This window comes from Thermoplasma sp. Kam2015, from assembly GCF_003205235.1.
GTDB lineage: Archaea > Thermoplasmatota > Thermoplasmata > Thermoplasmatales > Thermoplasmataceae > Thermoplasma.
The window spans coordinates 1-41,264 of sequence record NZ_QJSM01000012.1 but is presented as its reverse complement, the minus strand read 5'-3'; the positions used below and the strand labels follow the sequence as shown (position 1 = coordinate 41,264).

Here is a 41,264-nt window from a genome sequence, read left to right as displayed (position 1 = left end):
TCAGGAATCCTGCAAAAAGGGATAGAAAATTAAAGGAGGCAAAGCACAGGCAGAGAAATGTCATAAGGGATAGACTGCAGAAACTAACAACTGAACTAGTAAAGGACAATGATGATAAGACCTTTGTATTTGAGGATTTAACAAATATAAAGGAGAATGGAAAGAAAAAGAACAATAAAGATAAAAACAACGATAAATCTAAAAACAATCCAAATAGATCAAAAAAATTCAGAACAGATATTAACAGATGGCCGTACAGATTATTCCAGGGATTTATAGATTATAAATCAAATAATAAAACATTGTATATACATCCAGAGGGGACTTCTTCTGAATGTCCTGTATGTGGTGGAAAATTAGAGCACCCAATCTGGAAAGCATCCAAATGCAATAGCTGTGGTTTAACCTACGATAGGAATAGATTATCATCGTTATCCATTTCTATCCGTGGATTAGACCTCTGCGGTACCCCGTTTACCGTGAGTGGCAGTTCCTCTTGGCATTCTATGAAGAATGATTACTTGTACCATCCAGATCAAGTAATTGTTGAGGATGCCAATGACTGCAAGAAAGAAATGCATAATAATGCATAGTATTTCAGGAACGGTTTCCCTGGGCGATGGATGCAACCGCAGAGTAATATATTACGATTCCACCGATCAATATCGAAATTACAGGCAGGAGAATGTGGGTAATGGGATTCATCTTCTTGCCATTCTTACGCACGTATATGGGCAGAGAGGCGTTCACAAGTATGTGCGTGAAGAGCAGTGCAAATATGTTTATAGAAAACAGTATAAGTGCACCTTCAAATGGGCCGTACGCAAGCGAAGGTATGATGGCCACAATTATTCCCCCGACTTCAAGCATCAATACCGCGATGTAGGGAGAGCTGTACCTAGGATGTATCTTTGTAACGGACTTCGGAAGAACACCATCTCTACCAAGAGAATATATGACACGTGAAACAGATGACATCAGCGACACATTTGAACTCAGATAGCTGTTCACCGTGAGTATTATCAGGATGATCCCGGCTGCAATTCCTCCGTATTTCTCAAATATTATGATTCCCGGATCGCTCAGCCCAGAAAATGAGGCCATATTCGAAACCCCGTATCCAACGGTTAGGGCGTATGCTGGTACGAGCAGAGCAATGAGAAGCACGATCATGGAGATCCAAATTGATCTCTTTATGGTCTTCAGGGAACCCCTTGTTTCTTCGGCCAGTGTTATCACGGTTCCAGATCCTGCGAAAAGCGGAATCGAAAATATCATTGCGAAAAAAAGGAGGGAGAAGTTGCCGTCTAAGGGTTTCAGCGTGAACACCTCGATCGTGTTGGCAGACCCGGCCTTCACAGCGATTATTATACCCATGAGAACCAGAAACCCAATTTCAATGGAAGCGCTAAACATTGAATAATTCAGTGAAGGCCTAAGCCCCCTGTAACCTAGATAGAAGGTGAAAAATGCAACTATGGCGACAAACAGTATCCAGATGTACGCAATGTGTGTCAGATCCGGCGAAACATAATAAAGAAAGGTGGCGAAGCCCAGAAGACCGAATGCAGCAAGGGAGAAAAATTGGAACATGACGTACCACATGGCCGTTATGAAGCCTGCCCTAGGCCCTATGGATTTTGCCACGTATCCATAGTATCCAGATGCGCCGCCGGTAAATCTTGAGAACTGATAATTTGCATTCAGAAAGAGAAAATAAACTGCCCATGCAAACAGAGCGGCTAAGGGCGTGCTTCCAAGTGCAAAACCAGCTGTGATTATCAGCAGTATAGCCACATCAGCGGCTGGAGCAACGTACGATACGCCCTGGAATATCGCCTGAGCCAGACCTATCTGATTTGGTTTCAGTCTCTCGGATGGCATAACAATTGATCCAATTAAATATATTTAATTTTACCTATTGTCATTAAAATTATTATATTTGATTATTTTTCTAAATACCCCGAAAAAGAATAAATAAAAACATACGATCAATATGTATGGAAACGAAAGCGAGAGAGATACACGCACCAACTGGTAAAAAATTGAATACAAAGGGATGGGGGCAGGAGGCCGCTCTCCGCCTGCTCATGAACAATCTGGATCCCATGGTTGCCAAGGATCCGGCCAATCTGATCGTTTATGGTGGAAAGGGGAAGGCCGCCAGAAACTGGGAGGCCTTTGACAAGATCGTCAATGAACTGAAACGGCTAGAAAACGACGAGACCCTCCTAATCCAGTCAGGAAAGCCCGTCGGCGTATTCAAGACAACTAAGGATGCACCCAGAGTGCTGATAGTGAACGCGCAGATAGTTCCAAGATGGGCCACCGATGACGTGTTCTGGGATCTGGAGGCACGCGGTCTCACAATGTTCGGCCAGATGACTGCAGGATCATGGATATACATAGGCACGCAGGGCGTACTTCAGGGAACATACGAGACTTTATCTGCCCTTGCAAGAAAGGAATTTCACAGAGATGACCTGTCCGGTAAGTGGGTGCTGACCTCAGGGCTTGGCGAGATGGGCGGCGCTCAGCCGCTGGCCATAACCATGAACAACGCTTCTGGAATAATCGTAGAGGTTGATGAGGAAAAGATCAGGAGGAGGCTAAGGGATAAGTATCTAGATACGTGGACTGACAAGCTGGATGAGGCCCTGAAGATCAAGGACGAGAGCCTTGCCCAGGGAAAACCGACATCTATCGGACTGCTCGGAAATGCAGCAACCGTATACGACGAACTCATGAAACGCGGCATCGTCCCAGACGTTGTTTCCGATCAGACCGCAGCTCATGACCTCAACCTTGGCTACATTCCTGAAGGATACACCGTTGAAACTGCGGCAAAATTCAGGGAGGAGGACAAGGAATCCTATATAAAGAAGGTGTACGCCTCAATAGTAAAGGAGGCAAAGGCTATACTCTGGTTCCAGAGAAACGGATCGAAGACCTTTGATTATGGAAATAATTTCAGAACCAGAGCCCAGGAGGGTGGAATGAAGGAGGCCTTCGAAATACCTGGATATGTGCCGGCCTACATAAGGGATCTTTTCGCTATAGGATCCGGCCCGTTCAGATGGGTTGCTCTTTCAGGCGATCCGCAGGACATATACAGGATCGATGACGCCATAATAAAGAATTTCCAGAAGGATCAGCATCTGGTCAGGTGGATAAAGCTGGCCAAAGAACGCGTGCATTTTCAGGGACTGCCAGCAAGGATATGCTACGCAAGCTACGGTGAGAGGGAGGAGATCGGCCTCATGATCAACGAAATGGTGAGATCCGGAGAGCTGCAGGCTCCCGTCGCAATTGGCAGGGATCACCATGATACTGGATCGGTTGCATCGCCCTACAGGGAGACAGAGAAGATGAAGGACGGAAGCGACGCCATAGCTGACTGGCCCATCCTAAATGCGCTACTAAATGCAATTTCTGGTGCCACGTGGGTCAGCGTGCATCATGGTGGCGGTACTGGCATCGGAAATGCCATCCATGCAGGCTTTGTGATAGTGGCTGACGGGACGAAGGATGCCGAAGAAAGGATGAAGCGCGTCCTGAACGCTGATCCAGGCATAGGCGTTATAAGGCATGCGGACGCAGGATACGAATCGTCCATAGACATAATAAAGAAGGGCCCCAAGTTCAGGTATCCGTATATAGATTGAACATGAGAGCGCTGACAAACCTCTCCCAGATAGCGACGGGAGAGGGTACAACATTTCTATCAGGTGAGGAACAGGGCAGAATCCGTATTTACGAGGATCATTCCATATTGATAAGAAACGGAAGGATAGAGGCTATAACGAAAAACGTACCTCCAGGCATGGAGATCATCGACTGTGGTGGTGGCATAGCAGTACCGGGATTCGTCGATCCACATACGCATATTGTCTTTGCCGGCAACAGAACTGACGAATTCTACATGCGCATCGGAGGCAGGAGCTATCTCGATATACTCAGATCCGGCAACGGTATTTACCGCACGATAAGGGATACTTCCTCAGCTAATGCTGAGAGGATAGCCACGGAAACGATTGCACGGATCAGATCGGCCTTGAGGAGAGGGACAACAACCATGGAGGTAAAGACCGGATACGGGCTTGATCCGAAGAATGAGGAAAAGATGATCTCATCCATCGAACTGTTGCAGAAAAGGGTGAAAGTAAATCTTATACCGACCTATCTGGCACATGTGATACCTGAAGGCAAGGATGAGATGAGGTATGTGGATCAGATCCTGGATACTGTGAAGAAAAATAGAAATAGAATCTCATTCGTTGACGTCTTCTGCGATGCCGGAGCCTTCAGCGCCAGATCCTCCAGATATTTTCTGGAGTCATGCATTCACGAAGGCATACCTGCAAGGATGCACGCAAACGAAATAGAAAATATTGGATGTGTTAAGAATACCGAAGGCCTGAACATAGTCTCCTACGATCATATGATACATTACGACGATGAGGATCTCGATATTGTGAGGCGGAACGGATCTTCCATCACGCTTCTTCCCATAACCGTGTTTTCCATGAATGAACGATACCCGGACGCAAGGAAAATAATCGATCGCGGGATACCCGTTTCTCTTGCGACCGACATATCTCCGCTGAACATGAACGACGACATGATCTTCGCCATGCATCTTTCCGTAAGATTCAATCATCTGACTCCGGAGGAGGCACTGAACGCAGCCACAATAAATCCTGCAGTATCGCTCGGACTTGGCGGGCGCAAGGGCACCATTGAACCCGGCAAGGATGCGGATATTGCCGTGATCAATGCCGGCAGCTACAGGGAGATACCGTATCTCTACGGCCTTGACCTAGTATCAGGTACGATTGCGGGAGGGAACATCGTCTATGGTATGACCGAGACAAGCGAGGCATAGCCTACGACCTCAGAATGATCGCCTGTCACGTCTCCTGAGTTTGAATGGTTCATGAACACCATATGCCCGCCCCTACTCTTCGTATAGGACATGAGTATGGCTATAGCACCGTAGCCGCAAGCGGTTACATCTTCCGATCGAAGCACAGAATAGAATTTGTCCAGATCAAGCGCAAGTATGGCCGAGATCAGATCCATATCCTTCTTCTCAACCCTTCTGGCCTCTTCGTAATGCGTGAAATCTGAGCTGGCTATGAGTATGAAAGGATCTTCAAGCTTCAGCAGTGCCTCGCTTATATCTTTGACGACCTCGATCTCCTGATCACCGAGTATGATGGGTACGAACGTGAAACTATCCCCGAACAAAAACTGCAGAAATGGTATCTGCACCTCCACCGAATGCTCCATGGCATGCGATTCCTCGTCCTTGACTATATAGTTTGAGTTTCTGTAAATCGCCTCTGCCATCTTTTCGTTTATCACAGCATCCCCCAGTGGCGTGGTCCATCTTCCCGATGGATAGATGGACGCATAGGGCGTTACCGGCCTGTGGTTGGGGCCTATTATCACGAAGTTCCTGACATCAGATCTCTGGATAGACCTGTAGGAAAACATAGCGGTGCGTCCTGAGTATATTATTCCCGCATGAGGTACAACCGTACCTATAACATTGCCGGCAATATGCTGCTCAGGTACGGAAAATGAAGAGAGCAGGGAATAGAGTTCATCCCTCCTTTCAGGATAGAAGTAACCGGCAACAGCCGGCTGTCTCCTCATCGTCTTTCTATCACCCCCTCAGGCTCCTTTTCACCGAACACCGTGGCCTGGAACTTGCTGATCTTCACCTTCCTGTATTTCCAGCACCCTTCCCAGAGCCCTGCCTTCTCGCATAGAGCCTCCAGAAATTGCTCTGGGTTCATTCTGTATTCCGTAGCCACCTGAGGCAGTAGCAAACCGCTGGCGCCATTGTAGACTGCTATCAGGCCATCCCTGCCTATATGTACAGCCTTAGGCCGATCCTCAGGGTTGACTGTTATCTCAATCGGCTGCGTGAGTATGGACACCTCAAAGGTTACATGCTTTAACTCCTCTGGTTTCATCGGTTCAAAGCGTGGATCTTCAGTTGCCGCATATATGCTGCTTCTGATTATACCCTCGCCGAGGTTATAGTAGGGTTCTGGGAAACCTATACAGCCTCTGAGCATGTTGTCAGGGTAAGTGTTGATCGTGGTGAACACGCCGTGCTTCTCCTGAAATATTGGGTCACCAGGAGGATCTGGGAGCTTCTCATCCCTAAGATAAGATGAAGCGGCGGATCTTGCAAGCTTCACCGCCTTGGTCCCTATATCAAGGTCTATATCAACTTCAGCCATGGACATAGTAAGATCATGCTAAATCATTCTATAAATGTGATCCAGACTTTCTACGACATTTTGAGATACAGCGTCTGCGTAACAGATTGATCGTGCTTATTGAGGCTTCAAACCATAGGCCCGGGAGCGAAGAAGACTAGATGGAAAAGTTTTAAGATACGTGCATTTATACTTCAGGTAGATGAGAGAGGAGATAAAGAGCGAGGTAATCGAGGTTTCCAGAAAGATCTATAATTATGCCGAGCTTGGAAGCCAGGAATACAGAAGTTCAAAGCTTCTTGCAGAACATCTTTCCAAGCATGGTTTCACAGTCGAGATGCCCTATGGGGGGATGGAGACCGCCTTCAGGGCTACCTGCGATAGGGGCGGCCATGCCGTTGGATTGCTTGCGGAATACGACGCCCTTCCAAACGGACACTCATGCGGGCATAACCTGATAGCCGCTTGGGCCTTTGGAACAGCCGTCACGCTTTGTGAAGACTTCGGAATGTCGGTAACGGTTTTCGGAACACCGTCTGAGGAAGGTATAGGCCCATACGCCGGAAGCAAGGCGATTCTTGCTGAAAAGGGCTTGATCAGAGGCATAGACTTTGTCATAGGAATGCATCCTGACGACAGATGGGCCGTGGGTTCCGTGTCTCTGGCCGATCTCACAATAGAGGCTGAGTTCATAGGGAAAGCCTCCCACCTTCTCGGACCGGATTTCGGAATAAACGCACTGGCACCGGCCGTTGAAACCTATATCGCCCTCAACAACCTCAGATCCTCAATATCGGATCTGAAGAGACCAGTTATAGGTATGATAATAAAGGAAGGGGGAAAGGCTTCGAACGTTATACCTGACAGATCTCTGATGGAGATCGATCTGCGGTCTTCTAAGCGCAGCTATCTGGAAGATCTGGCTACGAGAGCAAAGGAAACCATAGAGAGCATAGCCAGGATGCACGGCTGTGATCTCAGGATTAAAGATCTTACTCCGGTTTACGATGAATATATCAGCAATGAAGCGATAGATAATACGCTGGAGGAGGGACTCAGATCCATCGGAATAAATCCAGTGAATATCCACAGGATAAGCGAGCCTGCCATGGGGAGCACAGATGAGGCAAACATAAGCCATGTGATTCCCACAGGCCACATCGACGTGAAGATAGTTCAGCCATCCATACCGGCACATACGGAGGAGTTCAGGCTGGCAGCTGACCCAGAGAGGGCCGCTGACGCTCTGTTCAGGGCAATAGATGCCACTGTGGCGGCCACACGCAAGATCCTGATGGATCGCGATCTGTTGAAGAGAGTCAAGAACGAATTCAAGGAGGCGTTGAGATGAGGATAAAACCACCAAGACTGAAGGAAGGGGACGAGATAAGGATAATAGCACCGGCAAGTGCACCTGATATGAAGAACCTTTCCAGATCAATATCTAGGCTCAAGAAATCTGGGTATAAGGTGACCCTAGGCAGAAACATAAAAAAATTGATGCAGATGAACCAGCTTGCAGCACCAGATACAAGCAGGAGAGACGAGCTCATGGAGGCATTTCTGGATGATCATGTCAAGGCCATATTCTGTGCCAGAGGCGGCTATGGATCCATACATATACTCCCGCTTATAGACTATGACGCTATAAGAGAACACCCGAAGATATTCGTGGGATATAGCGATATAACCGCGCTTCATCTGGCCCTAAACACAAGATCTTCACTCATAACGTTTCACGGCCCGATGCCTGCAGCCGATCCAGATGAGTTTTCTAAATCCAATTTCAAAGACTTTATCGACATACTGAAGGGGGAGACCACGCATCTCAACTCCAATGTGGAGAGGATAGTCAGGTATATAATACAGGGCAGGGTGGAAGGACTAAGCGTTGGTACAAATCTCTCGGTCTTCGCCTCTCTGATCGGTACAGGTTACCTTCCAGATTCACAGGGAAAGATCCTTTTCGCAGAAGACACCGGAGTTACTTCTGGTGATATAGACAGATACCTCTTTACCATGAAACTGGCTGGCATACTTGATAAGTTCGATGGATTCGCATTCGGTGAGTTCAAAAGCTATGTGGATCCAGAGGATCCGATGCCATTTGTCGAGGATATCATAGAGATGTACATGAACTCGCTGAAAAAGGTATCCATATACGGCCTTCCATTCGGGCATGGCGAGGATCAGATGCTGATACCGCTCAACGCAAAGGTAAGGATATCCTATGAAGAACCATATGTTGAACTTTTGGAAAATGTGGTTGACTGAGAAATTGCATTATTGATCTTTCTTTCTGCCGTTCAGCCTTGGTTTTGGTATTATTACAACAAGTGCTATTATACCTATAACGAGCAAGGCAAGTCCCCATTCGAACTCTCCTCTGTTTATGCTTGAGATCACAGACTTTATTACAAGCCCGAAGAGGTATCCACCAACTATTATGAATACAACAGCCACAATACCAGTTATGAATTTAGCTGTAAATCTGAATGCCATTCTATCCCTCCATCTTATATCTATTAGTGCGTGGCATCATATCCTTGAGAATCATACTGCAAATTGCCCATTCAAATGTGGCAAAATATATCATCCTCATAAGATGCACGCATAAATATATACTCATACGCTATTTAAATCTTCTTTGACTTAGCACACAAATTCCTTAGGGGCCTGATGCGTCATTGCTGCTTTAACAGATGATAACATTATGCAAATTATTTTAAACTATGCCATATTCTGCATAAGATGAGATGCATCGAATTCCAGGATGTACGTAAGAACTTCGGATCCAAGAAAGCGCTAGACGGCCTGAGTTTCCAGATAGAATGCCAGGAACGGGTTGCGCTAATAGGCCCAAATGGGGCTGGAAAGAGCACCACACTTAAGATACTCGCGGGGCTTATAAAACCGGATTCAGGCTATGTGAAGGTGGGTAATTATGATCCAGATTCCATTGAAGCCAAGAGGATAATAGGATATCTGCCGGAGGACGCTTCACCGTATCTGACCCTAAGCGTGAGGGAAAACTTGGAGTACATAGGAGCATTGAGAAATACGCAGGATCTTGAGGATAAGGTTGAGTTTTTGCTAAATATGATGGATCTCAATCAATACAGGAACAGCAGAGTCGGTACACTCTCAAGAGGCAACAGGCAGAAGCTATCAATAGCACTTGCAATAATTCATGACCCACAGATTATGCTGCTGGATGAACCGCTGAACTATCTGGACATTCCGACGCAGGAAAGAATCATCAAATATTTCAACGGAATGAACGCAACTTTCCTCGTTTCTACCCACATAATGTCTATTGCAGAGAGATTCACGAAATACGTGATAATAATAAATAATGGCAAGCTCGTATGGTCAGGAAGCATTGAGGATCTAAAGAATATAAGCAGAGACGAGGAGATGACCGTGGAGAGTGTGATATCCAGGATAATGGAGGGAATATGAGAAAGAGCCTGTTTTCTCTCATACTGCGTACAAGGGTAACCTCAGGCTTCATCATTATAATAGGAATATTCCTGATCTCAGCTGTATTCACGCTCGCGCTGTCTTTTCATTTTGCCAGACCAGTCAGATCGGAATTTCCCTTTTTCGCTGGTATAATAACCTTCATCTCATTCATATTGATGATCGGATCGGCAGCGATATTCAAAAAATCGGACTTCGACTTTCTCTTTACTTCTCCGATCCCGGCTAGAACCCTTGCGATCAACTTCTTCCTTGCATCAATTGTTATCAACTCAATGTATGCATTCTTCCTCATGTATTTTCTCACTTCGCTTGAATATCCAGCATTTATCATTCCATCAGCGATCGATCTATGGCTTATAATGGTGGCAAACGTATCGTTTGCAAACATGCTCAGAAAGATATATCTGAGAAAGAGACTGATTCTCATAGGAGTTATACTTGTCTGGTATCTGATCCCAGGATTCGTGAGTTTTCCTTTCTCTCCCATTTCAACATTTACTGGCTATCCCATAACTGGAACGGTTATTGATGTGCTTCTTGCATCATCCTTCTTTTCCTATAACTTAATACGGCCTCCAAAAATAACATACTATTATAGGTCAGTTATGCCGGGATCTTCCAATGTCAGGAAATCTATAAGATTTGCTGGAACCACGCCCATAGGTGCCATATACAGATTCAATCTGAGAATGATGGGCGGATCTTCCACCATGAGGCTCGGATCCGTTTCGAAGAACTATGCAGGCAGGATAAACATCGGGATTGGGCTGGTTATCTCCATCATAATAGCTACATTATATGGCATAGGAATACTGCTTACTCCGTCAACAGCAAGATCGATCTTCGAGATTTACTATGTAATTTACGCTCTATCGATCTATCCTCTCATAAGGGGTATCGGCTGGATACAGTCTGAGCGTATATGGCTGGCACTTATGTCAATGCCGGCAGCCATATATTTCAGGCATACGGCTATGGCAAAGGCAATATCCACCTTGCTAATTCTTCTGCCTCTTGTTGCGGCCAACATAATTCTATTCGTTATCTATGGTCAGATCATGTTTATGAAAATAGCCATTATGACTCTGTTCATTTCACCATCGGTAACGGTGATGGGCTTCTATCTGGCCGGTATTGTGAATCCTTACCAGATAATAGATATAGGTGAAATACCCTCTTCATCCAGATATTCCGCAAGGAACTTCGTCACCGGTATCGTTATTGCTCCGCTTACAGCTGTAGCAGTAATTGCTGTGTTTATACCTAGTTTTTATATCTACGCATCAATAACCTTTGCCTGTCTTGCATCAGTGCTGATAGCTCTGCCATTCACTCAGAATAGACTTAAGAATTCGATACTCTCCCACAATCTCTTGTAGAATCTTGCAGCAGGAGTGATATCGATCGTATATGAAAAATTTTACTTCGCCTTATGGATTATCGGTGATCATAATTTATGATATGGGCCCGACCGGGATCGAACCGGTGATCTCCGCCTTGTAAGGGCGACGTCGTAACCACTGGACCACGAGCCCGCAGATTGAGAATAGCATCGGACATAAAAAGATGACGTTTTTCTGGAAAGATGGGCGTCATTAACAGATCTGTCTTAGGATGCCACTCAGCATAATACGTTTATCATCAGCATCTCTCTAAAGTAGAGGCATGAGAAAGTTATTTATCTGATCCGGACAATTCATTGTCATGGACTTCGTGATTTTTGCAAAGAAAAGTGTCCGCTTTCCAGGCAAGCATTCTGCAATGCTGAATGGCCGCCGCATCATAGATATGGTTGCATCAAAGTTAAAGGATCAGGGTAACGTCATTCTATACACAAAGGATCCAGCACTGAGATGTCAGGATTGCCAGGTGGTTCTGGATACAACGGAGGGGATCATAACCGATTCAGTTCTCACCGCATTGGACAGGTTTGGTACATTCTTTGCGGTTGCAGGAGATATGCCGTTCATAACACAGGATATCGTAAGCAAGGTGTTGAGGTCTTACAGCGGAAAACCTACATTTCCCGTTCACTCTGATGGACTCATAGAACCCCTCTTCGGCATATATACTGAATCGATATACGACGCGCTGAACGCTTATATAGAGTCTGGAGGGGAAAGCCTGATAGGATTTCTGAGTCTGATAGACATTGAACGCGTACCCATAAGTGAGGAGGAGGAACGTTTCTTCATAAGCATAAATTATCCAGAAGACATAAAGAAATATGCTGATTTGACTGGTAATGCATGAATTTATATAAATTTATTACATTTTCAATTAATCAATAAGTTTTCAATAAACTATATATAGCTAGAATATGATACATATATCAATGCAGGGATTTACTGATGCCTCCGATATGATAAGATCTTCCGTCAGGGAATTTGTAAGGAGGGAGATTGAACCCATCAGAATGAAGATAGATAGAGATGATTATTTTCCGGTTGATAAGTTCAAGCTTATGGGCAAGATGGGCTATCTCGGTGTAACCATCCCACCAGAATATGGAGGAAGCGGTGCAGGGTATATTGCACAGGCGATCATAGAGGATGAACTTGGATATTCCTCTCCTTCGCTGGCACTATCATATGGTGCGCACAGCAATCTCTGTCTAGACAATATATATAGAAATGGATCAGAATACATAAGAGAGACCTTTGTTCCTATGCTCGCTTCCGGCGAATACATAGGATCTCTATGTCTTACCGAACCTGGATCTGGATCTGACGCTCTCTCTATGTCAACACACATCGAAGAGAAGGATGGCGGGCTGTATCTTTCAGGAAGCAAGATGTTCATAACCAATGCACCATATGCCGACCTATTTCTTGTACATTCCCGGGATGGAGAAGGCTATTCATCAGTCATAGTCCTTGCAGCTGATGAAGGGTTCAGCAGGGGAAGATCACTGGAAAAGATGGGCATGCGCGGATCACCGACAGGTGAACTGTCGTTCAACAGGATAAGGATAGAAGAGAAAAGGATTCTTGGTAAGAGGGGAGATGGTAAAAGGATCATAATGTCCGGCCTGAACTCTGAACGCGTTATACTATCGTTCATTTTCATAGGCCTGGCGAGACGCGCTATAGATGAGGCAGTTAATTATGCGTCGCAGAGGAAACAGTTCGGTTTACACATCAATGAGTTCGAACTCATACAGGAAAAATTATCCTATATGTATGTGAGGTACGAAGCAAGCCGGATGCTTGCATTCAAAGCTCTGGAAAAACTCCAGTATGATATTATGGATCCTATTGATGCAGCTTCTGCAATAATGTATGCATCTGAATCTGCAGAATACATAGCAAGGGAAGCTATACAGATATTCGGTGGATACGGCTACATAAAGGATACAGGGATCGAGATGCTGTTGAGGGATGCAATACTGGGCCAGATAGGCGCTGGCACAACGGAGATCAGAAAGCGCGTAATAGCAAAGGCGCTGACTAGAATGTACGCTGAAGGCCGAAGAATAGAATAATAGAAAAACCATAAGAATTTACAGAAAAATAGCAAGAAGGCTCAGATACTTATAGAGATATAAAGTGCGTAATGACATTTCAGAATTTATGCCTGGACTGATACCTCTGGTGTGATGCCTGAGTCCTGAGGACATCAGCCATATGTTTTGAATCAGGAAACGCGGCCCATTCTGAGATGAAGGAATATTGGTTTGATCTGGAAATGGGAACGGGACGTATAGATAATAATTTTTGAGAACCATAATTGAATTTCTAGGTAGCAGCCTCAAATACCTTGAAGATAAAATATGTAAAAAATATTAAATATATTTATTCATTGGTACAACTATGTTTTATTACAGGCCATCGGATGAGATCGTATCCAACACAAACCTTGGGAGATTTGCGAATTCACTTGGAATCAGTGTTAAAGATCTGTACAGGAGAGCAGACAATGATCCGGAATGGTTTTGGCCCAGGGCCATTGACGATCTCGGCATTGAGTTCTTCAGAAAATATGATCGCGTAGTCGATCTTTCTGATGGCGTTGAATGGGCCAGATGGTTCACAGGAGGAGAGATAAACATAGAGTTTAATGCCGTTGAAAGATATTCCTCATCAGGAAAGACCGCTATAATATACGAGGCTGAGTCTGGAGAAAACTCAAAATTATCCTATTCTGAACTTAACAGAAAGGTATCCTCACTGGCCTCTACACTCCTTGATCTTGGCATAAGAAAGGGCGACAGGGTTGCGGTCTACATGCCATTCAATGCAAACAGTGCTATAGCCTTTTATTCTATACTCCGCATAGGCGCGGTTGCTGTCCCTATGTTCTCTGGATACGGCCTCAGCGCAGTAAGAGGGCGAATAGAGGATTCTGGAGCAAAACTGCTCATAACGTCAAGATCCTACGAAAGGAAAGGCAAATCCATAGACATGGCGGGAGTTGCAGAGAAGATAAGCATAAAGACAATTATGGACGGAGATTCTGGAAAATTTTACCGCTTTGAGGATGCCGTGAGTGGGAGCAAAAATGTGGAGACCGAGAGGACAGGGAGCGAAGACCCAGCAATAATGCTCTATACCTCCGGTACGACCGGTAAGCCTAAAGGAACGGTGCATGTGCACGGAGGTGCCCTGGTCAATATTGCGAAGGAAGTCAAATATTACATGGATCTTAAGGAGGAGGATGTCCTTCACTGGATCACGGATCTAGGATGGATGATGGGGCCATGGGCGCTCATTGGTACAAACGCCCTGCATGGAACGATACTTCTGTATGATGGGGCGATCGACTATCCTGAGCCAGATAGACTGTTCGACATTGCAGAAAAAAACAGGGTTACTATACTTGGACTTTCTCCGACGGTTGTCCGGATGATAAAATACAGAGGCACGAGAAGAACCTTTGACACTGTTCGTGTATTCGGATCAACTGGAGAGCCCTGGGATGAAGAATCTTGGGTATATCTTTTCAATGTGCTTGGACGTGGCAGGGCATCCATATCAAACATATCTGGAGGCACCGATATAATTGGATGCTTCCTGGCTTCAAATCCAGCGGTGCCGCAGAAACCGAAATGCCTCTACAGGGGTCTAGGTATGAATGCTTCAATATTCAATGAGCAGGGACAGGAGGTTTACAACACCGTTGGATATCTGGTTGCAAAATATCCAAGTCCATCCATGACGCGTGGATTATGGAATAACAGAGAGAAATATCTGGAAACATACTGGTCAAGATTTAAGGGCATATGGTTCCATGGCGACTTCGGAGAGATGGACGAGGACGGATACTTCTATCTGTACGGGAGATCGGATGATGTAATAAAGATAGCCGGGAAGAGAGTTGGCCCAAACGAGGTTGAAGATCTCGTTATGCGTGTTGATGGAGTGACGGAATGTGCAGTTGTATCCATACCTGACAGGATCAAGGGTGAGGTCATAGCGGTGTTCTATGTTGGGGATCCAGGGTTAAACGGCAGAATAGAGGAGGCCGTCGAAAACGGAATGGGAAAGCCATTCAGACCTTCCCATGTATTCCGCATCTCGAAGATACCGAAGACCAGGAATGGAAAAATAATGCGCCGTGTAATAAGATCGGCGTTTTGCGGTCTTCCAATGGGCGACATTAGCAATACAGATGATACCGAAGTCATCAGGGAGATTGAAGATCTGGGAAAAATGACGTTAGACTGAGTAGACAGAATACCCAGCTAAGGCTTGATGATTTTATCGTTTCTCACAATTCGCGATTTCTCGGTCATAAATGAATATATTAAAGATTAAATTAATATATTTCAAGCAAAAAGTATAAGTCATGACAAAAAATCATATAACCATACCGGCACGATACGTTAATATTAGAACGCAATGTTCACATATGAAAATAATACTTTCTGTTGATTCTGAAGAAAAAATACCGATGTCCATAACAGCAGCTACCCATCTGTCGGAGATGCCAGAGACCGAGCTGGTTGAAGTTGTCTATCTCAATGGAGGGATAGCGGCGGTGACCCAGAAGAACAGGATAAAACCTATTCTTGAGAACAAGAAGGTTTCTGTGGTTGCCTGCGGTACATCCATGGAAGCGAGAAATATACAGAAGGACGAACTCGCGCCCGGAGTGGTATATGTTCCGGCCAGCCTGAAGGAAATAATAAAGAGGAAACAGGAAGGCTACATGTATCTGGTGCTTTGAAAAAATTTATTTTCTATTTTACATCTTTCTCTATTTTTAAGATTTTTAAATCCATAGTGCGTTTGAAGAAGGGTTATGTTCTGATATTCAACATGTTCTGATGTAAAATGTTCATCTAATAAATGAACTATAGACATATCATACATTTTCTGAAATACCAATGATCCTCATCTATACGTATATAATTTCATATGATTAATTCATAAATATGATTTTTTATCATCATGATGAAAAGATTAACTATTTGAATGCGATATCTAACTATGGACATAGATATAAAGAAAATATTGAAAATGAACAAGAAGGATCAGTCTGCAGCAATGCTTGAGATATTTAACGGCCTGCTCGGGAAAAACGTAGACGAGATTGCCTCAGCAATGAAGGATATGATCATGCAGGTGGACAAAGTCGGTACAGACGCTGAATATATAGGCCTATGTGAAACTAACCTCACCCTTGTTAGGAGCCTACCTGATGCAACAGCAAAGAAAGTGATAGAGGCCAGATTGAAGGCGCAGAAGGAGCTTCCAGAAAAACAGAAAAATAGAGATGCCTCGAATCTCACCAAAGCTTTGAACAATGTCGATAAGGATGGAAAAATTGCATCCCTGATAAAAACTTTGAGTTAAACTCAATCATCTGATATTTTTTGATAGAATATAATATATGATGTTTCATCGAATCTTTATGGCCATAATGATTCGATGATGATCTTTTTCACATTATTCATAAAGATGAGAATATGGGGACACTGGGAGTTGAACCCAGATCTACGGGTCTCTTCCTGGATCATAGTTCCAGTCACTCATCATCAAATCAGATGACCCTGTTTCTAATCATCTCCTGACTGGAGCCCGTCAGGATGCCATTACCCCATGTCCCCCCGTAGCCCATGTTCCGGCGGTGTCAACGGTTCCTCCGCTGAATTATGCCGCAGGGTATTTTCTCAAAAAGTGATGTTTGAATCCTATATATCAATTTCGCAGCTGAATCAAAATATGTCTTCTTTCTCATCTTCAATATTCGTCTATCCATACAGCATGGATCGTATATCATCCACAGAGACTTCTCTGAAATCCGAATAGAATTCACTTACGGCCTCAAAATCATACGGCATATCAACGTATACAATATCCACACCTTCCGATCTTATCAAATCGAAGGCATCTTCACTGATGACTGGCACAGCGACCAGCACATTTTTCGTGACGTTTATTTTAATACTTCTGACAGCTGCGACTACTGTTGTCCCGGTTGCAGATCCGTCATCCACAACTATTACATTATCCCATCTTCCGTTGAATACGGAGTTCGCAGATCCAAGTGTCCTGCGAAGCTCTCCAATTTCATCCATGAGCCTGCTGACCGCATACTGTACAGTTTCTCTATCGATGCCGGATGAAAACGAGTTAAGATACGGCCTTCTCTCCATACCTTCGGCCACCGCACCAATGGCGAACTCTGGATCATCAGGGTGACCGATCTTCTTGACTATTATGGTTGTCAATTCACAGCCCAGTATTTCAGCCACTGGCCTTGCAGTTATTATACCGCCACGCGCTATGCCTGTGACCGTACACCTTCCTGCTGGCCTGGCTATCCGATCGGCCAGAATCCGCCCTGCTTCAGTTCTATCTCTGAACATACAATCAAGCCCGTATTGACCTTACATCAATTATATAGAGAAAAAATACGGATAAATATTTCTCTTTTCAGATCTTTGCCTTCCTGTAAGACAGGGCCGCGAAGATGAAGAACAGTGCTGATAACACCACAACGATCATCACGTATATGAGATCGGATCTATTCAGGCTGGCGAACATCATATCCCTCACGGAATCAACTATGTATGTCAGGGGATTCGCATATGAGACTATGCGAAGGCCAATCGGTGTTCTGGTGTTGATAGGATAGAATGCAGAGCTGGCAAAATCAAGTATGAAGAAGATAAACATGGTGACCGTGTTATAGGTCTGTATGGTGCGTATGAAAACCGAAAGCACCAGAAACAGGGATGTGAAAAGTACTGATGATACAAGCAGCACCAGAATGATGAGTATGATGTTCACCAAATAATGGATGACGAACCCCGTCAACAGATATGAAACAAGAAACATCAGCATTGCTCCGCCAACTGAGAATATCATGGATACGTAGATTATGCCCAACAAGTAGTCTATCCTGTGGAAAGGGCCTACCAGCAGCTGCTCAAACATGCCCCACCGGCGATCAGACCAGAGCATGCTTCCACCTATGGATCCTGCTATGAAGGGCTGCATGGCCACAACTCCCGGTGAGAGGAATTGAGCATAACTTATTGAATGGCCCTCAAAGAATACGTTGGGTATCAGGGCTTGAAACATAAGTCCGAGAACTATCAGGTAGAATGATGGAAGCCCCAGCAGGAACAGCAGCGTACCCGGATCCGTATTTATTATGAGATTTCTTGCTGTCAACCGCAGAGATGGAGGTATCATGACACCACCTTCAGAAAGACGTCGTCCAGACTACTTTCCTCCACACTGATCCTATCTATCCTGATGCCTCTCGCCTTCAGATAGATTATGAGATCAGGAAGTATATCCTCTACGTTCTTGGAAACTATCCTTATCTCATCATTATCAACCACGACGTCTTCAGGAAATTTTACCTTAAGGCTATCGTAATCAAGTTCCCCTGAGATTATGACATGTATCGTCTTCAAATCTCCGTATTTAGCTTTAAGATCGGAGCTTGTACCCTCAGCGACTATCTTCCCATTGTTCATTATAGCTATCCTGTCGCACAGATAGTCCGCCTCCTCCATGATCTGAGTTGTGTAAAGTACGGTCAGGCCCTTTCTTGCTTTATCCCTTATGTAGTTGAGCACGGACCGCCGCATTATAGGATCGAGACCAACGGTGGGCTCATCCAGGAAGAGCAGATCCATGTCGTGGAGAAATTCCCTGGCCACCTGAAGCCTCTTCTTCTGCCCCCCGGATAGCTCCATCGCCCTGACCTTTCTCAGGGAGGAAAGGTCAAAAACCTCAAGCACCTCCTCTATTCTTGCTTTCAGCACCTCTCTTGGGACATCCCAAAGCATACCGTAGACCTTCAGATTTCTCTCGACGCTTGCAAAATCGAAGGATTCGTTCTGAAGTACAACCCCTATGCGTTTTCTTATCCTTTCGGCATTCTCAGAAACATCCATACCGAGGATTCTGACCTTTCCATAGTGAACTGGGAGTATAGTGGTCATCGTGCGGATCGTCGTGGTCTTTCCCGCACCGTTTTTTCCAAGGAGGCCGTATATCTCCCCCTTTGATACATAGAATGAAACGTCATCCACGACAAAATTCCTGCCATCATAAGTTTGCCGGAGATGATCGACCTCTATCACTTTCTCAAGCACGTATGGTCAGTTTTAGAGAATATATAGAGATTGTCATAGCTTGTACCGTGTATCTGCGAAACGCGTGAAAATGCTGTGTTCGGAGTATATACCATGCAGATGACCGCAGATTCGCAATGTATTGATCTGACATCATGAATGATCTGCTGAGGTGCATCACTGCCTCATTTAACCGCAGGTTTCATAACAGAGCGATTTACTTTGGATCATTGCTGCTGTGTGGCATTGACACCGAACCGCTCTTTCTCTCCTCCTTGCCCCTTATGAAGGAAAAAATGGCCCCTACCAGTATGATCCCGAGTGATACGGCAAGAGCCGTATGTATGCCGTCCAGAAATGATGCAGAAACACCGCCCACGAGATGCCCTACCCCTGCGAATACCTCAAATGCTATGTATCTGGGTATAGATAGCGTGGAAACGGTTATGGCAAGCACGAAAGAGCCCAGCATACCGATGTTGGCCATGGTCCTGAGCAGGCCGGAGGCGCCGCCATACGTCCTGACAGGAGAGCTGGCCATCACGGCGCTGTTATTTGCCGGGAAGAACATGGATGAACCTAACCCGGATATTATCGAAATGGGTATTATGTAATATAGGGGAGTGGAGAGGCTTAGCTGCATGTACATGACTATGGCGACAGCCATCAGCATCATGCCCAAGGTTGCCGGCAGCCTGGCGCCTACCCTGTCCGATAACTTACCGAATACTGGACCTGTGAAACCGCCCAGCACATATCCCGGTACGAGAAGCAGCGAGCTGTCTAACGGGGAAAGACCGCGAAGCCCCTGCAGATACATGATTATTATGAATGTGACCGCAAGATATCCCAGACTCTGGAGAAAAGCCGCCAATATGGAGAAATTGAAAACCCTATTCTGAAACATGCTCACGGGGAGAAGTGCGTCGCTGTTCGTTCTTTCCAAGAATATGAATATGATTATCATGATGAAACCGAAGAGCAGCAAGGCCTCGTTGATCGCGTCTAAGCCGTGCGAGGTGAAGTCCGTCGCCGCATAAGATAAAGATACTAGGGCAGCCGAAAGTGTTACGACGCCGGGAATATCCAGATGCGTTGTACGCGTTTCACCATGCCCTATGTATTTCACGGCGAAATAGAACGATATCAGGCCGATTGGAACGTTTATGTAGAAAATGTATCGCCATCCAATGAGCGTTGTTATTATTCCTCCCAGCACTATACCAAGCGTCGCACCTGAGTTCCATCCCACTGAAGTATAACCATAAGCACGGCCCCTGAGATTTGGCGGAAAGCTGTCCGCTATTATGGATCCGGAGTTGGCCTGCATCATTGAACCTCCGGCCGCTTGCACGAATCTGAATGCGATCAGCGACTCTATATTGGGCGATACGCCACAGAGAAAAGAACCGGCGGTGAAGATCAGCATGCCGCTGTTGAATATGGTCTTTCTGGACTTCATATCGCCTAGGCGCCCGAACTGTGTTGTTGTGACTGCAGCCGTCAGTAGGTATGCAAGTATAATCCATATTGAGATTGACAGTGGCGCTCTGAGGCTATCTGATATGGTGGGCAGCGCTAGTACGACTATCGTGCTGTCGATCGCACCCATCATCACCCCTGCAAGAACTGGTATCAGTACGGCATCGCTCCGCGACAGAGCCATATCAATATTCCTGATATATATCGATTATTAATATGTGTGGTATTTCATTGATGAAAACGATACGCAGAATGTGATTTCATACGTCATTTGACGAAGTCCAATATAGCAAAATATAAATAGCATGCAAGAGTATGATTATCAATGGCAAAGATAGAGATAGATGATGCGCTGTATAGCGAACTGTCTGCTATGGGAGACGTTGAGGATGTTGTTAGGGAGGCCATAAAGAGATACACGAAAGTACCCTCGGTGTATGCAGTAGAGATGTCCGCATACGACAGGTACATATCGAGTTACTTCTGCCACGGAAACGCCGACTGAGGCGCCCCAACTGAAAAATATTTTTATATTCAGCATCTGCGATGGCTTCAATGTTCTGCCGAACGATCCCTTCAACCAGCAATAACTTTCATATATGGTGGTTCAATCAGGTCAACGTCACACTTTAGCGATCAGAGGTGTTTGGTTGAAGAGAAGTTCAAGGGACTGGAAAAAGCGCGGAAAGATGAGATGGAAATGGAGAAAGAAGAGGATTAGGCGCCTCAAAAGAGAGAGAAGAGCAAATAGAATGTGATCCTACAAAAATTCTTTATTCCATCTAATGATGTTTTTCCATGGACGATGATCTTGAGAAATATTTTAAGAATTTTATGAAGGCGATGCCGACCGAGGATCTGTACCTCGAGGCTGTTCGCGATATAGTGAAGGATCTCATAAAGGAATATATAAAGAAGAAGATGAACGAGGACGAGAGCATAAAGAAGGAACTTGCAAATGTATTAGAGGAGTTCATGGAATCGCGCATAAAACAGTACGATGCCATGATAAGCATGGCTAAGATAATAGCGAAGATAGGCCTTGTAAGTGCACCGGAAGGCGTTAAGTCTGAGATGTATGAAGATCTTGTGCGGGTTTTCAAGGATGAGATCGACGCAATAATAAAGAAGACGCTATGACCCATTGTCAAAATCCTTTATTATGACCGATCTGGAATATAGATCGAATAGCGTCAGCTTTGAAGGTTTTGGGTTGAAGTTCATCATCTTCTGGTACTCTGTCTGAGACTGCCATGTTGAAGAATTGACGTATCTTACTCCTTTATAGTTGCCTATGTAATGGGAATGTATGTGCCCTGTTATGAATATATCCGGAACCTCCTCTATGACGTGATAATCAACTGCGGAGGGTATCATGGGCGTATTTCCCCCGTATTTTGGGCTCAGGTGCCTCCTCACAAGTATCGCCTCTATTGCCTTACCTATGCTGTCATAGTTAGCGCCGGGTATCAGCTCTATCATGTCGTTAAGAGACATCCCATGGTAAACAAGAACGTTCTTGCCCTCCAGCTTCAGATTGTATGGATTCGGCAGGAACGCCACATTGGGCTCGAAGAGATCACGTATCTTTGGAGGAAACACCGGCTGTGGCTCTGACAGCCTCACCGTATCATGGTTTCCAGGCATTATGAAGACCTTTATGTCCTCAGGGATATCTACAAGATATTCGGCCAACCTTCCATACTGTTCCAGCGGGTTCAGTATCTCCAGATCGTTTTCCTGATCCGGATACACGCCTATCCCATCAACCACATCTCCACTCAGTATGAGGTATTTTACCTTTGAAGCATCATCATCTGATCCAGAGAGCCACCTGACCATATCCTCAAATTGACTCTTCCTGAATGTCTTGCTCCCCACGTGTATGTCGGATATAGATGCTACGTACACCGGGTCATGCTTTTCCTCATCGATTATTCTATACGGTATATCAGGCCGGATGATCTCATTGACGAATATCACAGGATCCTTTGAAGACTGACTCACACTGCCGATTATTCCGATCACCTCGTCCTCCAAGATTATCTCGTTAACCGGCCCCCTGTCCTTCATCACGATGGCCGTGATCGAATCGTCAAGGTCCTCGATCACTATGCGCTTGTGCCCGTTCTTGGTCATCGAGACCTCGGATACCATGCCGACGACCTTCACTTCACCCTGGGATCTCTTCGCGGTCTTTATGCTAACAGAACCGCGCATTGATGAGCTTGAAGTTATGATCTTGCTCAACTTCTCGTACTTGCTCACGAACATCTTCCTGAAATCCTCTATTGAAGCATTGAAACGGACATCAGGTATGTATACCTCATAATCGTTCTTAATCTTGGGCCTGGAAACATAACGATCCACGTACTTTTCATCAATATAACCATCAGAATTTTTTATAAGCTCTTCTATGAGGGAACTCGATGAGTATTTTATGATCTTATCCAGCGCCTCCGGAGATATTAGTACACCATTGTTGTTGAAGTACTGGATAAGACTTGTTCGATCCAGCTGCGACATCTTCTACTTTCGGATCATCCATTTCGAGGATAAATGGATTATCTTTATCCATGGAATTCAAAAGTAATATAATCGACCTGGAAATCACCACGGGATGCAGAAATACGGAGAGCCTGCGCTGTTTTTCTTAATGGCGTTTTTCTGGGGCCTCAACTACATAATGGTGAAATATGCCTACAGCTACGACGTTTCCTCATCCATCCTGATCATGCGGGTTCTATACGCACTGGCATTCTCATCTGCACTTTTCTTCAGGCAGATAAAGTTTCCCAAGAAGCTCGCAGAGCACCTTAAGGTTTTCGTGCTTGCCAACCTTAACATAACCGCATTCTTTTCGCTCTGGTTCTTCGGCGAAACTGGTGTGAGCGCGTCCCTCACTTCTATAATAATATATTCCTATCCAATAATGTCCCTTGCGGCTTCCTATTTCCTGCTTAACGACAGGTTTGGAATGGGCAAAGCCACTGGGATTGCACTTGGCTTTGCTGGCCTGGTGATAATATTCTTCAGATCGGTTGATGTATCCGACTATCTGGATCTCATCATGCTCATACTCGCGGCTCTGAGCTGGGCTCTTGGAACGGTCTTCTACAGGAAATTCCTGACTGGATACGATTCCGCCGGCCTGAACACGCTTCAGCTGCTGTACGCGATGCCGGTCGTTCTGGTAATAGCACTGATCACCGGAGGAATAAACAGAAACCTGATGAACCCTCAGTTCAACCTTATCATGCTATATATGGGCTCCCTCGGCACCGCGGTGGCTTACTTCATCTTCCTTACGCTCTACAGAAAATACAGGGTGAGTGCCATATCCGCCTACTTTTTCATAGTGCCGGCGATAAGCGTCGTGCTGTCCCTGATCATTCTGCACGAGGGCATTTCCAGAACGATGCTGATCGGATTCGCCATTATGAGCGTCGGCATATACATGTCAGGCAGACTCAGATGAACAAGAACTGTCGAGATCTGGATCGTTAATGAAAACGATCTCATAAGATCCATGATGACAGCCCGAAAACCTGTGCGATTTCAGACGAAAATTAGGTATGATAGATTAATATTCAGGCTGAGATTTAATTATCCTTAATATATGTATATGATGCTTTTTTTTTGCCATGCAAAGATAGATATGCTATGCGGAAAGGCAAAAAATCAGAGGAATATATCGCGTTTCGCGAAGGCAACGTTTGGGATATATGAAATATCAGGGTACCGGTTCAAACCTATGTACCTTGATGTTGTTCTGTGAATCAGCATGCGAAACAGCATTGAATCTGAGCTGTAAAGTGCGAGACTGACTGGATCCATCTTCCCTGCAGCTGCAAGAGCATACTCCATAGAATTGGCGCTTTGCACGATGTAAACCGGGGTGTATATCATGTCATCGAAATCGATAATATCGCCGTTTATCAGCGAAGGTGTTATGATATTGCCCTCCGGGCCTTTTGAGAACATCAGCGATCTTGATCTCCTTGCTTCCGCCATGATGTTGAGCGATCTTACTAGATCCAGATCCGAGGCACATGGGCCAAGCTGCGTGCACACGTCACTGGGGTCTCCCGCCTTTATAGACGAGAGAAGTTCCTTCATCCTGTTTAGGAAGTACTCGAAGATGTCCTCATGCACTATGATCTTTCTCAGAAATACGCTGTGTCTTTCGATCATAGAGTTTACAAGATCCTGAGCGGCAAAGTCCACATCCGCGTCCTTCCACACTATGGCCAGGGCCTGGCCGCCTTGATCAAGGTAGATACTGCCTGAATTATCCCGCATCTCTGGCTTCCTGTCCGTAGAGTAGCAGACCACAGGACAGCCCCGCGGAAGGTCACCAGAAGGATCACCATCGGATATGCTGAAAGAACCATTCGGCAGGCCAGAACCAGAAAAAGCTTTGTAAACTAGATATGGAACAATGAACGCATACCTATCAGGAATGACCGCCACAGGTATACGGTTTGAAAGAAAGAAGAGGGCTGGTATGATGAGAGAAGCGATTGGATCCTGATAATCTGGATAGATCACGGAACATGACGGCAGTGCATAGAATGCTGGATCTGCAATTATCGACATCCTTCTCGCAGCGGAGATCGAACGTTCTATTTCCAATTTCAGATATTTTACTGGCTTTCCTGTTGTAGAAGCTATCCTTGGAAGTATGGCGCCGACGTTATCGCGCAAGTACTGCAGTACCCTGTCAAAAGACGAAGACATCTGATCCACGGACATGGATCTGAGAGAATCCGATGCAGATTCAATAACATCTGGTTTCATCTGCGGAATGCATGACTCCAGATACGCATCCTCGATCTCATCCGTGAAGCGGTTTCTGATTATCATATAGACCAGATCGCATGAAAAATAGATATGGTGATAACAAAAAGGTGTAATTAAGGATTGATGTTGGAGATCTGATAGTTGGGCGGCTCGCTTATCAGCCTTATATCATGGGGATGGCTCTCCCTGAGACCGTTATTGGTTATTCTCACGAACTTCCCGTTTCTCTTCAGATCTTCGATCGTTGCCGCACCCACGTATCCCATACCTGTGCGCAGACCCCCGACAAGCTGGAACAGCACCTCATCCACCCGGCCCCTGTAAGGCACCGCACCCTCTACACCTTCAGCTATGAAACCGTTTCCGAGCTTGCTATACCTGTCTGAGAGTCCTGTTGTTAAGGCACCTATGGACCCCATTCCCCTATACGCCTTGTATTTCCTGCCGTTTATTATCATCTCCTGGCCGGGGCTCTCCTCAGTTCCTGCAAGCATGGATCCAAGCATGACTGCGTCCGCTCCGGCAGCTATGGCCTTGACTATGTCTCCAGAATATCGTATGCCGCCATCTGCTATGACAGGAATCCCGCTCTCCTTAGCCACCTCTGCAACCTCCGATATTGCAGTGAGCTGTGGAACTCCGACTCCCGCGACTATCCTAGTCGTGCATATGGAACCGGGGCCAATGCCAACCCTGAGCCCGTCCACTTCGCATGCTATGAGATCCTCAGCCGCCTGTGCCGTGGCGATATTTCCTGCAACTATATCCACTGATATCTGCTTCTTCATGTTGCGGATTGAGGAGAGCACGTTCTCATTGTCAGCATGCGCCGTATCCACCACTATGAAATCAGCGCCGGCTTTTTCAACCTCAATGGCCCTGTCAATGTCGAAGGGCCCAACTGCGGCACCAACCATGAGCTGTCCATCGCTGTCCCTTGATGCGTCGGGAAACTTTTGCCTCGTGATTATGTCCTTCGCTGTTATGAGCCCTACGAGGCGCCCAGATCTGTCAACGAGAGGGAGCTTCTCTATCCTGTTCTTATGCAGTATCTCTATGGCCTCTTCTATGTCAACGTTCTCTGGCGCGGTTATCACGTCTCTTACCATTACGTCCGATACAGATGATCCCTTTTTGACGAACTCAAGATCCCTCTTGGTGACGATGCCCACAAGCTTGTCGTCCTTGACAACCGGCAGGCCGGCTATGTTCCTCGTTGCCATCAGCGTCTTTGCAACCTCGATTGGCGTCTCCGGGCTTATGGTATAGACATCCCTTATTATGATGGTCTCTTCGCGCTTCACGCGCTTGATCATCTCCACCTCCTTTTCTCTCGGCTGATTCCGATGTATGACGCCGATCGCACCGTATCTCGCCATGGCTATGGCCATAGCATCCTCAGTCACGGTATCCATTGGAGAACTTATTATCGGAACCTTGACGCTTATATGCCTGCTTATCCTGGATGAAACAACAACATTCTTTGGCTCCACGGATGTGCGCATTGGCATAAGCAGAACATCATCAAAAGTGAATCCTTCCGTTATCTTCGTGAATTTTTCTCTATACATGCGAAAGGAAGTAAAAACCAATAAATAAATGTTGCCTGATCCTACGACAGATAATGTCAGCGGAACATGGAAGATGATAGACCATCCCTAGCCCTTGATTCATAGGCCTTTTTCACGAACTCTATTGTTTCAGATACATGGGTATCGTAATCGTATAGTATCGTTTTGTAGTAATCTTCCGCCACGGTACCTGGTATCTTCAGGCGATCGGCGAGGGATCTGGCACACTCCCTCTTGAATTCTGCGGATCTCACCACTGCACTATCCAGCGCTGCTGTATCTGGATCTTCCTCGATCCTCGAAACTGACACGGCGTAAACTGGAGAAATGTGAAATATGCGTGCGAACGCACTGCCCACGTCCATAAGTATGTTGATCCTTGTTCTGTATACGGCCAGGGCTTCGTCACCATTCAGCAGTGCATATTCGGCAAGAGATAAAAGATCGTCGGCTTCCTTCCGATCGGAATGCACGAATTTATGATCTATTCCAAGCCTTGACAGCACGAGATCCAGATAGAGTTCGGTTGTTCTGGTATTGGACGTTATGGCAACTGTGATCTCCTTCTTCAGTCTGTTCGCCCTCGATATCAGAATCGTCGATATCGTCTTGTTCAGTGAGTGTATATTTGCAGTCTTCAGAAGGCGCAAACTCTCGGCGTTCTCCAGATAAGAGACCAAGGAGACCATGCCTATCTGAACGTCTCCGGAAAGCACCAGATCAAGATTTTTGAATGGATTATTGCGCACCACGATGGCCTTGTTTTCGAACCCCAGGTAAAGGGGATCGCTGTGAGCGAAGTCTATTATGGATATCATGCGTACGCCATTATGTTGTAGAAAGTATCCCTTATGGCCGGTATCTTCCCAGCCTGCCTTATCAGGCGGTTGAGCTCCTCCGTTGTTGTGGGTGTTCTTCTGTCCGTCGCTCCAAAAACCTTCTCACTGTACGCTGTGCCGACCAGATCACTTCCTCCGCCGTTTATGGCTATCTGCGCAACAAGCTTTCCCAGAGCAACCCAGTAGACGCTTATGTTTCTTATGGCATCGCCCATGATGATCCTGGCAAGTGCTATGACCTTGAGATCCTTGTCCACCGGTGCCGGCCCCTTCACCCTTCCGGATCTGAGAAGAGCAGTGTTTTCAGGACTGAACTTCAAAGGAATGAATGATAGAAATCCCGGAACCTCCAACTGATTGTCCCTTATCTTTATCATATGATCGACGATGTGATTCCATCCCTCGACATGGCCATATGTCATCGTTGAATTGCCCTTGAGCCCCATGGAATGGATTATCTTCGCGTCCTCCAACCACTTATCTCCGGATATCTTTTCAGGCGTAGATACGATCTTCCTTATCTCCGGATCGAATATCTCGGCACCGCCTCCGGTATGCGCATTCATACCGGCTTCCATAAATCTTGAGACCGCTTCCTTTATACTGTTTCCTGTCGTTCTGGCTATGAAATCTATCTCCGGTATGGTAAACGCCTTTATGGTGACATCCGGCACTATTGATCTTATTGTCCTGAACATGTCCTCATAGTATTCGATCGTAAGATCGGGATCAAAGCCGCCGACTATATGTATTTCCGTAACCTGCCTCTTCTTGGCCTCGTATGCCTCATGCATTATCATTTCCTTGCTCAGCTCATAGCCCTTCCCAAATCTCTTGTTTTTGTAGGGCACATAAAAGGCACAGATTGGGCAGCTTGCCGTACAGTAATTTGTATAATTTATATTGTAGGAAACAGCGTAGGTGACAGTTTCACCGACGTCTGTTTCGGTAAGTCTATTGGCTATCTTCATCAGGTCGAATAGATCCATGCCGGACAGTTCCATTGCCTCGTTGAAGGTTATGGGGGAGGATCTTGCCCTCTCGACCCAGTATTCAACATCGTAGGATATCATTTTATACTCATTGTCATTTGATATTTAAACTTGGAGCCAGCATTGCGAAAAGCTTCATCAAGGGGTGCGTGAGATGCAAACTGGTTTTTTATTTGACGTATTTAAGATTTTTGCGCACTTAGCATCGACAAATGCTTAAATACGGCAGAAAAATGTCTTCGCGTGCCCTATGAATGCTGATGTTGTTTTTATACACCCTCCATCTATATATGATTTCAGGAAGAGGGATATAGATCCAGGGCCTATCAGCGACGTTGTCCCATCCACCCCGGTATTCGAGATGTATCCTGTTGGCTTTGTGAGCATGCTTAATTATCTGGTTCAGAATGGCTTCAATGCAAGAATAGCAAACGTGGCCGTCAGGATGGTGCAGTCCAAAAAGTTTGATCCGGTATCATACCTCAGGGATCTTGAGGCGCCAATATACGGCATAGATCTTCACTGGCTCCCACACGCACATGGGGCGCTCAATCTGGCAAGGATCGTGAAGAACCTGCATCCGAACTCATACATTGTATTCGGCGGCTACTCTTCAACCTACTTCAGGAAGGAGATAATGAAGAACTATCCGTTCGTGGATTTTGTGCTGGCTGGCGATTTTCAGGAGTATGGCATATATAAGCTGGCTGAAACGCTGATCGAAGGTGGATCGCTGTCGGATGTTCCCGGGCTTGTTCACAGGGAAAACGGCATGATAAAGGAGGAGAGGCCATATGATTTCAGAAAAGGCCTTGAAAACGTCTTTTTCAACTATGAGGTTCTGCTTAAAAACGCAATAAAATATCACGACATAAAGGGTCATCTTCCCTATGCAGACTGGCTGCGCAACCCTGAAGGCTTCACCCTCATAGAGAGGGGTTGCCAGCTCAACTGCGGTTTCTGCGGAGGTTCGAACTTCTCATATAAGAATAACTTTGCGATCAATTACCAGTTCAGGGATCCATGCAGGGTTGTGGACGAGATAGAACTGTCCCAAGAGATACTGGGCTCCCCTGTCTTCGTGGTCGGAGATCTTGCGCTCGCCGGACCCAAGTACTATGAAAGGTTCTTTGCGTGCTTGAGAGATCGCAGAATAGACATACCGATACTCACTGAGTACTTCAAGCCCTTCAACGAGGATTATGCAAGGGCGATCAGCAGGAGCGTGGTCGATTTTTCCATGGAGATCTCTCCAGAAACCTCAGATGAGAGTATCAGAAACTGGAACAAGAGCGGATACAGCAATGAGGATCTCGAGAGATCCCTGAGGCTGGCGGAAAAATACGGATCAAAGAAATTTGATGTTTACTTTTCCATCGGGCTATCTCATCAGGACTACGGCAATGTTATCGATACGGTGGAATATGCTGGTAAACTGATGAAGGACTTCAAGGGATCCAGAATGAAGCTTAGCACCTTCATATCCCCCATAGCGCCATTTGTTGATCCCGGATCACTCTGGTACGAGAAGTCCGATCTTTATGGCTTCAATGTCCTCGCCAGAAGCCTGGCAGAAATATACCACATACTTGACACCGGAAAGACATGGTATGATTTCCTTGATTATGAGACTCAGTGGATGAGCAGGGAGGACATAGTGAACGCAACCTATGACGCTGAGATAAGGATGACCCAGCTGAGATACGATGTAGGCGACATAGATCGCGAAACAAGGGATACCATAATAAGAAATGTGCAGAACTATAGGCATGGAAATAACTACTGCAAGAGCAACAGGGTAGACAAACATCTTGCATACATGAGCAAGGATATAGAGTGGTCCAACAAGCACAAGCCGACTCTCACCTCGCTTCTCATACTGCTTTACAGATCCTATGAGGAAGTCATAGGGGGTATGCGTATCCGCGGTTCTGAGGAAAATTCATGATGTTCAGCAAATGAGAGGCAAACGTTAATAACCATAGAAAAATAGTGTATCGTGATAGTATCCAATTACATTTCATCAATCGAGAGAAAAGTGGAGAGTGGCGAGGATCTGGATGTAGATGATATCATTTTCATGTATGACGAAGCAGACGTGAACGATCTTGGCAAGCTCGCAAGAAAGATAACCGAAAGGATAAGCGGCAACCGCGTCTCATTCGTTTCAAACATAATACTCAACTATACGAACGTGTGCAATGTTAGATGCAAATTCTGTGCTTTTTACAGAACAGGCAAGGAGCCTGATGCGTACACGATGACGCCCGATCAGGTTATAGAGGAGATCAGGAAGTATTATCCACTGGGTATACGCCAGGTGCTCATACAGGGCGGAGTCAATCCCAATCTGGATCTTGATTATTATATTGAGGTATTCAGAAGGATAAGGAAGGAGTTCCCGGATGTAGGTATAAACGGGCTCTCCACTGCGGAGATAAATTTCATCTCCAGAAAGGCGCGGATGAGCTATGAGGATACCATATCGATCTTGAGAGAGGCTGGCCTGGAGACAATACCCGGTGCAGGCGCCGAGATACTGGATGAGGACGTCAGGGTAGCCCTTGGAAGGCCCCCTGGAAGCGGCAAACAGTGGCTTGAGATCATGGAGACTGCGCACAGGATCGGAGTCAGGACCTCAGCAACCATGGTGTATGGTCATATAGAGAAGAGCGTGAACAAGGCTCATCACCTCATAGCGATAAGGGATCTCCAGAAGAAGTACCATGGCTTCTTATCCTTCACGGCATGGAACATGGAACCTGATAATACTCAGCTGCAGAGGGAGGGTGTTCTCGATCATAGATCACAGGCCGAGGACGTCATCAGGAATGTTGCCATCTCAAGAATAGTGCTCAACTATCATCTTCCCATAATACAGAGCTCCTGGCTCACCAACGGTGTGGAGATGGGACAGCTTGCCATACTCTACGGGTCAAACGATTGGGGCGGTACAATCTATGATGAACGCGTGATACCGGCAACTGGCAAGAACGTGGGCAATCTGCATAAGGAGATCATAATAAGGAGCATAAAGGATCTCGGTATGGTCCCTGTGGAGAGGGATAACCTGTACCGGCAGGTGAAGGTTTATTGAGGCCCATGTCAATATGTTATCCTGAAACGAACGCTGTTTTGTCCTTTCGTTTCAATTGACCTGATCGAATTTGCTTAAACGCAGGATCGTATGTTAAGTGGTGATCGTTCAGTGAGAGGCGGGCATCCGATAAGCATAAAGATGAAGCCGGAGGACTTTTTCGTCGAGGAGATCGCAGAGATCCCAAAAAACGAGAGAGGACGCTATCTGATAGTAAAGGCAGAGGTAATCGACTGGGATACAAATAAGGTCGTGGAAGCCATGGCCTCTGCGCTTAGAATAAGCAGAAAGAGGATATCATATGCTGGAACGAAGGACAAGAGGGCAACGAAGATCCAGTATTTCTGCATAAATGCGCCCGTTGACGTTTCAGATCTGGCCTTCAACGGCTTCAGGGTGCTTGAAACCTTCAGAAGCGATCACTATCTTAAGCTGGGCGATCTAACTGCCAACCATTTCAGAATAAGATTCCAAGGGCCTGATGATAGCTGGATCATGGATCAGTATACGGCTATGATGGAGAGGGGCGGCTTTCCAAACTATTTTGGTCAGCAGAGGTTTGGATCCAGGCGCAGCAACACACATGACATTGGGCGCCTCATAGTTATGGGGAAGTATGAGGACGCCGTGCGCCTGTATATCTATGACGAACGCTATGATACAGAGGACTACAGGAGGAAGTTCATAGAGACCCTTGACCATGCTTCTGCACTTGAGGAGTTTCCCAGAACTCTGAAATTCGAGAGATCGCTGATAGGATACTACGCACAGCACCACACCTTTGAAGGCGCTTTTGACGCGCTTCCGAAGAATCTGGCAATAATGTTCGTCCATGCCTATCAGTCGTATCTATTCAACAAAATGCTGAGTGCAAGGATAGAGAGATATGGTCTCAATACGGCTATACCTGGGGATGTCGCGTACCCGGTTGACACATATTTCAATCCAGATAAATCCAGGCCAATCGAGGTTAACGAGATCAACGTTAACAGGATAAACGAACTCATCAGATCGGATAAGATCAGAATAACAATCCCAATAATTGGATCTGAGGTCGGGCCTGACAGAAGCGAGTTCGGGGAGATAGAGGCAAGGATTCTGGAAGAGGAACATGTGGAAACTGATATGTTCAGAAACAGGGAATATCCGCACCTTTCCTCAACGGGTGACAGACGCATCGTCTCCGCCAAGCCTTTAAATTTCTCAGTCTCAGGCAACGTCATGGATTTCATTCTTGGGAGAGGGATATACGCAACTACGCTGATATCTGAATTCGGGGATCTGATGGATCGCAGTGTATCGTCAGATTGGCTTTGATATGACCTCAAATGATCTTTCGTTCCGCAGAAAACCTATGAAGCCAAGGATCCCTCCGATTATCTCCAGCGGCGATATCACGAATATATAGAGAAAGACCAGTATGGCGTAATCGATTATATTCTCCCTGTACACGCCCGATACCTCCCTATTGATACGAAGGCCGGATATGTAGAACCATATCCAGAAGGAGAGCGTGAAAGCCCACAGGAAAAGCACCTCTGGGTTTATGACCGCCATGTCTATTATGCCCATCATATGTAATATCATTAGCACGGGGACTATATTCTGCACCACCATGCCCATCCAGAATATGATGCTGTATATCATGAAGGCCCTGTATTTAACGGGTATTCCGCCGTAAAAACTTAGATTGGAAACGTTAAGGAACCAGCGCTTCCTCTGCTTCAGCATGTCTCTCACCGTTGCCGGCGACGATCCATATGTTATGGCTGGCATGAATGCAGATCTCCCCGGATATAGGTAGGCGAAGTTCAGGGCAAAGAAGCTGTCGTCCGCTATGGCCCTGTTGCCGTTATCCCAGCCCACTGACTCCTCAATATCTGAACGCACCAGCATGTTCTCTCCATGCAGGCCTATCAGTGGCATCTTCAAAACATTGGTGAAGAAATAGAATCTAGTCAGATCGTCTGTGGGCCTCATGGAGTCGGCGTACTTCGTTATGAAGTTTCTCGTCAGGAAGTGCGGAAATGAGAGTATGCCCTGGGCCAGATAGTATCTGTCTCCATACCTCATGATATGCTCTGCAACCGCCGCGACGCTCTCTGGCCCAATTGAGGTATCATCATCCAGATGGTATATCCATATATTCTTGGAAACGAGCCCCTGCGCCCTGAGATTCTCTATTGCATACTGATTTGCCCTGGATTTTGCCAGTGCGCCTTTTTTTGTACGGTATTCTCTGGGAACAACAGTTATTCTGATGCGTTCGTTTCCGGCATACTTCTTTTCAAGATAGGATCTGGCCTCCGAATTCTCCTCTATTACTATATTTATGAGCCAGCTTCTCAGGTTGCGCGGCGCGGACGACAGGATGGAATTTACAACTCTCTCCAGCGCATTCACAACATCCCATCTTGCTATTGAGGCTATCTGGAATATCACGGTTTCGTCTATATGCCCGCTGAAATCTGAAAGCCTCACATTTCTGCTCTTGAATGCCCCGGCAAGCGCGATGGCTATTATAGGCATGCCCATGATCCACAGAATCTCGATCGCATACGTTATGGGGCTTGAAGAATCGGATATGAAGGTGAACCCAGCTGGTATCAGTAAAACAAGTATGACAGGTATCTGCCAGAAGGTCAGCCCCATCTCAAAAGCGCCCTGCCTGAGGTTTTGCATTTGATGATGATCGTATGTACGTTATATAAATTTTGGCAGATAGGTAATTGAACTGTAAAAATTGGGGGATAATAAATAGATCAAAAAATTTGCATTCCGAAGATGTTTCACTGCTTCAGCTGTTCCAGTATTTTTGGAACCACCGTGAATATATCCCCTACAATGCCGTAATCGCACTCCTGAAAGATGGGTGCGTTCTTATCTTTATTTATGGCTATCACGGTCTTCGAATTTCTCATGCCCGCTATATGCTGTATCTGACCTGATATCCCAAGAGCTATGTACACCTTTGGAGAGACCTTCTTTCCAGATAGGCCCACCTGTCTGTCCTCGCTGAGCCAGCCATAGTCCATGCAAACAGGGCGAGATCCAGCTATTTCTCCGTTCAGGGCCTTGGCAAGCGGCTCCACCTTGGCTATATTTTCCTTGCTTCCTATACCCCTGCCCACAGAAACTATTACCTTGGCATCCTCTAGCCTTACGCTTCCGCCGGCCTTGCTGGTGAATTTCGTGATCCTGATCCTGCTCTGCGCCACATCGAGATCCTTCATCTGCGGTGTGGAACCGAGATCCCTGGCTTCTACAACGCCTGGCGCCACTGTAATTATCCTGGCGTCGCTTTCCTCCTCTATGACCGTCTTGCCGCCGAAGAAGAAGCGCTTTGTGTGCACCTTCTCTCCATTGATATCCAGATAGAATATCTCTGTCGCAGTGTAGAAACCTGTCTTGAATGAAAGATATCCGGCGATCTCTCTTCCGATCTCTGTGGAACCTATGACCAAGTAATCGTAGTTTTTGCTTATTTTCAGTATGCCCTCGGAGATAGCGTCAAAGGGCGTATCCTTTTTGACTCTGAAGAGGACGCCGGATCCCAGGCCCTTCGGATCGCCTTCGCCTATCAGAATCGAATCGAACTCTCCCTTTCCTGAGATCAGCGTATTTATCTGTCTGAGGAAATTTATATCATCCGAAAGAGTCAGAAATTTCATCTAACCTCCTCCTTAAGAACTTTAACTATCTCGGCAACACCCTCGTCAACCTTTTCGAACACTTTTTTCTTTCTCTCACTCTTAGGAGCGAGATTGGAGAGAACACTAACGTTGCTGAACGAACCGTCAAACTTTTCTGTACGTATCGGTTTCCTTCCAGCGGCCATTATCTGCAGCACTGGTGGAAGCCGTGGCTCATTGATCTCCTGCGTTACCGAAACTACCACCGGCATCTCGGCCTCCATCTCGACATTTTCTGTCTCGCCAACCTGGGTTATCCGCACAACCTTTCCTTCGATATCTATCCTATTTGCATTGCCAAGAAGCGGTATCCCAAGACCGGCAGATATCAGGCCAGGGAGCATGCCGGTGTAGGAATCCGCAGACTGATCACCCAATATCACCATATCAACCTGGATCTGCTTCAGGTACGTGAGAATGGCCTTTGCCGTAACCTGAGGATTGCTTCCTTTGTATCCCGTTATGAGTATGCCTTCGTCGACACCCATGGCATATGATTCCTTCATAGCCGAAGTGCCAGCCTCCGTTCCAAAGATTATGCCTGTTACCTTACCGCCGTGCTTTTCCTTGATCCTCACAGCTGCTTCGATAGCGTTCTTGCTGAGGTTCTCCAGTCTGTACGGGACACCTGTAAGAATTGGTTTTCCCTCGCTGTCTGTCTTCATCTGGTCTATGTCTATAATTTGTTTAATTAGAACAGCTACGTTTACCATCGTTCTGATATGATTCCGTAGCGTATATACGTTTTCCATCATCCTCAATTATTCGCTGTCTCGTATGTATCGCTGACCTTGAATACCCTGGGATTGGTTATTACTATGATCCCAATGACGAGTGCGAGTATTGCGAAACTCATGGCAACTAGGAAAAGCAGGTTTCCGCTTACGGCCCAAAGTATCGAACCCATGAGCGGCGATATGACCATTATCGGATTCCTGAAAAATGAAGTTATCTGCCTGAAATCAAAGGATGTTGGAAACTGCGAGCTTATAAAACGACCAGACCAGATGAATGCTGTAGGAAGCAGCGATAGGAATATGACGCCTGCAACAAACGCGGGCGGAGACATGAAACTTATGAGGAGCAGGCCTGCGACGAGGACAAGATCCTTCGCAGGATAGAAGAATGGTAAGGCCGGTATGTTTGACGATTCAAAAAGATATATCAAGAGAGCGCCGATGATGATGGCAACCGCAACGGCTATCATGACAGAGGAACGTGACATTTGCGAGTTAAGGCCTGCAGATATTATGAACGGGAAAGATGCGCCTATGGATATCCAGACGAATATCTCGTCCAGCGAGACCGCAAGTAGCAGAAGCTTCTTCTCAACCGTGTTTATCCTGTCCATGGCGTTGAACGGCCTTATGAATACATGGAGCAGATCCGCCGTCCTGAATTTTCCGGTGGGCCTCTTGAAGAAGATGAAAACCGATACCAGGCCTACAGCCAGCATTATTATCGCCATATAGGAATCAAGAACTGATATCTGGCCTGGAAACACTCCAGATGCTATCAAACCGATGAAACCGCCAAGCCCGGCTCCGCCCATGAATATCCTCTGATTAGCGCTAACCGAGACGCTGTTTCTCACTGTGGAATTGTAAAATATCGTCAGCGATATGACGAAGAGCACCACAGAAATGGATAGTATAGGAATAGCCTGGGAGATGTAAACGAGTATGAAAGCCACAGCAACCATCAATATAGATAGCGGAACAGTTATGGCATCTCCAGCCTTTTCCACATATTCTCTGGAGAGCGAGTTGAATATCAGATAAAATATAACCGCAACTGCAAAAAACACACCGAGGTAATAGGCCGGTATGGCACCTTCTCTCAGTATGAATGTGAATGATCCGGCATACAGTGCCAGCGAAAAGAACGTTGCAACGACTATACCGAATCTTATGAAGAAAATGTTACGATCGTCCGTAGCTGTGCACCTTGTTCAGCATCATATAACCGTTATAAATATATTTCTACGTATTGTTCTTCTTTCTCAATGCATCGCCATAATGCTTAATACATGGCAAACGTTAAATGGTTATGCCTCTACTCGCGAGAACCGGAAGTCTCGCCGCTGGAACGGCAGCAGGCATCCTCTTTCTCATAGCTATGGTCACAGTTACCCCAGTTTCATGGTTCATATCTGGAATGATAGCCGGCATAGCGTCTAAGGGATCCGGCAGGGGAGCACTTGCAGCCCTCATATCAGCGCTCATAACTGTATTCATAATGATCACGTTGACTATAGCCATGCCGACATCCATGATGCAGGCCATCCAGAGTTCAACCGGAAACAGCTTCATATATTCGTTCATCAGCTATTCGGTGCAGCAGATAAATTCGCCAGCATCGCCGCTTGTGGGGAGAATAGCCATAGATTTTACCCTCTTCTCCATAGTTGGAGGTTTAGTTGGAGGATCGCTGTTCCGAAACAGCATACGTATGGAGGATATCGAACAGAAAAAATGATACCAAATAAATACATCAAATGTTATGGATGATCTGAATAGCTATATGCCTGAGATGCTATTTTTGCTTGCACATAGCCTGTTTTAGATCCGTATTGATGTTGATCCTTTCGCGCAATGGTCAGTACAGTTTCCTTGCGGCCGAATCAAGTCCTTCGAAGGTCATTGGATGCTGATGGGCCATTTCAGCCAGATCTCTCAGGCTCAAGCCCTTTGAAACGGCAAGCGCTATCTCGTTTATCACGTTTCCTGCATCGTTTCCGATGACATATCCTCCGATTATCTTCATCCTCTTATCGGTGAATATCCTGATCTCTCCGTACATCTCGTTGTTTATCTGCGCCATGGAATCCTTCTCAATCTGGTAATCTGCCTCCATATATTCTATACCCATCTTTTCAGCCTGAGAAGGCAGGATACCAACGTATGCCATCTGCGGTATCGTATAGACTGTGAACGGAACAGAGAGCGGATCAAAGTAGTCTGTGGGAACGTTGTTCGCCATTATGTTGTTTGCAGCAACCAAGGACTGACGCTTTGCTGCATGGAAGAGCGGCGTTATGCCGTTCACATCTCCGGTGGCATATATATTCTTTATGTTTGTCTGCATTGCCATGTTTACCTTTATGCCATGCCGATCGTGCTCTATGCCGAGATCTTCTATTCCCTCAGGAAAAACTGGAACCCTGCCCACCGCCATCAACACGGCATCAACGTCGACGTATTTGATGTCATCTGCCTGCCCAAAATTCACCCTGTAGACGTCGCCGTGTTTTTCTATAGATTGAACAGGCGAGGATGTCTTTATGTTCATCTCAGGCAGCAATGGAAGCAACTTGTCCACCATTGATCTATCCATGTTGCTGAAGACTCTCTCCAGCATCTCTATAACGGTGACCTTCACCCCCATCAAAGACATGAACGATGCCGTTTCCATTCCTATATATCCACCGCCTATGATCGCAATGCTGCGTGGCAGCTTCCGGATCTTCGCGTTTAGCTTATAGAGATCCGCGCTGGTCCATGCAAGATCGGAACCGGGTATCTTAGGCACGAACGTGTCGGAACCGGAGGCTATTATGATAGATCTGGCCCTGTAGCGTGTCGATCCGGTGTCTGTTTTAACCTCCACCGTATTTTCGTCTATCAGCCTGGCAGTGCCCTTAATTATTGTCAATCCAGCTTCCTTCAGTTCCTCATCATGTTGTTTATAACGTATATTCTGAACTTCATCCTTGTGATCCACAATCTTTCCGTAGTCTATGTAGACATTCTCAAAATGCCTCATCTTCGTCATTGTATGGACGGTCTCTATAACAGCTTTTGAGGGGACACAGCCCTCAGCCAGGCAGTTTCCTGACATCACCCCCTTCTTATCTATCATTAGAACGCTGTATCCTGATCTTTTCAACCTGAACGCAGCCGGATATGCGGCACCTCCGGCTCCGATTGTTATGACATCATATTCTTCCATAATACTATATCGCAAATGGGAATAAATTTCTTTATTGTGATGTTAAATCATATCCATGATAAGATGATTCAGAATCGAAGGAAAAACCATGCGTTCTGAAGAATGGACTTGTATGAACAGCTTTGGTGATGGGGTCAACGGAATTATGCCAGCAAGGATCAGGTTATGGTTTCTGTTAACCATGTTAACATCCACCTTTGGAAGTTATCATCTCCTTGATGCTTAAACTCCGTGGGTACAACCCAATACCCTCTATCCCGTCAAATGCTTCAGGGACTGCCTTTTTTATCATATTGTAAGAAGCCTGCAGGTCAGCATGTATTAATGTTCCATTTGCAGACTGGAATACACCCCTCTTTATTCTCTTTCCCATGTACGTGTTGTGGTGTTCTATGCTTTCGTTATCAAGAAACGAACATATGCTTGTATAGCTCTCCTCCTGTATCATGACATTGATCCCTTTCTCTTCTGCTTTGTATTCAATCTGCTGTATGAGCATATTAAAGGGTATCTGCACAAAGTTCTGATTGTTCTCCTTACCAATATCGGTATCCTGCTTCCATCCATTATTATGGCCTATTACAATTGTGTCGATTTTATTATTCATGGCATATTCTATGACTGCTTTTGATAGTTTATGCATGATATCCTTTATTTTTCTGTTCCTTGTTAAATACAGCCTGTTTATCCTTTTTGTATCCTCTCTGTTTTTCCTCTGCCTGTCATTGATAGATTTTAATCTTGATAACTCTTTATTGAAATACTGGTTTATTGATTTCAGAACACCGCCCTTGACAGCAATACCCTTTTCGGATATGTTGTTTCCAATGGTTACGATGTTCCTCACACCAATATCGATGCCCAGTATTCTCTTAGGGCTTAACTCCGATACGTCTGATATCTCTTTAGAATATACTATCTCCACATTATAGCCGATGCCCAATGGTATAATCCGCACTTCCCTTAAATCTGTATTATCATCTAACCTTGTCTTCACCTCCAGATCCATGATCTTTGGGAATTTTAATATTCCATTATCAATAGAACACTGCTGGTTTGTGAATATTAATATAAATTCTCCATCTTTATTCTTGTATTTAGGTGGTTTCGGAATTCCATCGAATAGTTCTGGATGTTTTTTGTATGTTTTTAATGCCATGAAGAACGAATTCCATGATTCCTTGACCTTTCTTATTGTCCACTGTGCCGTCTGTGCTGGCAGTTTCTGGAAATTGTTGTTTTCCTCTATACCTGATGGTTTTGAAAACTGTTTTGCAAGATCCTTATATGATGATAATTTTTCCTTATTGAAGAACTGGTTTCTTAGAATATAATTAACCTGATTATATAGGTTCTTTGATACATGGCACATTCTGGATATTACACCATTGTCACGGATGAAGATCTGTTCAGTTAGAATTATCCTCATAGCCTATCTCCATTGAACCTTTCTTCCCCGTTGAGGCGTATACATGAAGCGTCTTTCATGATATTCGTAGCAGATTTAATACCTCATTTGCCTTCATAGTTAATAATATAATACAGTATTTGTATAAATAGTTATTAGAATTACGGAT

Annotated in this window: 39 protein-coding genes and 2 tRNA genes; 20 read left to right on the top strand and 21 right to left on the bottom strand. The window is 45.6% G+C overall.

Annotation, left to right across the window (positions count from 1 at the left end):
- Positions 1-593: zinc ribbon domain-containing protein (locus DMB44_RS01240; RefSeq protein WP_153280100.1), on the top strand; the 593-nt coding region annotated here is incomplete at its 5' end.
- A gap of 4 nt (positions 594-597) precedes the next feature.
- Here DMB44_RS01240 and DMB44_RS01235 read toward each other — a convergent pair.
- A complete protein-coding gene (locus DMB44_RS01235) occupies positions 598-1,884 on the bottom strand; it encodes an APC family permease (RefSeq protein WP_110640245.1) in 1,287 nt (428 codons plus the stop codon).
- A 116-nt stretch (positions 1,885-2,000) separates the two neighbouring features.
- Between DMB44_RS01235 and hutU the strand changes: the two genes are divergently transcribed.
- Positions 2,001-3,665 (top strand): urocanate hydratase, encoded by a 1,665-nt coding sequence (gene hutU / locus DMB44_RS01230; RefSeq protein WP_110640244.1) that lies wholly within the window; start codon positions 2,001-2,003, stop codon positions 3,663-3,665.
- 2 nt (positions 3,666-3,667) lie between these two features.
- Positions 3,668-4,885 carry an imidazolonepropionase gene (hutI, locus tag DMB44_RS01225; protein WP_110640243.1) on the top strand — a complete coding sequence of 406 codons (1,218 nt, stop codon included), beginning with the start codon at positions 3,668-3,670 and terminating at the stop codon, positions 4,883-4,885.
- Here hutI and DMB44_RS01220 read toward each other — a convergent pair.
- A complete protein-coding gene (locus DMB44_RS01220) occupies positions 4,855-5,661 on the bottom strand; it encodes an MEMO1 family protein (RefSeq protein ID WP_110640242.1) in 807 nt (268 codons plus the stop codon). The genes hutI and DMB44_RS01220 overlap by 31 nt on opposite strands.
- Complete coding sequence (locus DMB44_RS01215; RefSeq protein WP_110640241.1) at positions 5,658-6,263, bottom strand: TIGR00296 family protein; 606 nt, start codon at positions 6,261-6,263, stop codon at positions 5,658-5,660. The genes DMB44_RS01220 and DMB44_RS01215 overlap by 4 nt, the downstream gene beginning before the upstream one ends.
- 175 nt (positions 6,264-6,438) lie before the next feature.
- Here DMB44_RS01215 and DMB44_RS01210 point away from each other — a divergent pair, with 175 nt between their 5' ends.
- Together DMB44_RS01210 and DMB44_RS01205 are read left to right on the top strand one after the other, a co-directional pair.
- Positions 6,439-7,587, top strand: coding sequence for an amidohydrolase (locus DMB44_RS01210; RefSeq protein ID WP_110640240.1), 1,149 nt, complete (start codon positions 6,439-6,441; stop codon positions 7,585-7,587).
- Positions 7,584-8,510: an LD-carboxypeptidase gene (locus DMB44_RS01205; protein WP_110640239.1), complete on the top strand. Its 927-nt coding sequence runs from the start codon at positions 7,584-7,586 to the stop codon at positions 8,508-8,510. The genes DMB44_RS01210 and DMB44_RS01205 overlap by 4 nt, the downstream gene beginning before the upstream one ends.
- A 9-nt stretch (positions 8,511-8,519) precedes the next feature.
- Here the strand turns inward: DMB44_RS01205 and DMB44_RS01200 are convergent, their stop codons facing one another.
- On the bottom strand, positions 8,520-8,738 hold the full coding sequence (locus DMB44_RS01200; RefSeq protein ID WP_110640238.1) for a hypothetical protein: 219 nt from the start codon (positions 8,736-8,738) through the stop codon (positions 8,520-8,522).
- A 249-nt stretch (positions 8,739-8,987) separates the two neighbouring features.
- Between DMB44_RS01200 and DMB44_RS01195 the strand changes: the two genes are divergently transcribed.
- The gene (locus DMB44_RS01195) at positions 8,988-9,698 is read left to right on the top strand and encodes an ABC transporter ATP-binding protein (RefSeq protein WP_110640237.1); all 711 of its coding nucleotides are present in this window, start codon (positions 8,988-8,990) and stop codon (positions 9,696-9,698) included.
- Positions 9,695-11,101 (top strand): hypothetical protein, encoded by a 1,407-nt coding sequence (locus tag DMB44_RS01190; protein ID WP_110640236.1) that lies wholly within the window; start codon positions 9,695-9,697, stop codon positions 11,099-11,101. The genes DMB44_RS01195 and DMB44_RS01190 overlap by 4 nt, the downstream gene beginning before the upstream one ends.
- Positions 11,102-11,184: 83 nt before the next feature.
- Here DMB44_RS01190 and DMB44_RS01185 read toward each other — a convergent pair.
- Positions 11,185-11,257, bottom strand: a tRNA-Val gene (locus tag DMB44_RS01185).
- A gap of 169 nt (positions 11,258-11,426) precedes the next feature.
- Between DMB44_RS01185 and DMB44_RS01180 the strand changes: the two genes are divergently transcribed.
- The 5 genes from DMB44_RS01180 (at position 11,427) to DMB44_RS01160 (ending at position 16,519) form a co-directional block, all read left to right on the top strand.
- On the top strand, positions 11,427-11,975 hold the full coding sequence (locus DMB44_RS01180) for a molybdenum cofactor guanylyltransferase (protein WP_110640235.1): 549 nt from the start codon (positions 11,427-11,429) through the stop codon (positions 11,973-11,975).
- An 82-nt stretch (positions 11,976-12,057) separates the two neighbouring features.
- Positions 12,058-13,206: an acyl-CoA dehydrogenase family protein gene (locus DMB44_RS01175; RefSeq protein ID WP_110640247.1), complete on the top strand. Its 1,149-nt coding sequence runs from the start codon at positions 12,058-12,060 to the stop codon at positions 13,204-13,206.
- Positions 13,207-13,534: 328 nt separating this feature from the next.
- Complete coding sequence (locus DMB44_RS01170; protein WP_110640234.1) at positions 13,535-15,388, top strand: AMP-binding protein; 1,854 nt, start codon at positions 13,535-13,537, stop codon at positions 15,386-15,388.
- A 184-nt stretch (positions 15,389-15,572) separates the two neighbouring features.
- Entirely contained in the window at positions 15,573-15,890 is a 318-nt protein-coding gene (locus DMB44_RS01165) for a DsrE family protein (protein ID WP_110640233.1), read from the top strand.
- A gap of 263 nt (positions 15,891-16,153) precedes the next feature.
- Entirely contained in the window at positions 16,154-16,519 is a 366-nt protein-coding gene (locus DMB44_RS01160; RefSeq protein ID WP_110640232.1) for a hypothetical protein, read from the top strand.
- Positions 16,520-16,633: 114 nt separating this feature from the next.
- Here the strand turns inward: DMB44_RS01160 and DMB44_RS09220 are convergent.
- The 5 genes from DMB44_RS09220 to DMB44_RS01140 form a co-directional block, all read right to left on the bottom strand.
- Positions 16,634-16,773 (bottom strand) — tRNA-Trp (locus DMB44_RS09220).
- Positions 16,774-16,917: 144 nt separating this feature from the next.
- A complete protein-coding gene (locus tag DMB44_RS01155; protein WP_110640231.1) occupies positions 16,918-17,535 on the bottom strand; it encodes a phosphoribosyltransferase in 618 nt (205 codons plus the stop codon).
- A 67-nt stretch (positions 17,536-17,602) separates the two neighbouring features.
- Positions 17,603-18,367, bottom strand: coding sequence for an ABC transporter permease (locus tag DMB44_RS01150; protein ID WP_110640230.1), 765 nt, complete (start codon positions 18,365-18,367; stop codon positions 17,603-17,605).
- On the bottom strand, positions 18,364-19,281 hold the full coding sequence (locus tag DMB44_RS01145; RefSeq protein WP_110640229.1) for an ABC transporter ATP-binding protein: 918 nt from the start codon (positions 19,279-19,281) through the stop codon (positions 18,364-18,366). The genes DMB44_RS01150 and DMB44_RS01145 overlap by 4 nt, the downstream gene beginning before the upstream one ends.
- 196 nt (positions 19,282-19,477) lie before the next feature.
- Entirely contained in the window at positions 19,478-20,920 is a 1,443-nt protein-coding gene (locus tag DMB44_RS01140) for an MFS transporter (protein ID WP_369907609.1), read from the bottom strand.
- 147 nt (positions 20,921-21,067) lie between these two features.
- Here DMB44_RS01140 and DMB44_RS01135 point away from each other — a divergent pair, with 147 nt between their 5' ends.
- The 3 genes from DMB44_RS01135 to DMB44_RS01125 all read left to right on the top strand — a co-directional run bounded on the left by DMB44_RS01135 (position 21,068) and on the right by DMB44_RS01125 (position 21,882).
- Positions 21,068-21,247 (top strand): hypothetical protein, encoded by a 180-nt coding sequence (locus DMB44_RS01135; protein WP_110640227.1) that lies wholly within the window; start codon positions 21,068-21,070, stop codon positions 21,245-21,247.
- A 145-nt stretch (positions 21,248-21,392) separates the two neighbouring features.
- Positions 21,393-21,500, top strand: coding sequence for a 50S ribosomal protein L41e (locus DMB44_RS01130; RefSeq protein ID WP_083755854.1), 108 nt, complete (start codon positions 21,393-21,395; stop codon positions 21,498-21,500).
- 40 nt (positions 21,501-21,540) lie between these two features.
- Positions 21,541-21,882 carry a nitrite reductase gene (locus tag DMB44_RS01125; protein ID WP_110640226.1) on the top strand — a complete coding sequence of 114 codons (342 nt, stop codon included), beginning with the start codon at positions 21,541-21,543 and terminating at the stop codon, positions 21,880-21,882.
- Here DMB44_RS01125 and DMB44_RS01120 read toward each other — a convergent pair.
- Positions 21,877-23,268, bottom strand: coding sequence for a DNA-directed DNA polymerase II small subunit (locus DMB44_RS01120; protein ID WP_201796912.1), 1,392 nt, complete (start codon positions 23,266-23,268; stop codon positions 21,877-21,879). The genes DMB44_RS01125 and DMB44_RS01120 overlap by 6 nt on opposite strands.
- Positions 23,269-23,362: 94 nt before the next feature.
- Here DMB44_RS01120 and DMB44_RS01115 point away from each other — a divergent pair, with 94 nt between their 5' ends.
- Entirely contained in the window at positions 23,363-24,220 is an 858-nt protein-coding gene (locus DMB44_RS01115; protein WP_110640225.1) for a DMT family transporter, read from the top strand.
- A gap of 203 nt (positions 24,221-24,423) precedes the next feature.
- Here the strand turns inward: DMB44_RS01115 and DMB44_RS01110 are convergent, their stop codons facing one another.
- From DMB44_RS01110 to DMB44_RS01095, 4 genes are read right to left on the bottom strand one after another with little or no spacing between them, the layout of a single operon-like run.
- Positions 24,424-25,608 (bottom strand): aldehyde dehydrogenase family protein, encoded by a 1,185-nt coding sequence (locus DMB44_RS01110; protein WP_110640224.1) that lies wholly within the window; start codon positions 25,606-25,608, stop codon positions 24,424-24,426.
- Between the two features lie 50 nt (positions 25,609-25,658).
- Complete coding sequence (gene guaB, locus DMB44_RS01105) at positions 25,659-27,116, bottom strand: IMP dehydrogenase (RefSeq protein ID WP_110640223.1); 1,458 nt, start codon at positions 27,114-27,116, stop codon at positions 25,659-25,661.
- 56 nt (positions 27,117-27,172) lie between these two features.
- Positions 27,173-27,934, bottom strand: coding sequence for an MqnA/MqnD/SBP family protein (locus tag DMB44_RS01100; protein ID WP_110640222.1), 762 nt, complete (start codon positions 27,932-27,934; stop codon positions 27,173-27,175).
- The gene (locus DMB44_RS01095; RefSeq protein ID WP_110640221.1) at positions 27,931-29,028 is read right to left on the bottom strand and encodes a radical SAM protein; all 1,098 of its coding nucleotides are present in this window, start codon (positions 29,026-29,028) and stop codon (positions 27,931-27,933) included. Before DMB44_RS01095 ends, DMB44_RS01100 begins: the two co-directional genes overlap by 4 nt.
- Before the next feature lie 169 nt (positions 29,029-29,197).
- On the opposite strand from DMB44_RS01095, the gene DMB44_RS01090 reads away from it, so the two are divergent.
- The 3 genes from DMB44_RS01090 (at position 29,198) to truD (ending at position 33,361) form a co-directional block, all read left to right on the top strand.
- Positions 29,198-30,895, top strand: a complete 1,698-nt coding sequence (locus tag DMB44_RS01090) for a TIGR04190 family B12-binding domain/radical SAM domain protein (RefSeq protein WP_110640220.1) — start codon at positions 29,198-29,200, stop codon at positions 30,893-30,895.
- Between the two features lie 51 nt (positions 30,896-30,946).
- On the top strand, positions 30,947-32,044 hold the full coding sequence (gene mqnC / locus DMB44_RS01085; RefSeq protein ID WP_110640219.1) for a cyclic dehypoxanthinyl futalosine synthase: 1,098 nt from the start codon (positions 30,947-30,949) through the stop codon (positions 32,042-32,044).
- 90 nt (positions 32,045-32,134) lie between these two features.
- On the top strand, positions 32,135-33,361 hold the full coding sequence (gene truD, locus DMB44_RS01080; protein ID WP_110640218.1) for a tRNA pseudouridine(13) synthase TruD: 1,227 nt from the start codon (positions 32,135-32,137) through the stop codon (positions 33,359-33,361).
- Here the strand turns inward: truD and DMB44_RS01075 are convergent.
- From DMB44_RS01075 to DMB44_RS01060, 4 genes are all read right to left on the bottom strand, one after another.
- The gene (locus DMB44_RS01075; protein WP_110640217.1) at positions 33,347-34,726 is read right to left on the bottom strand and encodes a glycosyltransferase family 2 protein; all 1,380 of its coding nucleotides are present in this window, start codon (positions 34,724-34,726) and stop codon (positions 33,347-33,349) included. The two genes, truD and DMB44_RS01075, sit on opposite strands and share 15 nt — an antisense overlap.
- Before the next feature lie 107 nt (positions 34,727-34,833).
- Complete coding sequence (locus tag DMB44_RS01070) at positions 34,834-35,715, bottom strand: electron transfer flavoprotein subunit alpha/FixB family protein (protein ID WP_110640216.1); 882 nt, start codon at positions 35,713-35,715, stop codon at positions 34,834-34,836.
- On the bottom strand, positions 35,712-36,449 hold the full coding sequence (locus DMB44_RS01065) for an electron transfer flavoprotein subunit beta/FixA family protein (RefSeq protein ID WP_110640246.1): 738 nt from the start codon (positions 36,447-36,449) through the stop codon (positions 35,712-35,714). The genes DMB44_RS01070 and DMB44_RS01065 overlap by 4 nt, the downstream gene beginning before the upstream one ends.
- A gap of 44 nt (positions 36,450-36,493) precedes the next feature.
- Complete coding sequence (locus tag DMB44_RS01060) at positions 36,494-37,543, bottom strand: MFS transporter permease (RefSeq protein WP_237265213.1); 1,050 nt, start codon at positions 37,541-37,543, stop codon at positions 36,494-36,496.
- Between the two features lie 242 nt (positions 37,544-37,785).
- On the opposite strand from DMB44_RS01060, the gene DMB44_RS01055 reads away from it, so the two are divergent.
- Positions 37,786-38,214, top strand: coding sequence for a hypothetical protein (locus DMB44_RS01055; RefSeq protein WP_110640214.1), 429 nt, complete (start codon positions 37,786-37,788; stop codon positions 38,212-38,214).
- Positions 38,215-38,334: 120 nt separating this feature from the next.
- Here the strand turns inward: DMB44_RS01055 and DMB44_RS01050 are convergent, their stop codons facing one another.
- Positions 38,335-39,687 carry a dihydrolipoyl dehydrogenase gene (locus DMB44_RS01050; protein ID WP_110640213.1) on the bottom strand — a complete coding sequence of 451 codons (1,353 nt, stop codon included), beginning with the start codon at positions 39,685-39,687 and terminating at the stop codon, positions 38,335-38,337.
- A 184-nt stretch (positions 39,688-39,871) separates the two neighbouring features.
- A complete protein-coding gene (locus tag DMB44_RS01045) occupies positions 39,872-41,116 on the bottom strand; it encodes an RNA-guided endonuclease TnpB family protein (protein WP_110640212.1) in 1,245 nt (414 codons plus the stop codon).
- Between the last annotated feature and the right edge of the window lie 148 nt (positions 41,117-41,264).

Bases quoted from the DNA above. Each gene is read 5' to 3' on its own strand.
- DMB44_RS01235 (WP_110640245.1), bottom strand. From the start codon at position 1,884: ATGCCATCCGAGAGACTGAAACCAAATCAGATAGGTCTGGCTCAGGCG.
- hutU (WP_110640244.1), top strand. From the start codon at position 2,001: ATGGAAACGAAAGCGAGAGAGATACACGCACCAACTGGTAAAAAATTG.
- hutI (WP_110640243.1), top strand. From the start codon at position 3,668: ATGAGAGCGCTGACAAACCTCTCCCAGATAGCGACGGGAGAGGGTACA.
- DMB44_RS01220 (WP_110640242.1), bottom strand. From the start codon at position 5,661: ATGAGGAGACAGCCGGCTGTTGCCGGTTACTTCTATCCTGAAAGGAGG.
- DMB44_RS01215 (WP_110640241.1), bottom strand. From the start codon at position 6,263: ATGTCCATGGCTGAAGTTGATATAGACCTTGATATAGGGACCAAGGCG.
- DMB44_RS01210 (WP_110640240.1), top strand. From the start codon at position 6,439: ATGAGAGAGGAGATAAAGAGCGAGGTAATCGAGGTTTCCAGAAAGATC.
- DMB44_RS01205 (WP_110640239.1), top strand. From the start codon at position 7,584: ATGAGGATAAAACCACCAAGACTGAAGGAAGGGGACGAGATAAGGATA.
- DMB44_RS01200 (WP_110640238.1), bottom strand. From the start codon at position 8,738: ATGGCATTCAGATTTACAGCTAAATTCATAACTGGTATTGTGGCTGTT.
- DMB44_RS01195 (WP_110640237.1), top strand. From the start codon at position 8,988: ATGAGATGCATCGAATTCCAGGATGTACGTAAGAACTTCGGATCCAAG.
- DMB44_RS01190 (WP_110640236.1), top strand. From the start codon at position 9,695: ATGAGAAAGAGCCTGTTTTCTCTCATACTGCGTACAAGGGTAACCTCA.
- DMB44_RS01180 (WP_110640235.1), top strand. From the start codon at position 11,427: ATGGACTTCGTGATTTTTGCAAAGAAAAGTGTCCGCTTTCCAGGCAAG.
- DMB44_RS01175 (WP_110640247.1), top strand. From the start codon at position 12,058: ATGCAGGGATTTACTGATGCCTCCGATATGATAAGATCTTCCGTCAGG.
- DMB44_RS01170 (WP_110640234.1), top strand. From the start codon at position 13,535: ATGTTTTATTACAGGCCATCGGATGAGATCGTATCCAACACAAACCTT.
- DMB44_RS01165 (WP_110640233.1), top strand. From the start codon at position 15,573: ATGAAAATAATACTTTCTGTTGATTCTGAAGAAAAAATACCGATGTCC.
- DMB44_RS01160 (WP_110640232.1), top strand. From the start codon at position 16,154: ATGGACATAGATATAAAGAAAATATTGAAAATGAACAAGAAGGATCAG.
- DMB44_RS01155 (WP_110640231.1), bottom strand. From the start codon at position 17,535: ATGTTCAGAGATAGAACTGAAGCAGGGCGGATTCTGGCCGATCGGATA.
- DMB44_RS01150 (WP_110640230.1), bottom strand. From the start codon at position 18,367: ATGATACCTCCATCTCTGCGGTTGACAGCAAGAAATCTCATAATAAAT.
- DMB44_RS01135 (WP_110640227.1), top strand. From the start codon at position 21,068: ATGGCAAAGATAGAGATAGATGATGCGCTGTATAGCGAACTGTCTGCT.
- DMB44_RS01125 (WP_110640226.1), top strand. From the start codon at position 21,541: ATGGACGATGATCTTGAGAAATATTTTAAGAATTTTATGAAGGCGATG.
- DMB44_RS01120 (WP_201796912.1), bottom strand. From the start codon at position 23,268: ATGTCGCAGCTGGATCGAACAAGTCTTATCCAGTACTTCAACAACAAT.
- DMB44_RS01115 (WP_110640225.1), top strand. From the start codon at position 23,363: ATGCAGAAATACGGAGAGCCTGCGCTGTTTTTCTTAATGGCGTTTTTC.
- DMB44_RS01110 (WP_110640224.1), bottom strand. From the start codon at position 25,608: ATGATAATCAGAAACCGCTTCACGGATGAGATCGAGGATGCGTATCTG.
- guaB (WP_110640223.1), bottom strand. From the start codon at position 27,116: ATGTATAGAGAAAAATTCACGAAGATAACGGAAGGATTCACTTTTGAT.
- DMB44_RS01100 (WP_110640222.1), bottom strand. From the start codon at position 27,934: ATGATATCCATAATAGACTTCGCTCACAGCGATCCCCTTTACCTGGGG.
- DMB44_RS01095 (WP_110640221.1), bottom strand. From the start codon at position 29,028: ATGATATCCTACGATGTTGAATACTGGGTCGAGAGGGCAAGATCCTCC.
- DMB44_RS01090 (WP_110640220.1), top strand. From the start codon at position 29,198: ATGAATGCTGATGTTGTTTTTATACACCCTCCATCTATATATGATTTC.
- truD (WP_110640218.1), top strand. From the start codon at position 32,135: ATGTTAAGTGGTGATCGTTCAGTGAGAGGCGGGCATCCGATAAGCATA.
- DMB44_RS01075 (WP_110640217.1), bottom strand. From the start codon at position 34,726: ATGCAAAACCTCAGGCAGGGCGCTTTTGAGATGGGGCTGACCTTCTGG.
- DMB44_RS01070 (WP_110640216.1), bottom strand. From the start codon at position 35,715: ATGAAATTTCTGACTCTTTCGGATGATATAAATTTCCTCAGACAGATA.
- DMB44_RS01065 (WP_110640246.1), bottom strand. From the start codon at position 36,449: ATGGTAAACGTAGCTGTTCTAATTAAACAAATTATAGACATAGACCAG.
- DMB44_RS01055 (WP_110640214.1), top strand. From the start codon at position 37,786: ATGCCTCTACTCGCGAGAACCGGAAGTCTCGCCGCTGGAACGGCAGCA.
- DMB44_RS01050 (WP_110640213.1), bottom strand. From the start codon at position 39,687: ATGGAAGAATATGATGTCATAACAATCGGAGCCGGAGGTGCCGCATAT.
- DMB44_RS01045 (WP_110640212.1), bottom strand. From the start codon at position 41,116: ATGAGGATAATTCTAACTGAACAGATCTTCATCCGTGACAATGGTGTA.